Genomic DNA, 57,671 nt, shown 5'->3' with positions numbered 1-57,671 from the left:
ACCAAGGACGCTATTCGCGTGGTACCACCTTTGTTGTTTACTTAATCTCTTAACGCGAGTCACGACAATTTCTACTGATTCAAAATTGTATCTCCCATGTGTCCCATTCCTTTATTGATATGCTTTTCACCAACCAGCATTTCTCTACCATCAAACCAGAATTTAATCATGATCATTGAATATGATATTACTTTAACACAATCGAACTCGAGATGCAATTACAATGTGATGCGATCAACACGAATCACACTATCAACTTTTCGCAGATTCGCAATCAATGTTTTCAAGTGATCTGCATCCCGTACAACAGCGCGCATCGTTGTGGTCGCATGAATACGATCCTCGTTGATTTCTGAATTAACAGCATTCAAACGCACTTTAAGCTGTGAAGCAATGGTGATGATATCTGTAAGCAAGAAGTTACGATCCGTTGAGAGAATTTGAAGCACTGCTTCATACTCCCCTTGTTCATGATTTTCTTCCCACTGCACTTCAATGAGACGGGCTGTTTCATGGGCAATGTTTGGACAATCCTTGCGGTGTACCTTAACACCACTCCCCTTTGTAACATAACCTACAATTTCATCGCCATAGACTGGATTACAACAATTGCTTAAACCAATCATCATTGAATCAATTCCGGAAACACTAACGCCAGATTTACTGGTTGACTTGCTTTGTTGCGTTGCACTGCGAGCAACCACTTTTTCAACCTTACTGTTTTCATCATTGATGTTTTTGTTAAGGTCTAATTTTTCAAAAAGAGCAGGAAAGGATAGTGATTTAGAAGCAATCGCATACATTAAATCGTCAAAAGAATTTACTGAAAACTGACTGTATACATGTTCAAATCGTTTTGAAGCCTTGAGTTCCTTCTCATCGATACCACGACGTTTACATTCTTCTCTAAACATAGACTCGCCTTTATCCACAACTTCTTTGCGGTTATCCATTTGTTGTTTTAGAAGAAAGTTACGAATTTTATTTCGGGCATGCGTTGTTTTGACTACTTTCAGCCAATCTTCACTGGGTGTCGATTGCTTCGATGTCTTAACCTGAACAACATCCCCCGTTTTAAGGGGTGTATTTAAAGGTACTAAGGTCCCGTTGACAATAGCACCAACGGTTTGATGTCCGACTTCGGTATGCACTCGGTACGCAAAATCAATTGGCGTTGCACCATTTGGCAAGCCAATAACGCGACCTTTGGGAGTCATCACATAAACATTTGCCTCAAAAATATCTTTTTGAAGCACATTCATATAGTCTTGTGCATTTTCATCCACACCTTCGGTAAGGATATTGATATCTCTAAACCATGAAAGGCGATCTTCAATTTCTTTTTGATTTGCTTCTTGATTGGTGTTGCCTTCTTTATATCGCCAATGCGCTGCAACCCCACGCTCCGCAATTTCATCCATTTGTTTCGTTCGAATTTGAACTTCAAAAATAGCGCCCTCATCACCAACGATTGTGGTATGAAGGGATTGATACATATTCATTTTCGGCATTGCTATATAATCTTTCAAACGCCCTGGTATCGGGCGATAATTCGCGTGAATATGACCCAGAATTTCATAACAATTTAATTCGGTTTCGGTAATAATTCGGATTGCAAGTAAATCTAAAATTTCATCAAAACGTTTATGTTTGGTCGTCATTTTTTTATAAATCGAATAGAGATGTTTAGAACGCCCAAAAATATTAAAACGAATATTATTCTCGAGCAATAGCTCGGCAATATCTTCAATCATGCGTGTGACCTGTGCATCGCGTTCTGCTTTACGATCATCCACGAGTCTTGCAATCTCATAATATTTATCACGGTGAAGATAACTGAAACTTAAATCCTCGAGTTCATTTTTAATTTCACCAAGACCCAATCGATGGGCAATCGGAGCATAGACATCTAAGGTTTCTGCCGCAATCTTTTTTTGTTTTTCTGGAGTATGATATTGGAGCGTTCGCATATTATGGAGACGGTCTACAAGTTTAATAAAAATAACCCGGACATCTTTTGCCATCGCAATAAAGATTTTACGATGATTTGCCGCAAGATACTCCTTCTCATCTTTAAATTCAATATTTCCTATTTTGGTAACACTTTCCACCAGTGTTGCGATTTCTTCATTAAATTCTTCTGCAAGTTCTTCTTTACTTACATCACAATCTTCAATTACGTCATGCAACAATCCTGCAGAAATGGTGGTTGGAGACATGCCTAAATTTGAAAGGATATAACCCACGTGCAAAATATGAACAATATACGGTTCACCACTTTTACGATATTGACCTGAATGCTTCGCTTCCGCAAACTTATATGCATGCGTAATTAATTCAATGTTTTCAGGTGATGTAATATATTTTGACGTCTCTTCGAGTATCATATCAAAACTAATATCTTGAAATTGTCTCATCGGCTACCTCCAAATTTGTGAAAAGAACGAAGGGATCTTCGTTCTTAGTATTGCATAATTGTAAAGACTTCATAGCCTTCAAGTTTGTCGCGACCATTTAAATCTTCAAGTTCAATAAGAAATCCACATCCTACAACTTCAGCACCCAATTCTTCAATAAGTGCTACCGACGCTTCAACCGTTCCACCAGTAGCAAGTAAGTCATCGATGATGAGCACTTTTTGTCCTGGTTTTACACCGTCTTTATGGATATGAAGTTCATTGGAACCATATTCAAGATCATATTTGTAACTTACCGTTTCACGAGGTAATTTACCCGGTTTACGAACAGGAACAAACCCAATATTCATTGCATAAGCAACTGGACACCCAAAGATAAACCCTCGGGACTCCGGTCCTACAATAACATCTGCACCGACTTTACGGGCAAAACCTTCAAAGAGGCGCGTTGCTTCCGCAAAAGCTTCACCATCGGCCATTAAAGGGGTAATATCTCGAAACTTGATGCCTTCTTTAGGGAAATCATCAATTGTTGCAATATAGTTTTTTAAATCCATAACATCCTCCAAAGTACATTATTTATTATATCATAGTTTCTTCTTTTTCTTGTACTTATTAAAATAGAAAAAACCACTTCCTCCAATTATTGTTAGGACAATAATGAGTAACGAGATAATGATAAAATGATCATCGGTTTTCGCAAGCTTATTGAATGTAATCACATAGTCATTATTGGTTACCGAAAATTTAAGTCGATCTTCATTGGATACAGAGACTTCTTGATTGGTAAACTCAAGATCGTTTTTGTTAGTACGTTCATAGATAAAATGCATCTGGGAGAACGTTGACTCAATCAATTTCGCAGACAACTCTACGGTCGTCCCTTCACCAAATTGTGATTGATTCGCAAAAACCAACTCAAAAGCCCGCCCTGATAACTGTTCATACAAGGGTGAACGCTCTGTGATTTGGATGATTTTAAATCGTAAATCCACATCATGTGGATAGGCACCTTGAAAATTATAGATGATTAGAGGTACGTTACGCTTATCAACCAAATGAATGGATAATGTTTTATCCGTTAAGGCGCTCATGACTGCTTCAGAAACAACAAAGGACTCTAGGTTTGCCATATCTTTTTCTAATAACACATCATCCAGAACCAATATCACTTCTGAATGATCACGAGCTTCAATAAACTTCGTTAAGATTTCATCCGGTAATGTAAGCGCGTATTTTTGATTATCTGCCTTACTAAGATTATCTGTAACGAGAACCAATCGATCGCCATCTTCTTTATCAACCTTCAGTTTGATAATATCGGCACCGGATTCTGTTTGCTTTGATTTAACTGTAACCTCAAGTTCAGCATGATGTTCACCAATTGTTGCGGTAACTTTGGTTTTACCAATTTTCTTTGCAACCAAATGATCTCCGATAACTTCCACAATACCATTATCTTCCGAAACATAACTTGCATTGCGTGAAGTCGTTGTATCATAAGGTACAAAAATAAGATCAGGGATTGCGACTTCATCTTCCAAAACAATGGTGAGATTTGAAGGATTAAACTCAATATCACGTAAAGGAATGGTTACGGTAACTTTCACACTGGATGTAATGGTTCCAATCTGCGCAGTTATCGTTGTCGTCCCCGCAGATTTCGCGGTTACCTTGCCATTTACAACATCCGCAACGGCCGTATTCTCAGATGACCAAATAATGCTTTTATCTTTCATGGCGTCATTGCTTAAGGTATATTCAAGTTCATATTCAAATCCACGGTTAATATAAATGTCTTCATTTTTAAAATTGATGGTTCCATCCAAAACATTTACTTTAACACTGATTTCTTTCGTATAAATTTGTTCCCCATCCACTGCAACAATAGTGATGATGGACGATCCCTTTGAAAGCGTTGTAAGCAAGCCTTTTTCCGACACACTTACAATATCTGGATTTTCACTTTTAAAGGATACCGTCGCTTGCTTGCTCAGCCCTTCTAAGGTGTAATCAATTTGCATGCTTGAATTTTCATACAAATCATATTTGGTTTGTTTAATTTTTATTGGATCTTTAACAACTTCCGTATCATCTTGCGATACCGCAACACGATGCGTAGCAGGAGGAATCTTATCCGCAATGGGTTGCTTATTAATTTGTGGATTTGGCCCAATACCACTCAGAAGTAATACTGTGGCTAAAAATGTTTTAAACATAACATGCCTCCTCATCAATATTTCTATCATATCATAAGTTATTCAAAATCTTCTACGAACAATACATTTTTTGAACGACTGTCTAAATCTAATGTTCCAATTAAACTGCGTGCAGCTTGCAATTGATATTTTTGATATTGTTGGGTAAAAAATACTGCTTCATCAAATGGAAACCCATTAAATGCATATTTAAATCCATATCCATTAAGATTGTATAATTGAAAATCACGTGGGATATCAATGCGCATTAACGGCAATTTAAAACCTTCACCAAAGGGTTCTAGATGGCGTAACTCATCCAAAGCTGTTTGAGTGATCCAAGCCGGATCAATGGAAAGCACGGTCTCATGACGTCCTTCAAACGCTCCAAAATCGGTTACAACCTGATTAACATCTGCTCTAAAAGCATCAAAGGTTGCTTTGTTTAAAGTCATTCCGTATGCGAAATCATGGCCACCCATGGCCACAAAGTAATCTGAATGAACTTCAGTAAAAATATCTTGAAGTGAGAACGTCATGCTTCGAGCACTTCCTTTTAATACATTATCATATTCCGTAAGAACAACAGTTGGTTTCATGGTTTCTTGTGCAACTTGGTTCGCAACAATACCGAGCAACCCTTCATGGAATCGCTTATCAACAATAATTTGAATGGGATCATCATTAACCTGAGCCATGGCTACTTCTTTCAATGCTTTTCCTTGTTCTTTACGGTAATCATTAAGTTTGAATAATTGTTTGGCATATGACGTAATTACCGATTCATCCGGTGTTGTAAAGTATTGGACTAAGGTATTCACATTCGCAAGATCACCCAAGCGTCCAACCGTATTGATTTTTGGAATTGCTTGAAATGACAACAGTTTTGCGGAGTAATGCGTAAAGCGATTTCGTTTAACTAACGCATCAAATTGCAAGAATTGATTTTGATTCAATGCCTGAATTCCGTTACGAACAAGCTCACGATTTTTACCCCAAAGCGGCATTACATCCGCAACCGTAGCAGTGCATGCCAAGGCAAGCATGTATGAATCACTTAAACCCATGCATTCCGCAACACAATATATGAGTCCACTGGCACACATTGATGCTTCATACGGACTGCATACGTCGGGATGTAAAAACGCATCAGCGGTGACGGGTTCATCAATGATATGATGATCAACCACCGCAACACGCATTCCTAACGCTTGCGCATACGCAATCTCTTCATGAGCCTTAACCCCGTTATCGATAATTAAGACATCCTTGTAGCCCCGTTTGTGAGCCATGGTTATGGTCTCCTTTGAGACCCCGTATCCTTCTTTAAGTCGATTTGGAATATAATAACCGACTTCAAGATTACATTTTTTTGCTAAGAGCACCGCAATACTTGTTGAAGAAACACCATCACAGTCATAATCGCCACAAACAATGAGTTTAGTAGCACGTTGATAGAAATCAATGATGGAATCGATGGCCTTATTGGAAACAATACGGTCTGTTGGATTGAATAATTCCTGTAATTGAGAGTCCGTTAAGTTCATCGTTTTAAGCGTTTCTTGTACAAGGGGTGATAAAGCGTTAGTCATATCGTTCACGTTTGTGTACCCACCTTTTAATTAACCAAGCAATACAATAGAGGATGATTAAAGCTAAATAAATCGCAAAAACCATCATCATTAAAATCGCAATCATTTCAACCGTTATTGGAACCGGAATAATTATTAGAATCGGTGTTGAAATAATCGCAAATAAAATGAGATTAAGCATCAATGAGTCCATAAACTCCGATTCAAACAAATCTAAATTAAAAAATCGATTTAAGGAATATTGAGAACTGTAATAACATCCAATGATTAATGGAATCGTCCAGACAATGTAAACCGTCTCTCGACTCCATTTAATATGATAAACCATCGTTAAGAAGACAAAGAGCATTGAGGACAACACACTTAAAATTGGAATCAAGATACTCCGTTTAAATCCAAAAATACAACTTACCATAATCCATGATGCAAGAATAAACACACCTAAGGTTAGATAGAAATCGACATCTTCCAGAGGAAATAGATTCTCATGGGTATCGTAATAAGTTCCCTTAACATTAAATTTCGTCTTAACCCCACGCGCAGCAGCACCCAATTGTTTGGAGGTGACATTTTCATCAAAATGAATCCATGTGTCGCCCTGTTCGGTTACCTCATAGCTTAATTGATTATCAAAAATTCCCACTTCATAAAGCGTCGCTTGAAGTTCAAGGTATGCCGTTGATCGCGCATCATTCATAATTAATACATTTTGATTTGCAAAATCCCAACCCTTGTGTAAATCAATCCCCTTGGGGATCGCAAACAGGGTACTTAATAGCAAGACTGCAAGCATAACTGACACAGTGTTTTTAAATAATGCATGGGTAGGTTGGGTTATTTTTAAAACATTAATATTTTGAAAATGGATAAAACTCGATGATTTTGGAATTTTTAATAGGAATCGTTCAAATACAAAATTAAATAATAGGAATTGTATTAAAACAATATAGCCTAAGAAAATCATGTACCAGCCGGTACGAACAAGCCCATATCGATTCAAAACGACCGCAACAAAACCAAAAATCAAATAAAATGCGGAATGAAGCAACGATACACGAATGTGTCGCTTACGGATATCTTGACGCGACTCCACAACCTCATGCAAGGTTAAGCCTTCAGAGTCCACTAAATACATCTGTTTTTGGTAAACAAGCATCATAAAAGAAATCAAGACTGAATACCAGAGCGATTTTGTAAACGGATAACCAAATAACGAAACTAAAAGCAGGGATAACATCACACCAATTACGATTTCCATCCCTGCAATCCATCCAAAAAACCGAAACCTAAAACAAAAATAACCGACCGTTAAGGCCATAAATAAAACCAGATACAAACTAATAAAGCTCTGAGTACTCATCAATTTTGTAACCGATCCAAATGTTCCTGTATTCCAAACCACTAAATCTGATACATGAGCATCAATACTATTAACAAGGTCGGTTATATTTTCGACACCTGAAAAGGATAACGCATAGTGATTTGAATCAATCACACGTTTACGCCATTCACGATTATTGCGTGTTTGGTTTGAAAGAAAGTTGTTTAAGCCCGTACGATCTTTTGTTTCAACGATTAGACGAACATCGTGACCAAAGCCCAAACCCGTATTTAATCTCCCAACCGTCGTAAGCGTCAAAAAACCTACCAAAACAGTAACAATGATTACAATAAACGAAACTCTTAACTCAGCTTTTGTTTTCATTGAATCTCCTCATCCTCAAATAAATTCTGATAGTCTTCAAGAGATGATTTTAACCCATTGATTTTAGATTCCGTCGCAAGCCACCTTACAACATCTTCATCCGTCGTTTTAAAAATATCATCGGCTAATTCACTTAACCGAGATGGCTCTTTATGACGCCATACATAGGTTGTAAACATGCGGTACAAATCATCATATGAAACGCCTTCTAATCCATTATTATGTATTTGACGAAGTCTTAATGTTAGTAACAATTTAAATTGTTGTGTATTATCATCTTTCATACATTCACCTCGCCTCATCATGTATATGATACACGAAAAACACAAAAGAAAAAACTCTAACTAGAGAGTTTTAACGTATTCTTTAAATATGTTACCACGAATTTCAAAATTTTCAAATTGGTCATAACTTGCACATGCAGGAGACAATACAATGATATCGCCAGGTATTGCATGCGATTTCGCCTCTATAAACGCTGTTTTCATCGAATCGACTTTGATGGCAAACGGAAATACTTCACAAATTTGATCAGCACTCTCACCAAATACATACAAGGTCTTAATGCGTGATTCATAAGGTTTAAGGAGATCAAATGAAATATGCTTATCAAAACCACCCGCTAATAAGATAATGGGTTTTTCAAAGGCTTGAAGACATACCTCTGTAGACTCTGGATTGGTTGCTTTTGAATCATTATAATAACGAACCCCATCCACTTCATCCACAAATTCAATACGGTGTTCCACACCACTAAATGTTTGAATCACATTTTGAATGGCTTGAAGATCAACACCCGCTAGAAAAGCAAGGCTCGCCGCAAAAGCAGCATTCATTAAATTATGCGCCCCCACTAATTTTAAAGACGCAACCTCGAACAATGCTTGGTCCAGGAAATATACCCAACCTTGACGGACACATATATCGGCATCATGAGTAATTGATAAATTATAAACCGTTCCTTGATAATCGCGTGTTAAGCGCATAATGTTTTCATCATCACAGTTACGAATAAATGTTTTAACGTTGGGTAGGATATTTAGCTTTGCCTTGTAATAGTCATCAACCTGGTCGTAACGATCCATATGATCGGGACTTAAATTCATAAGCGCATAAACTTCCGGTGAAAAGGTCGGTGTTCCTTCCATTTGGAAAGCCGATATCTCTAAGGCGACATCACGAACAACATCTCCATCGCGATAAACCGCTTCACTCAATGCATATCCCACATTCCCTGCAAGCAATGCGTTCGAATCTTTCTTTAATAACATTTCATGAAGACATGTAGTTGTGGTTGTTTTACCATTGGTCCCCGATATCGCATAAAACATTGCGTTTTTCGCATACCGTGATGCAATTTCGATTTCATTATAGGTACGTGAAAATTGGGATACAAGTGGATGATCATTTGGAATCCCAGGATTTTTAATTACATAATCGTAAGGTGCAACAAGACGCAGATCTTTATCATCTAAAGAAACTTTGATCCCCAAAGCTTCAAGTTCATGACGCTCCGGAAAGTCTTGATTTGTCGTCAAAATCACTTCAAAACCTTCTTTATTGAGAAGACGAGCACATCCAATCCCTGAACGTGCTCCTCCAATAATTAACGCATTCATACTATGCAATCGCGTTTAAGGCTAAACCAATGATGGCAAACGCTACACCAAGTGCATAGAAGAAATTGACGACATTTTCCTCTTTCCATCCATTGAGTGTAAAACTGTAATGAATCGGCGTATATTTAAATACTTTTTTATGTCTTAATTTCCAAGACGTCCGTTGAATAATAACACAGAGTGTTTCAAAGACAAAAACGCCTCCAACAATCGCTAAAAGAATTTCTTTATTGAGCAATACCGATACCCCAGCAAATAAAGCCCCTAAAGCAAGCGATCCGACATCACCCATGATAATCTTGGCAGGCTTGCGATTATAAACCAAAAATCCAAGAAGACCACCGATAACCGCTAAAAGAACCATAAATACATCCATGCGGTTCAAGGTGTATGCAACAAAAGCAAATGCTGCAAACGCAATAACACTTGTACCGCCAGCTAATCCGTCCATCCCATCAGTTAGGTTTACGGCATTTGAAGCACCCGCAAAAATAAACATTAACAGTGGTAAATAGAACCAACCCAGATCAATGGGTTCTTTCATAAATGGAAGTGCGAGTTTGTTATCACCACCCATTTTTATATAGATAACATAAAATAAAACAGCCAATAACAACTGTGAAAACATTTTAACTTTTGGTGAAAGACCGTCGTTTTTGCCTTCTTTCACAATTTTATAATCATCAATGAGACCAATCAGTGCATACATTGCGTACACACCGATAAGTAAAAGAACCGAGCCATTGAAATTAAATCCGTTAAAAACAAGAGCAACTAAAACCGAAACAACAACAAAAATAAAGCCTCCAAAAGTTGGTGTTTTTTGTTTGTTTTTAAATTCTTCTAATGCATATTCACTGACTTTTTGTTCCATATTGCTTGTTTGAAGATATTTAATAAATCTTGGATAAGCAACAACACTGAGCGCAAATGCTGTTAACATCGCGATAATTCCTACAATCATAATCTTTCTCCCTTACATCTTACTTATTATAACAAATTCTTAATTCAGTTTAAGTGAAACCGTATCTTCTTTTGTGAAAATTGTTCCTGGCGGAATAGACTGTTCAGTAACATATCCCGAACCCGACAGTTCCGCATTTAATCCCGAAATACTCATAAAACTGAGTACTTCTTTACGTGTCCACCCTTTAAAATCTGGTAAGGTCATATTATGATCGCCAGCATAGAGATAAACCCGCTCATTATTGATAACCTGACGATTTACTTCGGGTTTCTGGTTAATAACCGTTTCACCATCACCAATTACAACAGGTTTGTAACCTAAAGACTCAAGTGACTCTTTCGCTTTAGGAACCGGTGAATTAATATAATTTTGAAGTTCCTGAACTGTTATTTCAGAAATAGATTCCTTACCACCTTCGTTGGTCATACCGTAAGTCGCAGCGATTTTATGAAGGACATCACGAATGTAAACCGCTGAATAATCAACATCATGACCATAATTCGCTTTATAGGCTGTATAAACAAGCACTTCCGGATCTTCATACGGTAATGCTACCGCACTTGAAAAGTTATAGATTGTTGGGGAATAACCCGGTACCCCTTCAACAACCGTTTGCGCAGTACCTGTCTTCGCAATCACATTAGTCTCGGGAATATTAAAACGATACCCTGAACCCGTAATATCTACAACATATCGCATTAAATCTTGAACTTTTTTTGCGGTTTCTTCAGAAAAGACTTTACCAAGATTTTGGGTTTGTCCTTTATAAATAACTTCACCAGTCTGTGAATTTTTAATTTCATCGATGTAATAAGGTTTAACCATAACACCTTTATTTAAAACAGACGTGTAAGCTTGAGCAAGCTGTAAGATCGAAGCACTTGACCCTTGACCAAAACCGTTACTGATTTTCTCTAGCGGTTCTTGCCATAAATCATAGCCTTGTTCTTCTGGTATTTTATCCGTATTTACGTTTTTATAAAAACCAAGTTTATATAAATAATCGTGGAACACTTCTGGATCTAGTTTATTCGTAAGTAATTCCGCGATCATAACGTTCGAACTTAATGCATACCCATAGTCATATCGCATTTGACCATAAGTATGACCCCCTGCATTGGTAATGGTATGAACACTGCCATCCTCAGAGGGTAATCGGTATGCTTTATTATTTTCAACCCCAACATGGAATGGATTGGAATCAAATGTTTCCTCATTATTCCAGACACCTTCTTCAATGGCTGCAGCGACGGTGAATGTTTTCATCGTTGAACCCGGTTCAAAAGTACTTTGAGATACACGGTTCGTAAAACCATTACTGAAATCAGGCGCATTCGGGTCAAAACTTGGTGCATCTCCCCACGCTAAAATCTTTCCAGTTTTAACTTCCATAACAAGTCCCCAAGCTTCTGATGCCTTAACACCCGGATCTTGGGTGATGCCAAGCAGTGCACGTTCTAATGAATCTTGAATCCCACGATCAAGGGTTAACTTTACATCATTACCATTAATTGGATCTTTCCGCTGTCCATCATCGAAACGAAGTCTAAAATTATCACGATCATGGGTGTATTGTTCAAATCCATTGGTTCCTTCCAATACATCATTATAGGCACTTTCGAGTCCCATCTGACCAACTTGCCCCTCTTCCAATTCATCATATTGTGAGTAACCAATCAACTTCGATGCAAAAACTTTTAAAGGATAATTCCGGGTAATAATTTTTTCAAACATCAATCCCGGAATTCCCGAGTTTTCAAGCTCTGTTTTTTGATCTAAGCTTAAATACTTACCGGCATATCCAAACTCTACTTGAAGCGCATCTTGACTAATAATTTCCATAACTTTATCATATGGCGTTCCAATAACCTCGCTAATAACCTGTGCTGCCTTTTCTTTGTCATCAATATGTGCAGGCGTTTTATCCGAATGCATCCGTGATTCATCAAGACTTGCTTGTAACGTATAGGCAACAAGATCTTGTGCGATTACCGTATCATTTCGATCAACAATTTTACCACGATTCGCAGGAATTTTACGTTCTACTGTATGGATTCCATTGATGTCATCACGAAAATCCGTACCCGAGTTTAAATGATAACCCAGTACGGATACAACAAAAACATTGGCACCCACTACAACAAAGAGGAGCGCCATTGTGATTGATACAATTAAAACTTTATAGTTTGCACTTTTTCGTAACTTCTTCTTTTCCAAATCTAATCACCATGCTTTACGGTTACAACATTATGTGTGTTATCTAATCCAGCTTCTGTTGCGATTGACACCACGCGGTTTGAATCACTTAAATCTTGAATCTCAGCTGTTAGCTTTTCATTATTGACATTAATATCTGCTTGTTGTTGTTTAACAACTTGAATTTCTCGTGCAAGACGTGCATTTTCAGAACGAACAAAAATTTGCGTAACAAATGAAAATAATAATGCTATCGTGAATACAAAACCAACAAGTCCACTCCAACGAATTGTTTTCTTTTTTCTTTTAATTACGTGTTTTGCCATAATTATTTCACCCTTTCGATCCCTCTTAAGATTGCACTATGTGCGCGATTATTAAACTCTAATTCTTCTGCAGAGGCCTTGAGTGCCTTTGAAACCAATTTATAATTAAGTACTTGTTCTTCAATGATTGGTAGTTTTGGATCAACCTTTTTGGGTTTACCGTAGTTACTGAAGATTCGTTTAACAATTCTATCTTCGATAGAATGGAATGTGATAACAACAACACGGCCACCTGGCTTAATAACATGAACCGCTTGTTCAACTGCATCCTTAACTTCTTCAAACTCATTATTAACTTCGATACGCAAAGCTTGAAATGTTTTCTTAGCCGGATGTCCCTTTTTAAGTTCTTTTCCTGGATATGCACGTTTGATCAACTCAACGAGTTCAAATGTTGTTTCCACAGGTCTATTTTCAATTATCTGTTTAACAATACGACGTGCATATCGCTCATCCGAATTGTCTTTCAGTATCTGTACCAATTTTTCTTCATCATATTCATTCACAACTTCATAAGCACTGAGCGCTTGGGTTTGATCCATACGCATATCCAACCTGCTATCAAAACGATAACTGAATCCACGATCTGCATCATCAAACTGAGGTGATGAGACGCCTAAGTCAAATAGAACCCCATCCACTTCGTGAATACCCAACTCATTGAGTTTATCCGTAAGTTGCGTATAACTCCCGTGAACCATCGTGACTTTATCACCGAAACCTTCGAGGCGTTTGGAAGTACGTTCAATCGCATCCAAATCTTTATCAAACCCAATAAGTCTTCCTGTTGTCAATTGCTTACAAATTTCATAGCTATGACCTCCGGCACCTAATGTTGCGTCAACATATATTCCTTCTGGATTTATATTTAATAATTCAATTGTTTCATCAAGCATGACTGATATATGTTTCATTAGAAAAACTCCGTTAGCGATTCTGCTATTTCTTCAAAATTCTCGCTCGCTGCATCACAGTATTCAGTCCATCGTGTTTGATCCCAAATCTCAACATGATCGCTTACCCCAACTACAACACAATTTTTTGTTAACTTTGCTTCTTGTGTTAAATGTGCAGGGATACGAATCCGACCTTGCGAATCCAGATCACATTCGGCGGCCTTGGACATAATCATATGTGTATACATACGAACTTCTCGTTTCGTTGATGGCAACTTTTTTAAGTTCTCATAGACTTGTTGCCATTGTTCAAGTGTGTAAAGTGCGAGGCATCCATCGAGCCAACGCGTAACAATCATTGCTTCGCCGAGCTCCTCACGGAATTTAGCGGGAACAATGATTCTTCCTTTGGTATCGATATTGTGCTGATATTCTCCAATAAACATTGAATTGTCCCCACTTTCCTCCACTTCTTACCACTTTGTACCACTATTGTATCATATCACCTGATATATGGGAAGAAATCAACCCACAGAAAAAGGAGTGGCATAAGCCACTCCCAAAGCGTTTTTTTATCATTTCACGATTATTTCAGAAAACTTAAGATTAAATTTCGTACAAATTGAACTTTTAAGGCTAAGATTGCGATTATATACGCCAATACTGCTACAAGGATGATGACAATCGTCGACAATTTACCCGGAATCAAGTATTGAACAGGATTTTTGAGGAGTACAACCACAACACCCATAATGAATGCTGCCAATGTAATCTTGATGAAATCCAATGCAATAAAACGCAAGCGCGAACGCGGTATATGTTTCTTCATACTCTTATATAACGGAACACATGAAATCAATGCCGCCAAGGAGTACGCAAAGGACAATCCAGCCAAAGGCATTCCAAATTTACCGAAAATAAAACTAAACAACACCATTCCGACAACAAACAGTACCGATACAAGAACGGTATTGCGAACCGGCCCCTTCATATCGTGATACGCATAATGGATTCGGAACATTAACTCCCGCATCGCATATGCAAAAAGAACAATCGTATCACAAATAAAGATTGGAACAATCACAGAGATATCCGCAGGTGTTACTGCACCACGCAAGAATACAAACTCCACAATACCACGTGCTAAGGTTATAAATCCAACCATCGCTGGCAATACAAACAATGCAATCATCAGCACCGCATCGTTGATCGAATCATTCACCTTACGCATATCCTTCTCAACCACACTCTTTGCAATAGTTGGGTAGGTTACTTGGAGAATTGCGATAATAAAGATCCCTTGCACAAAACCAATAAGCTTCGTGGCATAAGTCATATAACTATAACCACCCTCACCTTGTAAAACGGTCGCATAATTTTTCATTACAATATCATTAAATTGACCTAGAAATGAAGATAGTACCAATGGCAACGCTAAAGCAACCATTGAACGTAAATCGTCATCTTTTAAATCAATAACAGCATGATATACAAAACCACTACGCCACATAAAGAATAAAATGATTACTGCTTGCACAATCAGCGCAATAAGTTGCGCATAACCAAGAATGTAAGGATTCCCTGCTTTACTACTAATGGCAATCCCTGCAATGACAATAAGATTCATTGGAATTGTTACCATTGCGGGAACGATAAAATTTCCTTTTACATTAAGATATCCTGTTCCCAGTTGCATCACCGCTACTGAGAAAACACCGAGGGATAACGTTCGGACGAAAACAACCGCATACGCCAATGTTTCACCTTTAAATCCACCCGCTACTATTTTTAGAACAACTTCCGGAACTAAAAACATAAAAAGCGATAACACTAAAGAAAACACAATCATAATGTTAAGAACATTACTTGCAAATCGATCACCACGTTTTTTGTCTTCATGAGAAATCTTTGTCAGCATTGGAATTACCCCGGTAATCAAAGCCGAACCAATCACTGACAACACAACCGTAGGGATTGCTACCGAAGCATTAAATGCATCGGTGATGGCCCCCATACCAAACATTGAAGATAAGGTAATATCACGGATAAAGCCTAAGACTTTAGACAGGACACCGATAAACATTACAATAATCGTCGTTTTTTTCATGTTAGATTACACGCCATTCTAGTTCTAACTCAACATCGTATTCATCTTTAACACGTTTCTTACATTCTTGAATCACAGCTTGAACATCTTCAACGGATGCTTGACCCACATTCACAATAAATCCAGGATGTTTCTCAGATACCATTGCATCACCCACACGGAATCCACGAAGATCAACACCATCAAAAAGTTTCCAAACAAAGAGTGATTCACCGTTTTTATCTTTTGGTCGCTTAAACACACTTCCTGCATTCGCATAATTACGTGGTTGTTTCACATAACGCTCATGGCGATAGTAAAGCATTTTTTCCAACGCTTGATTATAATCGCCTTCAATTGTTTTTAATCCACTTCGTAAAACATAAACCGGCAGGTCATTCAAACGTGAATAACGGTAACCGAAAAATGCTTCATCGGGAACAAGACGTTCAACTTCTTGTGTTTCATAATTAAACACTTCAATCCAATTTACAAATTGCCCAATCGCATATTGCCATTGACCCGCATTCATAATTAATGCACCACCAACAGTTCCAGGAATATCTTCACAGAATTCCATATCACCTAAAGATTGCTCACACGCAAACCATGCAAGACGATTTAAACGAACCCCTGATTCTGCAACAATCTCATTATCAACAATTTCCAAATCATTTAATAAAATTGTGATAATAAATACGGTATTATCATCATAATGCTCTTGAGAAAAAATCATGTTTGATCCATTTCCAACAAGAACAATGCGTTTCCCTGTATGATCGCGTAATGCTTCCACTAATCCATCAACAGTATGAGGAATTATCACCGTATCCGCTGTTACATCTAACCTCATTGTATTATAGCGTTTTAACGACGCATTTTTCATCACAAAATAATCTGCCATAAGAACTCCTTTTATATAGTGTTACCAATGATAAATATACACGTTACTGTTCAATTATTCAAGTTCACGTATAAGATTTGGTAAATCCGCAACGGTAAAAATTCCGAGCGGTTTTTCATTTTGTTTTCCTGTTTCTGTCACAATAATTGCAATGACACTTTTTCCACGATTGTGATTTGTCTCATAGACCTCCAACAATTCAGGAATCGACATGGTCAAGGGTACAAAAACAACCCGATCATCTGGTTGATAATATTTGAGTAAGTCCTCAACACGCATCATCGCTAAATCATAAGACGTACGTGACGCATCCTCCATCAGTCTTTGGTATAATCGCGGATGCACCACCCCAACATAAACATGTTTATTATACACCGGAATTGCCGAGTAATGTTGATGGTTTTGTTGCTTCACCATATCGAGCAATAACGTATCCGAAGGGACACTGAATGGTTTGTCATGCACTAAGTCCATCACTGTTTTACGATTATAAATTTTCGAGACAATTGTTTGAATATGCGTAACAACTGAGTCATGCGGTTCTGCAATCGCTTCTTCATTACCACCACGATTATGAACAATCGCATTACGCAATTGAGCATACTCCACTAAGTCTGTTTGAAAATGACGAATAACTTCATCTTTTCGCGCACCCATATGAACCATTTGCACAAAACCAACACTGGGATTATTTAATAAATTTCGCAAATACATTTCAATTTGTACAAAAGCATTTAAAAATAAAACTGAATTCGCTGTGGTATCGCCCACTACGACCCCTCCTTATTTGCGACGATTAAATCGCTAATTTGTTTTTGTATCGATGCAACACTTTCTTCTGAAGGCCAATATACATAATATTTATAACGACCATCTTGGCTGTAGGTTGGTTGCATATCACCGGTACCGCGAAGATAATCTTCTTCAAAATGCCAACGATCACTGGTTTCAATTTGTTTAGAAATCAATTTAGAGATACTACCATCATCCAGATTAGTATCAACAACTTGGCTTACAAGCCCTGTTAATTGTGGTGCCTTGATCAGGTTTTCAGTTTGTGTAGCTTTTTCAAAGATTGCCTTGACCAATTCTTGATGGTGTAAACCACGGGCAACATCACCATATTCTACATGGTCTCGCTCACGCGCAAAAGCCAGAGCCTTTTCACCATCAACATGATTCATGCCTTTCATAAACACATCCCCATTCTCAGTGATAAAATCATAATGAGAGAGAACATCCACACCTTCTAAGGTATCAACTATCTGAACCAAGCCTGTGAAGTTAACACGAATATAATAGTTAATATCAATATTAAATAGCTTTTCAAGCGTCTTAACGGAACAAGTAACGCCATAAAGACCTGCATGTGTCAACTTATCCATTTCACCATTTTCACACCCCAACGGAGCATATGTATCACGCGGGACAGAGACCGTTAAGACTTCGTTGGTATTAGGATTCACAGATAACAGAAGGTTCATATCACTTCGTGATCGTGTAACAACATCTCCATATACATCAATACCACTTAGATAAATGGTAAACGGTTCTTTTAAAACATCCACATGTTTCACAATAGAATCACGGCTTAGACGGTATTCATAGCTATTGACTAAAATCGTATCTTTTAAAAAGTCGGGATACAGAAAGGATAAGTTCGCAAGCATTGCTTTGTTTACAAAAAGCCCATCAATCTCTTGATCATAAAACGAAGAAACTACTTCATCTATATCCGAGAATTTCTTAAATCGATCGGTTCCAATCTCATTTTTAAGGTCATCAGAAATGGCCTCAAGATGATTTTCTTTTACACCATAGAGTCCAATAATCGGATTATTCGCGAATTCATGATCTTTCATTCGCAATAAATCATACTTAATGAGTTCGTATTCTTTAGTATCCGCCATTTGATCGACAAATCGTTGAGAACTAAATACAAATACACTGGTTATCAGGATACAAATCGCAATTAAATAACGCCAAAATGGTCGTTTGGTCACAATCATGACCACCATTGCAACGATAACCGCCACAACTAATATTATAAGACGGTTCCGTATCGGCATATACTTCGTAAATACTAAAACGCATGCTAAGCATGCGAATGAAAAAATTACTGCCAATGGACCGAAAACGACTGATTTACGATTCATACTAAACACTCACTTTCCCAAATTTTCCCATATTTTCACATAAAAAAATCTTGGATATCCAAGACTTAATTATATTATTTAACCTCGTCGCGATTTGCACGGTGTGGTAATTTCCACTCCCCAGTTTGAGGATCTTTAGCTAATGTCACATTAGGTAATTTGTAATGTGTACGACGTTTGTTTTTTCTTGCTTTAGATGTGCGTCTTTTTGGAACTGCCATCGTCTCACCTCCATTTAATCAAACTTAAAGTCTTTTAGTTTTGCAAGTCTAGGATCAATCTCTTGACTCTTCTCTTTTGTATAATCTTCTTCAGTCATAACCTGCCAGCCATCTCCCTCTGGATATTCCTTAAGATCCGGATGGATTGCCTTTAGGGGAACTGCAGCTAAGATAGAATCCACGATATATGGATCAAGATCAAGCTCTTCACCTTCAATTTCAATACCTACTTCGTCATCTTCGAGTTTCTCGAAACTAAACACATCACCAACTGGAATCGAAAATTCGATATCAAATGGTTCAAGTGTAATGGCGCAGGGTACTGTCATAATACCTTCTATTGTCAGATCGGTAATTAATTTAGAAGTGTGTTCGTCATAATAACCATGACCTACTGCGAAGATCTCACGTAAAGCAGTACATAGAGAAAAACCTTTCAAGAGATCTTGATCGATGATAATTTCCTCGTCTATTTCTAAACGTGGTGATTTTAACCGATCTAAATCAGCTCTATAAAATTTCATACTCTCACCCTACTCTTTAACGCTACTTAATTATATAGATTACAAACTGGAATGTCAAACGAAACCGTTCATGTTTTCGATGATTCGTTTTTTTATAAAATCAACCTTAATTTTGTATAACCTGTATAATTGTAAAACTAAAATAACATACTCTTTATATCCTTAATAGCATAACAAGTCAAGATTTATTTATTTTAGACCAATAAGATTCTTAAACACAAAAAAAGAAAAGCTCTATTATCAGCTTCTCTTTTTTTCTATTTATTTATAAGGGGAAAGATTATGTATGATTTTTGGTTATTCATAAGGGGATATGAATAAAGGAGAAGAGGAATCATACGTGTAAGAGTTTCTTCTTACACTTGAATCATACACAAATAATATGTAAGAAATATACCAGAAGTATGTAAGATTATGTGACTGGTATTTTTTCAATCGCATCGTCATAGACTTCTTTAACTTTTTGCATACTAACGTGCGTATAGATTTGCGTTGTACTCAGAGATTCATGACCCAAAAGCGTTTGAACAACACGTAAACTCGCACCATTGTCCAATAAATGCGTCGCAAAGCTATGTCGCAACATATGTGGATGCAACTTCATCCGAAGTCCTGCGGTCTTACCTTGGTGCTCTAGAATGTGTTGTATTCCGCGTGGCGTAAGTGGATTTCCTCTTTGATTTAAAAAAACAGCATGTGATCTTGAACTATTAGCAATTTGAGGCCGATATACATTGAGATACGACCAAAGCTTAGGAACCAATGATTCATAGAAAAAAAGTTGACGTTCTTTATTTCCTTTACCAATTACCCGTAACGATCGTTCTGTGAGATCTAAATCATGAATCTGTAAATCAACAACTTCACTTACCCGCAAACCACATGCGTACATCAATTCAATCATCACCTGATTTCGCACACCTAAGACAGAATCATCACAACTTAGGAGTAGTGTTTCAATTTCATCGTACATGAGAAAATGGGGAAGATGTCTTCCTTGTCGTTTAATCTTAATTTGTTGAAACGGATTGTCTGCAAGTCCGTAATTGACCTGCAGAAATTTATAGAAAGATCGTAATGTCGATATTTTACGTGCAACACTTGCACTTGACAGTTTTGAATCATAAAGCATATTTAAGTAATCGTATGCTGTCGAGCGTCCTACATCTTTTAACGGTATGTCTTCAATAAAATCAAGAAATTGCCGAATATCACGTTCATATGCAAGATTTGTATGCTCGGATGACGTATTGGTTATCGCAATATGACGCATAAAATCGATTACAATATCTTCAGTCTTCATTCAATCACCTCTTTTTTTATTATACGCTAATCTCAAGAAAAAAAGACACCGAAGTGTCTTAACCAAACTGTGAAACGAGCTTATCGATATGTGCAAGACTGCGAACCGACATTGCTTCACGATCTTTTAAACGATTGCCTACAATTCCAAAGTTTGCATTCATCGGTTGGAATTGTGAGGGATTCGCATGTGAAACATAATAAGCCATCGAACCCATGACTGTTTCTTGAGGTAAGTCAATCAACGGTTCTTGTTTAAGGAATTGAGCCATATTAAGTGCCGCTACAAGTCCACTGGCCGCCGATTCAACATACCCTTCCACGCCACTCACTTGTCCCGCAAAGAAAAGCGTTGGTTGCGTTTTTGATTGATAGTGATGGTTGAGAAGTAATGGTGATTTAATGAAGGTATTACGGTGCATCACACCATAGCGAACAATTTCAGCATTTTCCAATCCTGGTATCATTTGAATAATCCGTTTTTGATCTCCCCATTTTAATCGCGTTTGGAATCCTACGAGATTATACAGTGATCCAGCAGCATTATCTTGACGTAATTGTACGACAGCATAAGGGCGCGTACCATCTGGTTTTTCCAAACCAACAGGTTTTAACGGACCAAATAGCATGGTTTTGATACCACGGCGAGCCATAACTTCAACGGGCATACACCCTTCAAAAACTTTGACATCTTCAAAATCGCGCATTGGAGCTTCTTCCGCTTCTAAAATAGCACGATGGAATGCTTCAAATTGATCACGATCCATTGGACAGTTTATATAATCCTGACCATCACCCTTGTCATAACGTGATTTACGATAGGCAATATCAAAATTAATGCCATCCACAGAAACAATCGGTGCAATCGCATCATAAAAATACATCTCTGATTGTCCAAGATAATTCATTAAGTACTTTGAAAAATTATCAGATGTAAGGGGACCTGTCGCAACAATCGTTGGCAAATCATCCAGTTCCGTCATTTCACGATTTGAAATGATAATATTGTCCATTTTCGAAATTTTTTCTGATACCTTTTCACTAAAACCAACACGGTCAACGGCTAGCGCACTACCGGCTGGTAAACGATGTTCATCCGCTGATTTCATAATAATACTATCAAAACGACGCATTTCTTCTTTTAGTAGTCCAACAGCGTTATTTAAATCATCCGAACGAAATGAATTTGAACATACGAGTTCCGCAAAATGTTCTGTAACATGAGCTGGCGTCATTTTAACCGGACGCATCTCAACAAGTTCTACAATAAATCCACGTTTCGCAAGTTGATAAGCAGCTTCACTTCCTGCTAATCCTGCCCCTATAACTCTAACTTGAGGTTGTTTCATAATTACCATCCTTATCTTAATTTATGCCAAAGAAAACTGACATACACTTCAAATTATACGCGATGCATCACCTTCAAACGTGTTTAATGCACCATAATTTTAAAAGCGATGTCAGCGTTTATTTAATCTTTAATTTCTTCACCTAATGGTTCATGCTCCGTTGACGCTTCTTTCGGCTTTTTCGTCTTTGGTTTCTTAGCATTTTCATTGGGTTGAATGTATCGACATTTAGGGAATCCTGAACATCCTACAAAGAACGTTCCGTAACGGCTCTTACGTTTTACTAAAGGTTCACCACAATCCGGACACATTTCGCCCGTTTTCTCAGGCTCTGGACGTTTATCTTGATCCAGCGCACGATTGTATCGACACTCAGGGAAGTTACCACATGCAATAAATTTCCCAAAACGTCCAAATCGGTAAACAAGTTCACCGCCACAGTCGGGACAAACCTCTCCAACTTTCTCAACTTCGATTTTTTCCATTTTTTCATCAGCTTCTTCAAGCAATGGATAAAATTTATCGACAAATCGTTGCAGTGCTTCAACATTGTTTTCTTCACCTTCCGCAATACGATCAAGCTCATCTTCCATATTTGCGGTGTAATGAACGTTGATAATATCCGAAAAATGTTCTTGAAGTTTTTCGTTTGTAAGAATTCCTTGGTCAGTAGGTTTAAAGACTTTAGTTTTAGATGTTTCCGAAACTGCACCAAATGTTGCATATGCTCGGTAAACGATCGTTTCCAAAATCATTGAATAGGTACTTGGACGACCAATTCCCAATTCTTCCAATTCTTTGATCAAGCGCGCTTCTGTATAGCGTGCAGGTGGTTGTGTAAAGTGTTGGTTCTTTTCAATTTTTTGTGCATTATAAGCTTTTGCTTCATCCAACTCACCCATGACCTTATCGGTTGTCTTTTCGTATTCATATACTCTTAAGTAACCGTCAAATGTCATAATCGATCCACTACCATTAAAATCATAATCATTTTGACTGAAAACAACACTTACTGAATCGGAAATGGATGGTGCCATAAGCGATGCAAGTGTTCGGTAATAAATAAAACGATATAATTTATATTCATCAGGGGTCAGGTAAGATTTCACAGCTTCGGGGCGACGCGAAATACTTGTTGGTCGGATTGCCTCGTGAGCATCCTGAGTATTTTCAGTTTTCTTACCTTGACGGTATTTACCTAAATATTCTTTACCATATTCTTCTACAATAAATGCCTTTGCGTCATCCACAAACACATTGCTAAGACGTGTAGAATCCGTACGCATATAGGTAATCAAACCTTCTGTATCTGCACCCATCTGAATTCCTTCATAAAGCTTTTGAGCGACACGCATGGTTTTCTTTGCAGGAAAACCGAGACGTGTCGATGCTTCTTGTTGAAGTGTCGATGTAATGAAAGGAAGTTTTGATTCTTTCTTACGTTTCTTCTTCTCAAGCTTTGTAATTTTAAAAGGTCCTTGTGAGGCATCCAATACTGCTTGTGCTTCTGCTTCATTCGTAAGTTTTAGTTTCTTCCCTTTATAACGTTCTGCACTTGTCTCAATGATATTTCCCTCATTTTCAAAAAATGCGAGAACAGACCAGTATTCTTCTGGTGTAAATGCATCAATCTCTTTTTCGCGATCTACAATTAGTTTTAACGCAACTGATTGCACTCGACCTGCGCTTTTACTTTTAATTTTAGCTTGCAATAATTTTGAAAGTTTAAAACCAATAATTCGGTCAAGTATGCGTCGTGTTTCCTGTGATTTTACCAAATTCATATCAATATGACGTGGTGATTCAAATGCACTTAAAACAGCATCTTTTGTAATCTCGTTAAAAACAACACGATTATCTTGATCGAGATCAACGCCTAGTTCATTCGCAAGATGCCAAGAAATTGCCTCTCCCTCACGGTCGGGGTCAGTTGCAAGATAAACAGCATCCGCTTTCTTCGCTTTTGCTTTTAATTCTTTTACAACATCTTTCTTATCTTTACTTATTTTATAAGTTGCTTCAAAGTCATTATCAAAATCAACACCCAGACCGCCTTTACCGGTCGTCGCTAAATCTCGTATATGACCTTTTGAAGAAACAACCTCAAAATCCTCACCAAGATACTTCTCAATTGTTTTAGATTTTGAAGGTGACTCAACAATTACTAAATTTTTCATAGCCAACACTCCTTAGTTTATATATTGGATAAATCTTCGAGGTTTGTCAACACCTCGGCTCCCTCCTGGATCAAAAGATTGCATCCGACTCCTGAAATATCATCCAGATTATGAGGAAGACATACAACCCTTCGATTTAATTTCAATGCTTCATTAACCGTATGCATCGTCCCACTTCGCGCTAAAGCACTCATCACATAGATGCTTTGTGATAAAGCTGCAATCAAACGATTTCGAAATGGAAAATAATGCTTTTGTGGATGCACACCTATCGGATACTCCGAAATCACAAGATGCTTTTGTTTCATAACATCAAAAACTTCGCGATGCTTAAATGGATAACATATATCTAAACCACACCCTACCACAGCTATCGATTGAAAATCAAGTGCACACCGATGCGCCATGATATCAATGCCGTAAGCCAGACCCGAAACAATGGTATAGTGTTCCCTTACATTACGAACAAATAATTCAGTCATTCTTAGAGCGTATTTACTTGGAGTTCTCGAACCCACTACTGCAATACAACGGCTATGGAGTAACGAGAGATTCCCTTCATAAAAAATAACGAAGGGTGGATCGTCCAACTCATAAAAACACTTTGGATAATCTCGATCTCCATAACAAATATAGTTTCCTTGATATTCATATGAGGGAACCCTTTTTCCCTCATGAATGAAACGACATATACTAGAATAATCCCCTCTTAAATGGATTGCAAGATTTTTTAAGTAATTTCTCACATTATCACCATTATTAGTTAAGCAATAAAAAAAACAAGACCTAAATATCAAACGATATTTGTGTCTCGTCTTTAAATCGAAAAGATTTTCGATGAATGGGACAACGACCAAACTTGAGAATTGCTTCTTTATGTTGTTTCGTCCCATATCCTTTGTGTTTCGCAAAACCATACTCTGGAAACTCAAGGTCATAAACTTTCATGAGCCCATCTCGAACCGTTTTAGCCAAAATACTTGCGGCAGCTATCGAAAGCGAACGTGCATCCCCTTTAACGATTGCTTCACACGGAACCGTGAGGTCATCTAAAGGCATGGCGTCGGTTAACACAATATCTGCTTTGCTCTCAAGAGCAATTTTTTTCATAGCATTTTGAGTTGCTCGATAAATATTATCACGGTCGATGACATCCACTGGAATAATCTCTGTAAATGTCCATAATGCATTGGATTCAATAATGGAAACCAACGCATCGCGTTGTTTTTCACTTAATTGTTTAGAATCATTAATACGAGCGTCATAAAATCCTTTTGGGAAAATAACACCCGAAACAACACAGGGACCAGCCATTGGACCTCTACCTGCTTCATCAATCCCAACAACAAGTTTTCCTTGCTCCCAGTAATTGATTTCAAATTCTTCTATAAGCGATCCCATGTAATGCGTCCAATCCGACCGTTTTGAATATCACTCAAAAACGCGACTCGTGTTTTATCGTCGTTCACCGTTCCACCTTCACCAAGAAGACCGCGATAACGTCCCACTTGGTCATAAAAATTATCAAAGGATTCAAGTTCATAACGACGCTTTAACTCTTCAGGTTTATACTGAATATAGTAATCACGAGCATAATCTGTAACCAATGCCATTGGATATCCTGTATCTTTTACAGAGCCAATCACAGCACAAATAATCCCCATTTCCTCCGATTCAAATTTAGGCCACAACACACCGGGTGTATCAACCAATTCAAGATCTTGGGTTACTTTAATAAGCTTTAACGATTGGGTAACACCCGGTCTATTTTCAACACCTGCAGCCTTTCGGGCTGAGATTTTATTAATAACACTGGATTTCCCAACATTTGGAACACCTACAATTAATGCACGTGCGGTTCGAGGACGAATTCCACGACATTTATCGCGTTCACGTTTCTCTTTTAAGACGATATCCGTCTTTTCAATAATCATTTTACGTACGGGATCGTTAATCACATCCACCAAAAGTACGACATTACCTTCCGATTCAAGCTTTTCAACCCACATTTCACTCTGTTTTGGGTCCGCTAAATCTTTTTTTGTCAAAACAATAAGACGTTTCTTTTGTCCAATTGACCGTGACAAAACAGGATTTCGAGTCGACATCGGTGCACGAGCGTCACGACATTCGATGACAAAATCAACGACTTTGATTTGTTCTTCAATCAAGCGAATCGCTTTTGCCATATGACCCGGAAACCAATGTACCTGTGACATCAAATCACGCTCCTATTTTCCTACTGTTCTTATTTTGTTAAATGGTATAAAGACAAAGACATCTTTACTTTTAATTGCTTCACGTTTAAAGGTTCCATAATCTCGAGAATCACTTGAACGAATACGGTTATCCCCTAGCATAAAATACTCACCTTCGGGCACCGTTATCGGACCAAAATCGCGAGAAAACTCTTTCCCTGTCGACGTCATTTCACGTACGTAATCTGTATCCAAGAAAGGTTGTTCAACTTCTTTCCCATCGATATATAATTTTTCATCACGTATTTCCACAACTTCACCTGGCAAACCAATTACACGCTTCACAATATGTTTTTTCTGTGAATCAAGATAGAGCACAAGAACATCAAAACGCTCTGGATCTTTCATTTTCATGCTTAAAATATTTGAAAAGCCTAATTCTTTATCGTTAAGACTCGGGTACATGGATAACCCTTCTACCCGAACAGGACGCGCAATAAATTGCGTTACTAAAATAACCAAAACAAGACTGATTACCATACTTTTAATAAAGTCTTTAACCGCAATTAAAAACTTATCATCGCCTTTATTCATTTCATACCCTCCCTACAATAAAGAAAAAGCCGTATAAATACGGCTAATACTAACGAATTTCTTTAATACGTGCTGATTTACCTGAACGGTCACGTAAGTAGTATAGTTTTGAACGACGTACTTTACCTTTACGTAATACAGTTACGCTGTCAATAATAGGTGAGTTGATTGGGAATGTACGTTCCACACCAATTCCTGATGACATTTTACGAACTGTAAATGATTCTGAAATACCTGTTCCTTGAGTTTTAATAACAACACCTTCAAATGCTTGAATACGTGTTTTTCCACCTTCTTGGATTTTAACGTCTACGCGTACTGTACATCCAGGACGGAATTCAGGAATGTCGTTACGTAATTGTGACTTTGTAATTTCTTGTACTAATGCTAATGACATAGTAATTCTCCTTTTTCTGTCTATATATGTTAAAACTGGTTCATAATGATTCCAACAGCGGAACCAGAGTGCTTTAAGCCTATATAATTTATCATAAACAGCTTAAATAATCAAGTAAAATTTTTCTAGGCTTTAAACATTGCTCTTATCAATATTTTGAAATCTCTGACATTGTCAATTTGAAATGAGATTATCTTTGAGATTCTTTTAAATATAGTTTATAAGACGTTTCTATTTACCCATAAAACGAGAGAGCATCTTCATTTGCTTCTGCATTTTTTCGTATTGGCTTAAAAGACGGTTCACGTCTGTTGTAGAGGTACCCGATCCTTCAGCAATACGACGCTTGCGTGTAGAACGAATAATTTTAGGATTGTTACGTTCTTCCGGAGTCATACTTAGAATCATTGCCTCAGTTTTTTTCATTGTACTTGATGCATCTGCGTCATCAATTTGACCTGCTAATTGATTCGCTCCTGGCATCATTTTCATTAGACCTGATAATGGACCCATTTTTGAAACTTGTTGTAATTGAATAAGCATATCATCAAGTGTAAATTGACCCTTCATCATGCGTTCCGCTGAACGTTCAGAAGCTTCGATATCCATTTTTTCTTGCGCTTTTTCTACAAGACTTACGATATCACCCATCCCTAAAATACGAGAAGCGGTACGATCTGGATAAAACTCATCCAACTCATCAATACCTTCCCCAACCCCAACAAACTTTACGGGAACTTGAGTCATGTATCGTACTGAGAGAATTGAACCACCACGCGAATCACCATCAAATTTAGTAGCAACAAGACCTGTAATGTTGAGTTTTTCTTTAAATCCATTCGCAACATGAATAACATCTTGACCACTCATTGCATCAACACTTAATAGAATTTCATCTGGTTTTGTTAGCGATTGAATATCGACAAGTTGTTGCATTAATGCTTCATCAATTTGTAATCGACCTGCAGTATCAATGAGAATAAGATCGAAATCCTTACCGTGTGCAAGCGCATTTTTTACCACCTCAACTGGGGTGCTGTTTTCTTGCGCATATACTTCCACACCGATTTGTGTTCCCAGGATTTTCAGCTGTTCAATTGCAGCAGGACGCGCTAAGTCTGCGGCAACCAACAAGACTTTTTTTCCTTCTTTGTTGAGCTTGTTTGCAATTTTCGCAATTGTCGTTGTTTTCCCTGAACCTTGCAAACCAACCATCATTAAAATTCCGGGTTTTTGATTAAAGCTAAGTTCGGATTTTTCTTCACCTAAAATCTCAATTAATTTGTCATTCACAATCTTGACAAACATTTGTGAAGGTTCAACATCGCGCGTCACTTTCATTCCAAGCGCTTCGCTGCGCGTATGTTCTAACAGTTCATTAATTACTTCTAAACTTACATCTGCTTCTAAAAGTGAAATTCGAATCTCACTTAATGCATCGGTAATATTTTTTTCGGAAAGTTTCCCCTTTCCGGTCATATTTCTAAATGTATCTTGTAATCGGTTTGTTAAATTATCGAATGCCATAACTTCCTCCTATAAGAACGATGGTGTATCTTCTTGTTTTTTCTTTGTAACTTCTACTACTTCGATGTTTTTAATTGCTTCATCAACCAGCGCATCAATATCAAGTCCCTCTTCAAAACGTAAAATCTTGTCCCCATGCGGTTTTGTTGTAGGGTTTTTCGGTGTAAAGATTGTACAGCAATCTTCAAATGGCAATATTGATGTTTCATAGGTATCAATCTTACGTGCGAGGTCAATTATCTCTACCTTATCATAAGTAATGAGAGGGCGTAAGATCGGTAATGTCCCAATATTTGTGATTTCTTTCATACTATGTAGTGTTTGTGATGCAACTTGACCAAGACTTTCACCATTGGCAATTGCAAGACAATTACGACGGAATGCAAGACGTTCCGCAATACGAAGCATGAAACGACGCATCATCGTAATGGCATAACTCTCTGGAACTTTTTTATAAATTTCCAGTTGAACATCAGTAAAAGGTACTACATTAATACGAATGTGATCTTGGTAATTTGTAAGTTGTTGGGCAAGGTCCATAACTTTCTTTTGCGCCTCGTCAGAAGTGTATGGCGGTGATGCAAAGTGGATTGCTTCAATACGAACCCCACGCTTCATCATCAAGTAAGCAGCGACCGGCGAATCAATTCCCCCCGAAAGCATCACCATAACTTTACCTTGAATCCCTACTGGATATCCACCAGCACCTTCAACGCGCCCCATCATGATATATGCTGAGTCACTTCGAACTTCAATGATAATCCCCACATCCGGCTTACGAACATCCACTTTGAATTCTGTTGTTTGTAAGATTTTGGTTGCAACATGGCGATTAATAACGTCAGAAATATGTTCATAGGATTTGTCATGACGACGAGCAATCACTTTAAACGTCGATTTGCCTTCTTCTTTTTGAATCATTTCTGCAGCGACATTCGCAATAACATCCAAATCTCGCTCAACTTTAACTGCAAGTGAAAAGGAACTTAAACCAAACACATGGCGCAGTTCATCACTAACAGCCAATCCATCTTCTCCATTTAAAGTAATATACAGACGATCGTATGTCTCACGATACGTTAGATTCGGAAATGCTACCAATTGCGAACGAACATTACGCACCAATTGTGCCGTAAAATTACGTCGGTTTTTCCCTTTTGTTGAAAGTTCACCATAACGGCAAACAATAAATTCATAGTTAGTGTTGTACATAATTTTTTATCTCCAATATTGTTTCACAAACTTTTTCGAGTTCTTCCATTGTCGTTAGGTGTGATAAACTGATGCGAACACTTGTAAGTGCGCATGTTTCATCACAGCCCATGGCTTTTAATACATGAGAAGGTTCCAACGACTTCGAATTACACGTACTCTGTGCTGATACGTATATGCCTTTTGCATTTAAGCCATTCATCATTATTTCCGATCCAACATTTAAAACTGACATGTTAAAGATATACGGTGAACCGTGAATATCTGAGTTAATGTGGATGTTTTCCATTCCATCGAAAGTATCGTATAAAAATTTATTCATGCGTATTATATCATTAAATGAGCGTTTGTGGTCCTCAACTGCCAATCGGAGTGTTTTCGCCCACAAAATTGCGGAAACATTATCTAAAGTTCCTCCACGCAATCCACCTTCTTGCTGTCCCCCATTAATCAGTGACAAACACTTAACATTTGCTTTTTTAACGAGCAATCCACTCCCCTTCAAACCATAAATTTTATGTGCAGAATAAGAAACACTATCAATTTGTTTCATGGGGAAATCATGGCGAGCGAGCGCTTGAACACCGTCAATATGAACATACGCACTCGAATATTTTTTCGTTATACGCGCCACTTCTTGAACATCAGTAATACTTCCAACTTCATTGTTAACAGCCATAACTGTGACAAGAACTGTATCTTTTCGAAGTTTTTGCTTCAATTCATCAAGTGAGATACATCCTTTTGTATCAACACTGAGATAATCAACTTCAAATCCAAATTCATCTTTTAATTGTTGCACAGCACCCATGACGGAGCTGTGTTCAACACATGTTGTGATGATATGTTTACCACGATGACGGTTTGCAAGGGCAATTCCCTTAATTGCAGTACTGTTTGATTCACTGGCTCCAGACGTGAAAAAAATCTCATGAGGGAGTACACCAAGCATTTTTGCTAATGCATCACGAGATTGCACTACAAGATCAGACACACGCTGGCCACCATAATGAAGTGAATCAGCATTTTCGTAATATTTTTCCATAATCACCAACGCATCCTTCAAAATTTCTGGACGCGTCGGTGTTGTACTTGAATAATCTAAATAAATTGGTTTATCGTGCGCTTTTTGCATTGTCACGAATCATCTCCTCATAAGCCGTATTCGGTCTATATCGATCAATAGAATTAATGATTGTAGTCAAACTCTGTGTATAATCACCACTATTGAAGGATAACTCTGCACGGGTTAATTCGGCATCGATATCGGGAACAAAAGCTCTAAATTTGTTTGCATAAACAATTGCATTTTCACACATGTCGACTACACCCACCAAGTTATTGACGTTGTTGTGTAGTTTGTAGATATAATCGATTGCCTCATCAACTGTAGCGTTTAAGAGTTTAACATCGATTACATCTTGACCTAGCATTTCTTTCACTTGATCAGTATATTTATAAGCACGTTCTAAATCCGAAGCATATTTATCGGAAATCGAAGGCAATGAACGTTTTTGAATTCTTACTTGAACATCATTAATGATAAGATGGAGCTTAAGTAATTGCTTCGTTGCGCGCACTTCATCTGCATTCGCACGTTCTACTTTTTCATTCATGGCAAGATACTCATCTTTAAGCATTGAAACATCTTGACCAAGTTCTTGCAGCGAAATAAGAATCGTTGAGGCCGGGATTTTTTCTTCCTCGATCATTCTTGAAACCTTCACACCGGATTCACTAAATTCTTGAATGCGTTGTGAGAATACGCCAACATTTTCAGTATACCCGTCGAAATTAAAACGCGTCTCAACTTTATGTGCATCCTTGCACATCTTACTGATGCTATCCACAAGAAACTCTAAGTTCTCAAACACTTCTTCACTTAACGCATCAACCTCACGTTGTGCTTTGTCTTCTTTTTGAATTGAGAGGGCAAGTTGTTCAAGTCGCTTTTGACTTTCCTTAAGACTCGTCCGTGACTTTTCAATTTCGCCTTGACCAATATTAATCAAGTCATCTTTAAGGATCTCACTTAAAACACCAATGTTTTTAGGAACTTCAAGATGCTCTACAAAAACTCCGTTCTGACGAACACCTTGATAAAGTTTTGAGACTTCATCCAGCAATTGTGGAATTAATCCTTTAGCGTGCTCATAAAGTTTGGGAATCTCTGTAATTTTAATTTCTAGATTATCAATTGAAGCACGTGTCTCTTCACTGATTTCCTGAGCTTTCATGAAATCAGATGCATACATCCATTCTTCAAAAACCGAAAAGTTTTGTTCAATTTCTTTAATTTGATCTTCAATTGTCGGGAATGCATCCCCCAATCCCGATGTATTTTCAATCGCATTTTTTTTCAATTCTCTAAATCGATCTTTTAATGTTGTAATCTCCATGCGTTGACGTGTTTCTTGCTCGAGTAACGTTTCGAGATTATCATTTAGGGAAACCGTCTGTTCCATGGATTCAGTAATCAATACATCCAAACGTGTTAAGTGTTTTGAAGCTTCTTTTAGTTTCCCAAATGCAAGTGCATCTTCAGAATCTGCAAGTGCATCTGAAATTTCTTCTTGACGTGCATTGATCTCACTAAACTCCGCCTTGCACTCTGAAACTTTTTTCTCAACATCCGGGTTTAATTTAGCCAACCCATTTGCTTTGTTTATTTTGAACAACACAGGAATACTCATGAGCTCGTTGTATCGCACCTCTAAGGTTTCAAAGGCTTTATTCAATCGACGTTTTTTAGCCATACGTATGTAGACAAAAACCCCAATGATTAACAGCACTAGGACAACAGCAATTATATATTTGTAGTCATTCATAAACTTTAATATCATCTGAAAATTCATACGTTCACCTCGTTGAATTTATTGTACCATAGATAGCTTAGTTCTTAAATGTGTTTCGTTGACTTTTCACCTCAATTTAGGTATATTATATAAGCGTCATATTTTTAGTGCAGCACGCAAAGTTATTAGCCACGTGTTTATCCCGCGGCAGGAATCAAAGTACCTACGCTGTACAGGGAAACGATTATAGATAAACTCAACTAGTAATAATTTGTGGAACTCGCTAATGACATATTAGGAGGTCAGTATTATGGCAAGAATTAAAGGTCCAGTTTGGAAAAAAGCACGTCGTTTAAGTTTCTCAATCCTCGAAACAGGTGAAGAGCTACAACGTCGCGATTATGCACCAGGACAACATGGTAAAGCACGTCGTCCAAAATTATCAAACTACGGTTTACAATTACGTGAGAAACAACGTATTCGTTATACATATGGAGTTACTGAAAAACAATTCTATAACACATTCAAAAAAGCTTCAAAACTTGAAGGTGTTGCAGGTCACAACTTCTTATTCATGTTAGAATCACGTTTAGATAACGTTGTATACCGCATGAACTTATCACGCACACGTCGTGGAGCGCGTCAATTAGTTAACCATGGTCATATCTTAGTAGATGGAAAAAAAGTTGATATTCCTTCATACATTGTAAAACCTGGTCAAACAATTGAAGTTAAAGAATCTTCACGTTCAATGGCAGCAATCAAAGATGCTTTAGAAGCTAATGTATCAATGGTTGATTATGTTACATTTGACAAAGATAAATTCAAAGGTGAATACAAACGTTTACCAGAACGTAGCGAATTAAACCAAGAAATTAATGAAGCATTAGTTGTTGAATTCTACAACCGTTAATCTTCATAATCCTAAAACTTCCTCAATGAGGAAGTTTTTTTTATGAGTATTTGAACACAAAGAAAAAACCATTCAATTATTTAGAATGGTTTTCTTTAAATCGTATGCTACTCATCGTCTTCTTCGGTTTTATCTACTACTTCTTCTTTTTTAGGTTCCTCTTTTTTTGAATCATCTTTATTGGATTTGGATTCCTCTTTTTTAGGTTCCTCATATTTTAATTTAAACTGAATAAACTCTCGTTGTGTTTCAAGTTTTGTATTATTACGCCATGAAACCAGAATATTCAATGTTACTTCTGGAACATCCACTTCCCCAGCAAGACTGATCCCACCCATATAGTTACGATCTTTTCGAACTTGCCCTGGAACTAAATTATATTCCGAATCAAAAATACCCGCAGTTGGCATCATTTTATCCGCATGGTAATCTTCGTTGTTTTCTAGAACAACAATTTCTACACCATACATGGCAATCTTTGGCTTATCAATCACAACGCCATAGACATATAAATCTTCATGTTTTTCAATGGTCGCCGAAATATCAAAGAAACGTGATGACTCAACAAAACGGTCATTATCGTTAATTGCATTCCAATAAGACTCATACCGTTTCAATTTTTCAGTATAGAGTTTTTTTTCATTCACTGAACACCCTGTTAACAACATCATGCTCAAGAGTACCAAAAATAGTTTTTTCATATTATACCTCTTACGATTTAGTTTGTGTGGTTAAAGATATGATACGTCTTCTTACCGCGGCGTACAACGGTCACTTCTTTACCAATTGCATTTTCCTTAGAAACGACAAAATTTGTATCACTCACAACTTCGCCATTTACGCGAATTGCTCCACCTTCAATGAGCTGACGTGCTTCACGCTTGCTTGGACATACTTTAGTATTAACCAGTAACTCAACAATATTTTCATCAGCCGTTACTTCAATGGATGCACTGTCTGCAAACACTTGACGAATTTGGTCAACGGTTAGCTCTTGTACATTACCTGAAAAGAGTGCGTTGGTGACACGTTCTGCCATTGCAAGACCTTCCTTACCGAAGACAACTTCTGTTAATTCCTTTGCAAGTTCCTTTTGCGCAAGTCTTAAATGTGGTTCTTTAATAAATGACGCTTCGATTGCTTGAATTTCTTCAACACTCTTAAACGAAAGACGTTTTAAGAAATCAATCACATCGTCATCACTTGTATTAATGAAGAATTGATAGAAACTATAAGCATCCGTACGGTTTTCATCCAACCAGATATTTTGACCTTCACTCTTACCGAATTTTGTGCCATCTGATTTCATGATTAAGTGTGAGGTAATACCAAATACTTCAGCTTCTGGCCCTTCAACCTTACGAATTAGATCTGCACCACTAACAAGGTTTCCCCATTGATCAGACCCACCAATTTGTAGTTCAATACCATAGTTTTTGTATAAATGAAGGAAATCAATCGATTGTAAGATTGTATATGAGAATTCTGTAAAAGAAATTCCAGTGCTTAAACGCTTTGCAATCGTATCTTTTGCCAACATATTACTTACGCTGAAAAATTTACCATAATCACGTAAGAAATCAAGAACGGTTAAATCTCCCAGCCAATCACGATTGTTTACAATCGTAACTGGATTATTATCACTTGAGAGAATACGTTCAATCTGAGCCCCAATACCATCTACATTTTTTTGTAAGTCTGCATCATCGAGCATTGAGCGTTCTGTTGTAGGACGTGGGTCACCAATCATCCCGGTTGCGCCTCCAACCAATGCAATTGGCTTATGACCTTGCATTTGGTAACGCTTTAATAAAATTAGTTGTTGAAGATGACCGACATGGAGGGAATCCGCAGTTGGATCAAACCCACAATATAGCGTAATTGGCTGCTCTAATCGTTTTTCCAACGCTTCATAATTGGTAACATCCTTAACAAGACCACGCCAGTTTAATTCTTCTAAAAAATTCATTTTCTTTTCCACCTTTATTTTTCTTGTGTATCAAATAACATTTTAATTTTTAAATAATATCGCTGCATAATATCAAGCATGCATGTGACCGCTAAAAGCGTTGTCGCATCATGAGGATATATATACCCAGATGCACAAAACTTATCAAGCTCTGGCCACTTATCTTCTTTAAAAATCAAGTTCTTAGCTAAAAATTGTGTTTTTAATAATGCTTGTTCTCCATTATGCATTAAAACCGCTTGATCATCATGACGACTCATAATATAGAGTAACGTTGATGTAATCGATTTATTTTTTTGTAAGAACGGAACGTATTGATTAAATACTTCGCGCATTCCGTTATTTAAGATTTCATAGCGCTTCGGTTCCTCAGTGAACATATTATTCTGAGTAAACCCTTCACTTATTTTTTTAATTTGTTTCGTTATATCTGCATAGCCTCGTGAATTAATAAATGCAAACATTACTGTGCTGGTAATGAATACGGTATAGTGGTAGGATTGCTGATTTAAAACGGCACGTTGAATCTTCGTTTCAACTTCGTTTTGGAAACGAGCAATATCAACCGTACTTGTGCTATTCACTGAGAATATCCGTTGCATTTCATCTTTGTATGTACGAACAAGATGAATAAACTTTTCGAAATTCATTTGTTCATTACTGCCACGATAATTGGGACCATACATACCAAACCCCATTGTTTTGGTAAATGAACTCACATACCCATAAACTAAGATGTTCGACAGAATTGTCTGTTTATCACCTTTTACAATATAACCTTCAACTCGTTTAGTATAATTATCAATGTATTTTGGATCTTCTACAATATCATTCATCAATTCTTCAAGCGAGGACTTATAGTAGTCATCAAGTCTATTTTTATATCCCAGCGCTTCACGGGTCCACTTTTGATCACAATCGAACACATCACTATCAATTGCAAAGCCTAATGGATGGTGATCTTCATAGTGAACCAAAATATCTTTGACCGTTTTTGCGCTTTCGTCCAGTTTAATGTAGAACATTAGTCCTTCTTCATCAAACGTATACGACCAAGATTCCATATTGAATCGTTCCCAAAGCTCAAAAAAGATGGTGAATACTGCATAGGACACAATGTTACGTTGGCGATCTTCCCCCGCAAAAGACCCACCTAAAACAAGGAGGGATCCATTCTGCCCTTCAATCATACTTTTCATGATACCATTACGTTTTTCACGTAACTCACGAATTGATTCAGATGTTAATTGAACAATATTCATAATAATACCTCTTTCAACATATAATATTCTACCATGAAATCATCGTTTAAGGTAATGTAAAACTCAAAGAGCCATAAAAAAAAGGCAATACGCCTTTTTTTCGGAAAAATATTATTTAACAAGGGAAATCTGTAACCATATTTATTTTTAAGGAGAAGAAATATAGTCATTGTAAACAAAATGTTTACGTGTATAGAATACAAAAACATTATGGTATGAATTCGCCGAAACTGTGTTAATTTGTGTGAGCCGGTTTAAAGATAGAAATCATGACTGTAGGAACCACCATAATAGCTCCGAAAATAAAGATAACCGTTTGAATTGGCATCTGTTCAACGAGAATCCCTGAGACAAGTGGTGTAATGATTGCCGAGAATCCAATACTCATTGAAATCGAGAACATCTGTGCTGTTGAACGTAAATGACTTGGTGATTCTCTAAAAATTAAATCTTTTTGTGCCACCAGAATAAGTGGGAATGTGATTGCTTGAAGTGTTGATAGGACAATAATTTGGAACACAGATGTCGCCATGCCATAGGTTATCATTCGAATGATCATAATCATACTGGAAAAAACCATTAAGTTTTTGCCACCGTATTTTTTCAGTAGGGCGCCCCCCACTAACATCAGTGGAATCTCACTGAGTGCCTCCACAAACCATTTTACCCCAACATCTTGAGCATTACCCCCAAGATGAAACATATAATCCGTAATGGTAATTGAATCCACATTGATTACAAAATAGGTCAGTGTAAAAACAAGAACCAAATACATGTAACGTTTATTCGTGAAAAGTACTTTTAAATCTTTAAAACTGAGTGTCGTCGCCACACCATCCCGACTTTGTTTGGACGCATCTTCAAGTTTAAAAGAATAAAAAATAACCACAAAACTTAAAATGCCAGACAAATAGCCTAATGATGCATAACCATAGCGATGGATAAAAAATCCAGACACGAGAGATGCTAAGGCCCACCCAAGCGAACCAAAACTCCGAATAAAGCTAAATTGATGATAAATGCCATCAACTTCCAACACCCATGTCTCAAAAAGATTCGAAAGAATTCGAACAACACCTGCCATCGTTCCTACTAAGAAGAAGTGATAATAAAAATTATGTATATTTATACAGTAGGAAAGCATCCCTGTTGCCGCTAAAATAAATGTTCCGTAGATAAAAAATCGCTTAATCGTTCCAAATCGATCACATAAATAACCGGATAGAATTTGGCCTACCATCGCAATGATGGCTAGAAAAGAAAGAATAAGTCCCCGTTGTGATGCCGAATAACCAAGATGCGTTAAAAAGGGCACTACTTGCGGAAACAACAATCCATGTGAAGCATACATCAAAAACATAACAGCACTAAAATTGATAATCTTTGATTTATTAGACATTTTTATACCTCATACACTCTAAGCCTCATTATACCATTTATTTCTCTAATGTTTTCACCAATTGGGCCAAAAAAACCCTAATCGCGATTAGGGTTCATAATTGCATTTTCAGTAATAATAACATCACAACGAATATCATGATCTTGTTGGAATGGAATATCTGTTTCTTGAAACGAATACGCAACACCAATTTTTATTGCATTAATACCTTTAAGAAAACGATCATAATAACCGCCACCATAACCAATACGATAACCTTGTCTATTAAAAGCAACCATGGGTACGATTACCACATCAATTTCATCTGCTGAAATTTTATGATTGGTTGTGGGTTCAAGAATCCCCATCACCCCAGGTTGTAACTGTTCAAAACCTGTTATCGTGTAGAAGTCCATCGATTCTCCTTTAATTTTAGGCAAACAAATTGTATAGCGATCATCCCAAAATAACGTTTCCATCATTCCATAAGTATCCACTTCATGATTAAATGCAGCATAAAGTGCAATTGTTTGATGCCCTTCTAAACGATCCATTACAGCATTATGAATTACGCTATCCCAGGGAGCACGCATCAGCACATCGTATTGCTTGCGCTTCTCTAAGACTCCCTGAGCAATCGTTTTTTTATCCAACAGAGCCTTCCATCTCCATTTTCATAAGTTGATTTAATTCAACCGCATATTCCATCGGTAATTCCCGAGTAAAGGGTTCCAAAAATCCCATAATAATCGTTTCAGACGCTTGTTCTTCACTTAATCCCCGACTCATAAGATAGAAAAGTTCTTCTTCAGAAATCTTCGACACACGCGCTTCGTGTTCAATGATGGACGCATTGGTATCGACAACATTGACTGGCATGGTATCACTCATAGAAAGCGGATCTAGTATCAACGTATCACACTCAATTTTAGTTTTCGCATTTATTGAATTTTTATCATGGTGCACAATACCTCGATAATTCACAGTACCACCATTGCGTGATACTGATTTTGAGATAATGGTACTTTGAGTATTGGGTGCTTTATGAATCATTTTCGCTCCAGCGTCTTGCCATTGATTAGCCCCCGCAACAGCAATAGAGATGGTCATACCTTTAGCATATTCTCCAATTAAAACACACGAAGGATATTTCATAGTTATATAAGCACCAATATTACCATCAATCCACTCCATCATTCCGTGTGCCTCAACTTGGGCACGCTTTGTGACAAGATTGTAAACATTTGATGACCAATTTTGGATGGTCGTATAACGACATTTAGCATTTTTATGAACAAATATCTCCACGACTGCAGCATGCATTGCATCTTTTTTGTAAATCGGTGCTGTACACCCTTCAACATAATGCACATCGGCGCCTTCATCCACTATAATCATGGTTCGTTCAAACTGCCCCATTTGCTCAGCATTAATTCTAAAATAGGACTGCAATGGTTTATCCAATGTTACTCCTTTTGGAATATAGATAAACGATCCTCCAGACCATACCGCTGTATTCAATGCCGCAAACTTATTATCATTGTAAGGTACAAGCTTTCCAAAATATTCCTTTACAATTTCAGGATGTTCGCGCAATCCCGTATCCATATCAAAAAATAAAACCCCTTTAGATTCCACTTCCTGAAGCATGCTTGCATAAACGACTTCGGAATCATATTGAGTCGCCACACCTGATAAATATTTAGCTTCTGCTTCTGGAATTCCAAGACGATCAAAAGTATTGCGAATTTCTTCAGGAACATCCTCCCACGTGCGCTCCACTTGGTCACTCGCACGCAAGAAATAGATGTATTCATCAAAATCTACCTTAGAAAGATCTGCACCCCATGAAGGCATTTTTTGCTCCTTAAAGGATTCATAAGCCTTTAAGCGTATTTCAAGCATCCACTCAGGTTCATTTTTAAGCCGTGAAATTTCACGCACCACTTCTTCATTTAAACCTTTATCAAATGCTACAACACTTTCGATTTCATCATGAAAACCGTATTGATATTCTTCGTTTGGTAAGCGATCGCGATCATCAATTTTCTCTTCACTCATCTTTATCCCTACTTTCTTCAATAATATCCGTCAAACCACGCCACCCTAACGTTGCGCACGTAATCCGATTCGCTTGTCGCCCAACATTTTTAAACGCAACCGCTTCTTGAAGAAGCTCCTCATCAAAAGATTCCAGATGAATCATTCGATTATATTCAGCAATAATCTTTTCGGCTTCTTCTAAAGTCTTCCCTTTCACAAGCTCGGTCATAATTGAGGCAGCGGAAGTCGCAATTGTACACGCTTGACCATCAAAACAAACATCTTCAATAACGCCATTTTTAATGGATGCTTGAATGGTTAAATCATCAATACAGGAATCCGTACTGACACGTTTTTTTGTATATGCTTCGTCGGTCCGCTTATTTCGTGGATTTTCATAATGATCCATAATTAGTTGTCGAAGAAAACGGGGATCTTCAAAATAATTCATTTTATCACTCCAAATCTATAGATAGAGGTCGATACATTTTTCCAACGTAATCGTCTCTAACGCTTTTATCAATTTCGTAACATCCGCATCATTATTATAAAAATAGAATGAAATACGAACACTTTTTTCCATATTTAATGCCCCATTAATAAGTTTTGCACAATGCTCACCCGATCGAACGCTAATACCCTCACGATTGAGATATGCTGCAACATCCTGAGCAAAAATTCCCTTCACACTAAATGTAATAAGCCCCATATCCGCATGTTGATTATAAACCGTTATATGATCCATCGCATTCAATGCATCCAATGCACGTTGATGAAGTGGCAAGATAATTGCGTGAATGCGCTTCATACCAAATTGAGTTAAATAATCAAGTGCTGCGCCAAAACCAAGCACGCCCTCAATATTCGGTGTACCTGCTTCAAATTTCGCAGGTCCAGATTTTAATTCCACGATGCCACAGGCATCAAAACGAATATTACTGCCGCCTCCATGGGAGATGGGATACATTTTCGTTTGTATTTCGGGTTTGACATAAAGAACTCCTACACCTGTAGGCCCCAGCATTTTATGCGCAGAAAACGCCATAAAATCAACATCTAAGTCTTTGACATCAATTGGCATATGTCCGATTGATTGAGCTGCATCAAGACAAAATAACGCGCCATGGTCATGTGCATACTTTGCGAATGATTTAATATCATTAACATATCCCAAAACATTGGATACATGAGCCATCGATACCAGTTTTACCTTATCGTGAAATGCACTCGAAAGCATTTCAAGTGTAATATGACCCGCATCATCCAGGGGAACAAATTCAACTTTAAAACCAATTTCTTCCGCCATTGCATACCAAGGAAGAATATTGGATGCGTGTTCTGCTTGATTTAACAGCACCACGTCATCTTTTTTGAGATAATATTTAGCATACCCACTTGCAACAAGGTTTAAAGATTCACTCGCTCCCGAAGTAAAAATAATAGACTCCGGTGTTGTTTGAATAAAATCCGCTGTTTTCTTTCGAACGGCTTCATATAAATCACTGGTTTCAAGGGATGTATCATAATCTCCGCGATGAATATTGGAACTTAGACGTTCATAATAATCAACAACAGCATCAATAACACATTGAGGTTTTAAAGCTGTAGCGGCATTATCAAGATAACTAACATCTGGATGGTGCTTAAAAAAAGGAAAATCTTTTTTTATTGAATCCATTGTGTATTCACCTTCTCTGTAATTTCTTCTTTTAATTGTGTTTGAATCGTTTCATCATCAATTGCATCTACAATTGGCATGAGATAACCCATTATAATAAGACGCAAGGCATCCTCACGTGTTAAACCACGGGATTGAAGATAGTAGATGTGCTCTTCATTCGGTTGGCCCACAGAAGCCGCATGTGATGCTGCTACATCATTTTCATCGATAAGAAGCATCGGATACACTACACCATGAACATCTTCTCCTAAATTCATAATGCGACTCATTTGATGGGTTTCAGATCCTGAATTTCCTTTAGCAATACTTCCTATTACTTCTAGATTTAGACTTCCTTTATTAAGGACAATCGCATTACACTCAACCATTGCATAACTTTTACGGGCTTGATGATCTGCCTTTACCGTCCATTTTAGTTTATTAAAAGCAATCACTGCGCCTTTAAATTCACAATGACTTCCCAAACCAAGGTACTCAATATGGGTATATTTTTGATGGTTTCCTTGACTCATCTCACCATAGTTTGCGATTAAGTGCGCGTGTTCATACAACTTAATGTGCTCATTCACTTCCAAAGCTTCATCACTTTGATTGATCCACAAATATTTAAAATTCGCCTGTTCTGATACATGAAGTGTTAGATCAAGTGACCCTTGACCTTTCGCAATAATATAGAGGGTACCCGTTGCACGTTTAGGAATCGTAATGGATACTTTTTCTTCACCTTGAATATCAAGTACGATTGAATTCATCGGTTCCGTCAAGCTAAATTCCGTCATTATTTATCACCCATTGCTTCACGCACCGCACATGTTCCAAGGACACTTGGACGTTTTGTCGCTTTCTCTTTTTCAAGCGTTCTTTCAATCCAATCGTAACCTTCGCGATCAATTTTACTTACAAGTGTTTCATCCGAACTTAATACAATACGACCATCAATCATGATGTGTGTATGAGTTGGTTGAATAAGCTCAAAGAACCGTTCATAATGACTTACAATAATTAATCCCATTTTTTGTTTATCTTGTTCCTCTTTTAATACCTTAGCAACCAGTGCGAGTGCATCAATATCAAGTCCCGAATCAATTTCATCCAACATCGCAAACCGTGGTTCTAACATAATCATCTGCAAGATTTCATTTCGCTTTTTCTCACCACCACTAAATCCTTCATTTAGGAAGCGATGTGCAAGATCTTCTTTCATTTTAAGACGTTCAATGCTGCCTTCCATGGACTTCACAAATTCAAATAAACCGATTGGTGTTTCACGACGCGCATTTAAAGCGGACTTTAAAAAATCAGAATTTGTTACTCCAGAGACTTCTTGTGGATATTGCATTCCTAAAAACAATCCGAGTTTACTGCGCTCATCCACTTCAAGTTCAAGAACATTGATATCATCTACATAAACAGATCCTTCCGTAATCTCGTAACGCGGATGACCCATTATAGCAGAAAGAAGTGTTGATTTCCCATTCCCATTGGGACCCATGATTGCATGGATTTCATTCTCATTAATCACAAGATTGACACCCTTGAGTATTTCTTTTCCTTCAATTGCTACATGTAAATTTTCAATTCTTAATTGTGCCATATTATCACTTTCCTCTACTTATATCTTAATTCTTATATTATAGCACAAGATTAATCCGAATAAGGCGACCATCGCTCACGAAACGTATTCGTAACGTGTTGCATTGACCCCTCAAATAACCTATAATTAATGAGACAAAAGGAGGATTGTAATGATTGACAATTTAAAAAAATATTGGTTTGTCGTCGTTATAGGTTTGGTACTGATTGTCGGTATCGGGTATTTTACTAAGGAACAGATGAACGCTGTTTTGAGCGGTAAAAAAGTAGACGGTAAAGATGTAATATATGAGGTTGCTGGGAGTGATTATACTGCAGATGCATATTATAATGAACTCTTAGAATCGAAAGGAACCGCAGAGATTTATAAATTATTCGAACGCGCTGTTCTTGATTCAATGGAAACAACTGAAGATATCGTTAAGAAATCTAAAGAAGAAGCTGAAACAGTTAAAACTAATGTTTCTGCACAAAATGGTGCAGCAGGGTTAGAACAATTGGATAAAGCCCTTGTTTCATTAGGTTATAAAGGTGTTGATGAAATGAACAAGTTTTATGAAAACTCAAATAAACTTGATGTTATTTTAGGTGATTACCTTGAAGCAAATTACGATCAATATGTGAAAGCATTTATCGAAGAAAATCAACCTCGTGTTGTAAGTCACATCCTTGTCAAGATGGACGATTCAAAAAATCCTACTGCTGAAGAAACAGCAAAAATGGAGAAAATTGATGCAGCTTTAAAAGAGGGTAAATCTTTTAGTGATGTTGCTATGGAATTTTCCGATGATGGAACAGCCCAAAATGGCGGTTTACTCGGATATATGGATAAAACATCAAGTTTAGTTCCTGAATTTATTGAAGGAGCTACAAGTATCAAGAAGGGTGAAACAACTGGGTGGGTTACTTCACAATACGGTCGTCATCGCATTACAGTTCAACAAGACTCTTTCGAAGAAATCAAATACGATAAAGATTTCTTAAAAGCAATATCAACAAATAATCCTAAAATCCAATATCAAGCAATCTGGGAAAAAGCAGAAGGCTTAGATATTAAGTTTGCGGATGATTCTGTCAAAGCAGATTTAATGGCATTTATGGGTCTAGGAGGTAATCAATAATGAAAAAACTTCTAGTTTCACTCCTCGCACTGCTGATGCTTGCGGGATGCAGTGATGCACGTGCAATGATTTCCACAGATGAAGAGATATTCTCTGTCGGAAGTGAAAAAATCACATCAAAACGTCTTTTTGATGTTATGAAACTCAGTGATGGTGGAATGACTGTTGTTAAGTCGGCACAAAATAAAATTACTGAAAATGTTGCGGATGCAGATGTAAAAGCAGAAGCAGATAAACGTCTTGAAGAGATCAAAGAAGTTTTTGGTGATCAACTTGAAGAACGTTTAAAACAAAGCGGTTATGAAAGTGTTGATGCTTTCATGGCACAAACTGTTTATCCTGAGCTTAAAATGACACATCTTCTTAAAGAAAAAATGGTTGCAGATTTTGAAGCATTAACGACAGAAAACGCACCCCGCAAAGCGCGCATTCTTCAATTAGAGAATCAAGAAAAAGCGGACGAAGCTCTTGAGAAAATTAAGGGCGGAGAAAACTTCGATGATGTCGCAAAAGATTACAAAGTTACGGGTTCTTCATATGATGGAAGTGCTAAAGTACACCTCTTGAAATCAGTGCAATATCCTCAAGAAGTTGCGGATGCACTTAAAAATGCAACTGAGCCTACATTATCTGGTGTTCTCAGTGATTCAAGTGATGACAGTAAATATATTGTTCAAATTATTGAAATCGATGCCAATCGATATCAAGATGAAACCATTGAAGCATTTGTAGGATCCAAAGATATCGTTAATCAATATCTTGCGCAACTCTTTGTGGATAATGGATTTAAAATCTATGACAAAGATGTTTATGATGCGGTAGCTGAAAAGTTCCCACAATACTTAAACATTCAAAAAGACAAAGACGCTAAATAAGCGTCTTTTCTTTATGCTATAATAGCGCTAGAGGAGGTCTACTATGACACTTTTTGAAAAAATTATTAACCGAGAAATCCCCGCAAAAATAATATGGGAGGACGATGATGTCATCGCATTTCTAGACATATCACAGGCGACTAAAGGCCATACCTTAGTTGTACCAAAGGTTGCGACAGAATCTGTACTCACCGCGACACCAGAGGTCGTCTCAAAGGTTAATTGCACGGCACAAATGCTTGCGTTAAACCTTATGAAAACCTTTGGCGCATCCGGTGTTAATATTTTGACGAACGCCAATGAAGTAAGTGGACAAACCGTCCCTCATTACCATGTTCATGTTATTCCACGCTATGACGTAGAGGAATTAAAATTTGTACCTGTACCCAATCATCATGACCTTGATGAAGTTTTCAAAATCTATCAAGATTACCAAAATAGTCAATAGAAACATAAAAGTATTGAGTTGTACATTCAATACTTTTTTTTATATCTTGGCACCGCAAGCATCGTCATTGAAAAAAATAATTTACTTATTATATAATCAAATTAGATCATACATATTCATGATTCGTATTGAATTCGCATAGATTCTCTATGTCGCTGAACTTCTTGATTTATTCAAAGAAGTATATCCTTATTTAGAAAAGGAGTAACTACATGAAAATAGAATTAGGTATCAGTACTTTTGGAGAAACAACACCCCTCGAACATACGGGCGTTGCCCCTACTCACGATGAACGCATTCGTCAGCTTGTTAAGGAAATTGAATTAGCCGACCGTGTCGGACTCGATATTTATGGCATTGGCGAACATCATCGCTCTGATTTCGCAGTTTCAGCCCCTGAGATTGTTCTGGCTGCAGGAGCCGTCAATACGAATCACATTCGTTTAAGTTCAGCCGTTACCGTCCTCTCTTCAATTGATCCTGTACGTGCGTATCAACAGTACGCAACCATCGATGCGCTATCTAACGGACGTGCCGAAATGATGGTAGGACGAGGTTCATTTACAGAATCATTCCCACTGTTTGGCTATGATTTAAAGAACTATGAGGCCCTCTTTACTGAAAAATTGCAGATGCTTCGTACCATCGTCGAAAACGAAACTGTTACCTGGGAAGGTCACCATACCCAATCCCTTGATCATACAGGTATTTATCCCCGTTCTGTCCAAAAAAACCTTCCTATTTGGGTCGCAACAGGGGGAAATGTAGAGTCAACTGTGAATATAGCGCGACAAGGCTTACCCATCACCTACGCGATAATCGGTGGAAACCCTTTACGCTTTAAATCACTGATCGAAGCTTACCACGCAATTGGGAAACAAATGGGATACCCGAAAGACCAGCTTCAAGTTGCAGCACATTCTTGGGGATTTATAGCGGATACATCGGAAGAAGCAAAAGATAACTATTTCTACCCCACGAAATTATTGATTGAAGCAATTGCGAAAGATCGCTCGAATTGGGTTCAAACCTATCGTCGTGAAGATTTTGACGTTGCGACAGGACCGGGTGGTGCGATGTTTGTAGGAAGTCCGGAAGACGTAACACCCAAACTCATCAAGATGATTGAAGACCTTGGGCTCAATCGATTCATGCTCCATCTCCCTATTGGGTCAATGGAACATGAAGATGTTCTTCATGCTATTGAATTGTTTGGAACACGTGTCGCCCCTGCTGTACGCGATTATTTTAAAGATAAATAACAATAAAAAAAACATCAACGATTTCGGTTGATGTTTTTTTCGCCTATTATTCCGCAGGCTTAACGTCTTCTTTTTTGACTTCCGGTTTTGGTAATAATGCTTTACGGGATACGTTTACACGGCCCTTTTCATCAATTTCCATAACCTTAACTTTAACGATATCCCCTAATTTAACGATATCTTCTGGTTTTTCAACACGACTATGATCCATTTTTGAAACGTGTAAGAGTGCATCCGTTCCCGGGAATAGATTTACAAATGCTCCAAATTTTTCAATACGCACAACCTTAGCATCATAGATTTCTCCAACTTCTGCTACACGTACGATATTTTCAATCATCGCTTTTGCTTTGTCAATTGAAGCTTGATCTGTATGGTAAATCACAACACGACCATCATCTTCAATATCAATTTTAACATCATTACATTCTTCAATGATTTGATTAATGATTTTACCACCTGCTCCAATAACATCACGAATTTTATCCGGTTTAATGTTCATTTGAGCAATTTTAGGTGCATATTCACCCACAAAGGTACGAGGTTCTGAAATCACGTCATCCATTGCAGCCATCATTTCTGCACGACCTTTTTTCGCTTGAGCTAATGCTTCACGAAGAATATCTTCTGATAAACCTTTAATTTTGATATCCATTTGAAGTGCTGTAATCCCTTGTTTTGTTCCAGCAACTTTAAAGTCCATATCTCCAAAGTGATCTTCCATTCCTTGAATATCTGTTAGGATGGTGTAATCTTCACCATATTGAACAAGACCCATCGCAATTCCACTCACTGCCGCTTTAACAGGAACACCTGCTGCCATCAACGCTAATGAACCCGCACAGATACTTGCTTGAGAAGAAGAACCGTTTGACTCAAGAACTTCCGCTACTAAACGAATTGTATATGGGAATTCCTCTTCAGAAGGAATAACATAGGATAGAGCACGCTCACCTAAAGCACCATGGCCAATTTCACGACGCCCTGGCGCACCCATACGGCCTGTTTCACCAACACTGTAAGGAGGGAAATTATAGTGATGTAAGAATCGTTTAGAATCCACATCCGATAAGTCATCAATTATTTGAGTATCTGCCATTGCACCTAGGGTACAAACAGAGAGTACTTGAGTTTCACCTCGTGTAAAGAGTCCACTACCGTGAACACGACTTAATAAATCAATTTGAACATTTAATGGACGTACTTCATCAACACCACGGCCATCAGGACGAATTTTTTCAATCGAAATAAGGCGACGAACTTCATCCGCAACCATTCCGTGCGTAACTTCTTTAACGTATTTTACCGTTTTATTCTTTTCAGATTCCGTTTCATAGGATTTCGCTTCAAAATGTAAAACCGCTTTTTCTTCAAGTTCATCAATCGTTCCATAACGTTTTAATTTTTCATGAATCGCAACGGCTGCACGTAAATCTTTACCTACAAGCGCTTCAACCTCATCAACAATTTCTGTTGGAACTTCATAGAGTGTAACTTCCATCTTTTCTTTCGCAACTTCTTGTGCGATTTCAATTTGGAAAGCACAAAGACGTTTGATCCATTCATGACCAAATAACATCGCTTCAAGCATTAGTTCTTCAGAAACTTCCTCAGCGCCAGCTTCAACCATATTGATTGCATCTTTTGTACCCGCAACAATCAAATGCATTTTTGATTTTGCTTGCTCTTCAAGGGTTGGATTTATAACAAACGTTTCGTCAATATAACCAACAGTAACCCCTGCAATCGGTCCTTCAAAAGGAATATCCGAAACCATCAAGGATAAAGATGCCCCAAACATTGCTGCCATATCAGGTGCACTGTCTTGATCAACAGATAAAACTGTATTAACAACTTGTACTTCATTACGGAACCCTTCCGCAAACAATGGACGAATTGTACGATCAATTAAACGTGATGTTAGTGTTGCATGTTCACTTGGACGTCCTTCACGACGTAAAAACCCACCTGGAATCTTCCCAACTGAATATAATTTTTCTTCATATGTAACTGTAAGTGGGAAGAAATCGATGTCTTTCGCTTTCTTGCTTGCAGTTGCAGCGGATAATACTGCAGTATCTTCATAACGCACTAAAACAGACCCACCAGCCTGTTTTGCTAATTCTCCCGTTTCAACTTTTAGACTTTTTCCACAAAAATCTAGTTCAAATACTCTCTTGTTCATAGATTCACCTCAATATCTTATTCAATTTTAACACATTCTATACGTATTTGATATAACAAAAAAGGAGCAACTGCTCCTTTTCATGTTTTTTATTATTTTCTTAATCCTAGGCTTGTGATTAATTCACGGTAACGGTTAATGTCTTCGTTACGTAGGTAAGTTAATAAATTACGACGACGTCCAACTTTTTTTAGAAGTCCACGGTTTGAGTGGAAATCTTTTTTATGTTCTTTCATATGTTCTGTAAGCAAGTTAATTTCTGCTGTAAGAACAGCTACTTGAACTTCTGCTGAACCTGTATCGCCTTCATGACGTGCATATTGAGTCATGATTGCTTGTTTTTCTGATTTTGATAACATGTATGTATCCTCCTGTTTTTCAGACCTTCATCACCGAGAGTATCGTCGAGGAAACGGATATCCCAGTCATAAAGCCTACAAATAATAACATACCCATGCTTAATAGGCAAGTGAATTTCTTTATGATCCCGTGAAATTAAAGGGAAAGCGAACTTTAGAATTCACCTCTCAAACAGCCTCGATTGAATTCATCTTGATTTTATTGTATCTACAACATCCTTGTTTTCAACTGTTGAAGCGAGAGGACTTAAACTGGTTTGAGGGCACTATAGAAATTGAATCGTAAAGACTATAAATTCATCTGTATTTTTATCGTTTGTGATTTGAGCATAAAGATCACTTAATGTCACAGTGTTGGTGTAAATTGAAGAAGAAGCATACGCCAGTAGATATGTTTCACCAAATTCAACGGTTTCAAGACCGTCAGTGAATTGAAACGAATGCTCTGGCAAAACCATCTCAATCTGTTTTTCAACGGATACAAGCTGTTTATTTGCCATCTCTAACGATAAAACCATCGTATTCTTCAATAACTCAAACTGAATCGTTTTAAGTCGTATTTCATCTTCATTTTCAACCTGTAGATGGTTTTGATTCATCAAAACTTTGTTTTCGATAACTCTACCGTTTCGAATCAAAACACAATTCAAATGAAAGTTTTGCGTCTCAAGTCGTTTTGAAAGCGAAAAGGTGTTCGGTTTTGTAATCAGAAGATCTGTTCCAGGAATCATAACCTGAATCATAATCCCTAAAGCAACCACAGCCACAAGACCTAAAAACATTGTTTTATATTTCATAATTGCCCCTTTTTAAATTATTATAGCACAGTCATGGTATAATTGATTTTACTTAAGGAGGGTATATTTATATGAAAAAAGTTGCATGGATTGGTACAGGTGTTATGGGGAAACCCATGGCGTTACATTTAGCACAAGCAGGTTATGCTGTCTCAGCATATAATCGCACATTCTCAAAAGCAAAAGCAATGGAACCATCAGCCACGGCATGTCAAACCATTGAAGCAGTCGTACAAGATGCGGATGTTGTCTTTGCGATTGTAGGGTATCCAAATGATGTAAAGGATGTTTTCGAAGAGGTCATGAAGCATGCGAAACCAGGTTGTCTTTTGGTAGATATGACAACATCTTCTCCATCACTTGCGAAATCCTTGGCGGATGATGCAGAAAAACATGGATATAGAATGCTTGATGCCCCTGTAACCGGTGGAGACTTAGGCGCAATCAATGCGACCCTCTCAATTATGGTGGGCGGCGATCACGCCGATTTTGAGTCCGTACTGCCTCTTTTGAAGGTTATGGGTAAAACAATTAATTATATGGGTACGCATGGTAATGGACAACATGCTAAATTAGCGAATCAAACAGCCATTGCTGGAGCCCTAGCAGGCACTGCCGAAGCGTTGCATTATGCACACCATCATCAAATCGATATGACAACCATGCTTAATGTCATTACGGGTGGTTCAGCAGCTTCATGGCAAGCTGCAAATAACGGTCCAAAAATGATATCAAAGGATTTTGAACCTGGATTTTACCTTAAACACTTCCTCAAGGACTTAAAGTTAGTGATGGATGAAAAAGATGATTTGTATCTTCCTATTGTAGAAAGTGTATGTAAAATCTACCAAACACTTAGCGAACATGGATATGATGAAATGGGAACACAAGCCATTATCGATTACTATATAAATCAATTATCATGAAATCACGCATAAACCGAGATTTACTCATACCGCTAATCGCCTCTGTTTTATCATTGGTTGCATTTATTTATATCTATCTAAAGCAAACACAGTTTGGTCCATTCAATCTAAGCTTGCTGATAATTCTTCTCGTTTGCGCTTTAAATGCATTATTGTTTGGTATCTATAAGCAGTTTTCAAAACGTGTTGATACACTTGAGTTGAAATTTCTAACTGTTATTTGGATTGGACTCAGTCTCTGTCTTGTACTGATTTCAGTTGCTACTGTATTGATCTTAGTTTCATTATAGAAAAAACCTGTATGATTCCATCAATTTGGAACCATACAGGTTTTTTATTCATCATTTAAGATAGACATGAAAGGAAGCAACGTATCATCCAACATTACAAATCCTTCAAATGTCGTTTTTAACACATCTTCTGTTTGGTATAGAAGTTTACGAGAAATACCTTCTTCAATCGCATCGTTGAAAACCTGTGTCATAGGAATACCAAAGCGTTCTTCAAATCGCGAAAAGGCGACACCATCTTTAAGACGCAAGCCCATCATCATAAACTCAAACATCTCGTCTTCGACCGTGAGGTCGATGACTTCATGGTACGAATCTTCTTTGAGATACATCCCAAGTTTAGTTGTCCAAGTCTTACGTTGATGATTATGTTTTAAACTCGAACCCGGACCAAGGGCATAAAAATCTTCATAACGCCAATAAACTTGGTTATGTTGACTTCTCGAACCCGGAAGTGCAAAATTTGAAATTTCATACTGTTCATATCCTGCATCCTCCATTAATTGAATGCACGAAAGAAACATTTCAGTTTCAAGTTCAATCGGAACAGGTTGAATGCCACGTCTTCCAAATAATGAATTGGGTTCAACAGTTAAGGCATAAATGGATACATGATCAGGTTTCAGTGCAATAATATCGCGCATTGATGCTTCAAAACTTTCAAGCGTTTGTCCTGGAAGTCCATACATCAAATCTAATGAGATGTTTTCAATTCCAATTTTACGCAATAACTTAACCCCTACCTCAACATCATAAAATTTATGGTGTCGGCCTATTTTTTCGAGGAGATCATCATGTGTTGTTTGAACACCCAAACTCATTCGGTTCACACCGTAATCGTGAAGCATCTGAACATTTTCTTCCGTAAGATTTTCTGGATTGCCTTCAAACGTCCATTCATAATCATCTGCAAGTTTCGGTTTCAATGCTTTAAGTAACGCTTCTAATTGATCATCTTCAAGAGAAGTTGGGGTACCACCCCCAACATAAATTGTTTTTAGGTTACCGGGTAAACCATTAATTTGTTGGATCAAACGAATCATAAACTGATCTGAAATTTGCCGTGCGTAATGAAAGCGCGTAAAATCGCAATATCCACAGATATGATCACAAAATGGAATATGGACATAAAGTGCTTTAGTACTCACGTTTCATCACCTCATCAATTTTATCGTTAATCAACAATTCGATATCGTAGTCACGATCGAGACATATGGAAATTGTATACATGAGTACATCCGCAATCTCTTTCTTAAAGTTCGCTTCATCATTCAAACTTTCTTGCAATTCAAGCGCTTCTTCCACAACACATGCGGTCATAAATTCGATGGTATCTGTTTTATCCCAACCAAAGTGTTCTCGCATCGCTTGAATGCGTTTATTAACGTGACTATTCATCATCCATTGACAGAACAGACATAAATGCTTCTTGAGGTATTTCCACTGAACCAACTTGCTTCATACGTTTCTTACCTTCTTTTTGCTTCTCTAAGAGTTTCTTCTTACGTGAAATATCACCACCATAACATTTCGCAATAACGTTTTTACGGAGTGCTTTGATGGTAGAGCGGGCAATAACTTTCTGATTAATAGCCGCTTGAATTGGAACTTCAAACTGTTGTCTTGGAATAAGTGTTCTTAGTTTTTCAGTAATTGCTTTTCCACGATTAAACGCAAAGTCGCGATGGACAATGGTTGATAGTGCATCGACAATTTCTCCATTGAGAAGAATATCCATCTTCACAAGATTGGATTGTTGATAGCCAATAAACTCGTAATCAAAAGATGCATAGCCTCGAGTCGTTGATTTAAGACGATCGAAGAAATCAAAAACAATTTCCACAAGTGGCAAATGATAAACAATGTTCATACGGGTACCATCAATTGTTTGCATATCCATATAAATTCCACGTTTATTTTGACAAAGTTCCATTACAGCACCAACATAGTCAGATGGCACCATAATTTGAGCCTCGACAAAGGGTTCTTCAACATGATCAATCACATTTGAAATTGGCATTCTTGATGGATTGTCTAATTTTAACATTTCTCCATTTGTTAGGTAAACATGGAATTCAACTGAAGGTGCTGTCGCGATTAAATCAAATTGAAATTCGCGTTCCAAACGTTCTTGGATTACATCCATATGAAGCAGGCCTAGGAAGCCACAACGGAATCCAAACCCAAGTGCTTGTGATGTTTCTGGCTCAAAAACAAGGGAGGAATCATTCAATTGCATTTTCTCTAAAGCTTCTCTTAAATCTGTATAACGTTTACTATCAATTGGATAAAGCCCACAATATACCATTGGGTTTAATTTACGATATCCTGGTAGTGCTTCTTTGGCAGGATTATCCGCGAGGGTTATTGTATCCCCCACGCCAATTTCTTTAATGGATTTGATGCTAGCACTAATCCATCCTACTTCCCCCGTTACGAGTTTATCTTTTTTGATTTCAGTGGGTGTCCGCACACCCAATTCAGTCACCTCAAACACTGCACCAGAAGCCATAAATTGAATCTCGTCGCCAACTTTAACTTGGCCTTGTTTAATATTTACAAATGCAATAACACCACGATAGGTGTCATAAATTGAGTCAAAAACCAAGGCTTGTAAAGGTGCATCAAGATCCCCTTGAGGGGCTGGAATTTGCGAAACAATCCCTTCCAAAACTTGGTCAATATTTAAACCTGTTTTCGCACTGATTAACGGTGCATTACTTGCATCAATACCTAATACGTCCTCAATCTCACGTTTTACACGTTCTGGATCTGCAGAAGGTAAATCGACTTTATTGATAACAACCATAATTTCCAAGTCGTTTTCAATTGCAAGATATGCATTTGCGAGTGTTTGTGCTTGAATCCCTTGTGTCGCATCCACAATAAGAATTGCGCCTTCACATGCAGCAAGAGAGCGAGACACCTCATAAGTAAAGTCAACGTGACCAGGAGTATCGATTAAATGGAAGATATACTCTTGTCCATCATTTGCTTTATATGCAAGTTGAACAGCATTCAGTTTAATTGTAATCCCACGTTCGCGCTCAAGATCCAACTGATCCAATAATTGCGCTTGCATATCACGGTGTGCAACCGTATGTGTTTGTTCTAAAATACGATCCGCTAATGTTGATTTTCCGTGGTCAATATGAGCGATAATAGAAAAATTTCGAATATTTTTTTGATTCATTTAGTTACCTCTTAAATATTTCATTAGTTTTTGTAATCTTGGATAAAACAATGTCGCCAATATGACTGCGAAAATACCTTGAACCAAATCACCTTTTAAGGCCACAAAAAAGGATGGCCAGCTTTTGGTTAAGAAAACCGCAACAAACCCATACATCGTCATCATCCAAAGTGCTGCCAGTGAAAAGGGAATCCATCGTTGACGTGTATCAAGGTAGCGTTCTAAAAGCTTAATAATAATAACTTCCCCCGCTTTGATAAAGAGAGAAAAAATAGCGTAGACAGCATAACCACCTGCAATGTCGGCTAAAGCACACCCAACACCTGCCGCAAAGATCGCACCTCCAAGCGGAAGCATAATTGGGGATACCATAATAACAAAGTCACTGAGATTAAGATATCCTCCGGTTGCGGATGGTATTTTAATGATGAGTGTTACCGTCGTAATCAACGCTGTAACAATACCAATCATGACTAAAGTCTGTGTACGTTTTACTTCATAATTTTCTCTCATTCAAATCGTTTCCCCTTCCAATTTCGACCCAGTCCATTTGCGAAATCATGAGCAGACGTTATCGGTTTTCCTGCTGGCTGTATCAAAGTAATTGTAACGGATCCATTAACACAAGCAACGGTAAGCCCACTCTCATCTACTGATATGACTTCCCCAGGTGCATACGAATGACTTGATTCGGACATTGTAACCCCATGAAACTTAACATTCATCCCTTCAACAACACCATATCCAACCGGCCATGGAATTAGACCTCGAATATGATTATAAACATCAAAAACAGATCTATTAAATGAAACAAACTCATCTTCGCGTTGAATTGTGTAAGCGAGTGTGACGTGTTCTTTATTTTGTGGTACAAATGATAAATCGCCTTCAAGATAAGCTCTTAAATCCTCTTGAATTAGAATTTTGGAAGCCTCCATTAATTTTGACTCGACATCGCCCATCATGTCATGATCATCAATTGATACGCGTCGAGATGCGAGCATATCCCCACTATCCATACCGACATCCATTCGCATTAACGTAACGCCTGTTTCCTTTTCGCCACGAATGATTGACCAATGAATGGGTGCCCCTCCACGATATTTTGGGAGCAATGAAGCATGAACATTCAAACAAAGAAATTTTGGATAGTCTAAAATGGCTTTAGGGACAATCTGTCCGTAGGCACATGTAACCACTAAATCGGGTTCAAATTTTAAAACATCTTCAATTGATTCTTTAATTTTGATGGGTTGAATCACCGGAATTTCGTGCTTTAAAGCTAATTCCTTAACAGGGGGGGCCTTTAAAACCTTTTTACGTCCAAAAGGACGATCTGGTTGGGTCACCACTGCAACCACATCATAACCATCATCTAATAATTGTTGTAACACAACACAAGAAAAATGTGTTGTTCCCATAAACATAACGCGCATATTATCACATCCTAGCACATATTATAACACGTGCTCGAAACAAGTGCATCGTTCATTCTTAATTTCCAAAAAACATTATTTGAACCAATGTGAAATTTATATCACTGAACTTACACATTGAGCAAACTTCAAACGTGTTACAATGTTTCTATACTGGGAGGTGGCAATTTATGGCAATTATCGCAAGTAATGCAAAACGAACAAAAACAAATCGTAAATCGGAAGCTGCAAACAAGAGCCAACGTTCAAGTTTGAAAACAGCACTTCGTAGTTTTAATTCCGCAATCGAAGCTGGTGACAAAGAAATGGCAGAACGCCTATTCAATCAAACCAATTCATTGTTGGATAAATCGATTACAAGCAACATTCATCACAAAAACTACGTAGCCCGTAAAAAATCCGATTTATCATTAAAACTTAACACATTAAAATAACCTTCATACGAAGGTTATTTTTCTTTTATCAAATCTCAACCGCACCACTTTTACTTTTATTAAAGTCTATCTCATAGGCCGTTTTGAAGTCAAATATTTTTCGCGGCATTGAGTTAATTTTGAAGCAAATATCATCAAGATATTGTTG

The 57,671-nt window shown here is 37.6% G+C and carries 56 protein-coding genes and 1 pseudogene; 8 read left to right on the top strand and 49 right to left on the bottom strand.

Translation table 11 applies throughout. The features are described from left to right. Nucleotides 1–218: 218 nt before the first annotated feature. The 30 genes from EPJ90_RS04225 to EPJ90_RS04080 form a co-directional block, all read right to left on the bottom strand. Nucleotides 219–2,417: a RelA/SpoT family protein gene (locus tag EPJ90_RS04225; RefSeq protein ID WP_161636636.1), complete on the bottom strand. Its 2,199-nt coding sequence runs from the start codon at nt 2,415–2,417 to the stop codon at nt 219–221. Nucleotides 2,418–2,461: 44 nt separating this feature from the next. Continuing rightward, nucleotides 2,462–2,974, bottom strand: coding sequence for an adenine phosphoribosyltransferase (locus tag EPJ90_RS04220; protein WP_003773173.1), 513 nt, complete (start codon nt 2,972–2,974; stop codon nt 2,462–2,464). A 30-nt stretch (nt 2,975–3,004) separates the two neighbouring features. Beyond that, a complete protein-coding gene (locus EPJ90_RS04215; RefSeq protein WP_200542706.1) occupies nt 3,005–4,636 on the bottom strand; it encodes an Ig-like domain-containing protein in 1,632 nt (543 codons plus the stop codon). Between the two features lie 38 nt (nt 4,637–4,674). Next, nucleotides 4,675–6,207 carry a single-stranded-DNA-specific exonuclease RecJ gene (locus EPJ90_RS04210; protein ID WP_200542705.1) on the bottom strand — a complete coding sequence of 511 codons (1,533 nt, stop codon included), beginning with the start codon at nt 6,205–6,207 and terminating at the stop codon, nt 4,675–4,677. After that, nucleotides 6,200–7,912: a hypothetical protein gene (locus EPJ90_RS04205; protein WP_161636638.1), complete on the bottom strand. Its 1,713-nt coding sequence runs from the start codon at nt 7,910–7,912 to the stop codon at nt 6,200–6,202. The genes EPJ90_RS04210 and EPJ90_RS04205 overlap by 8 nt, the downstream gene beginning before the upstream one ends. Further along, a complete protein-coding gene (locus EPJ90_RS04200) occupies nt 7,909–8,196 on the bottom strand; it encodes a post-transcriptional regulator (RefSeq protein ID WP_161636639.1) in 288 nt (95 codons plus the stop codon). The genes EPJ90_RS04205 and EPJ90_RS04200 overlap by 4 nt, the downstream gene beginning before the upstream one ends. Before the next feature lie 60 nt (nt 8,197–8,256). Next, nucleotides 8,257–9,531 carry a UDP-N-acetylmuramoyl-L-alanine--D-glutamate ligase gene (gene murD / locus EPJ90_RS04195; RefSeq protein WP_161636640.1) on the bottom strand — a complete coding sequence of 425 codons (1,275 nt, stop codon included), beginning with the start codon at nt 9,529–9,531 and terminating at the stop codon, nt 8,257–8,259. 1 nt (nt 9,532) lies between these two features. Beyond that, nucleotides 9,533–10,495 (bottom strand): phospho-N-acetylmuramoyl-pentapeptide-transferase, encoded by a 963-nt coding sequence (gene mraY / locus EPJ90_RS04190; protein ID WP_125164699.1) that lies wholly within the window; start codon nt 10,493–10,495, stop codon nt 9,533–9,535. 39 nt (nt 10,496–10,534) lie between these two features. Further along, on the bottom strand, nt 10,535–12,715 hold the full coding sequence (locus EPJ90_RS04185) for a penicillin-binding protein (protein ID WP_161636641.1): 2,181 nt from the start codon (nt 12,713–12,715) through the stop codon (nt 10,535–10,537). Between the two features lie 2 nt (nt 12,716–12,717). Beyond that, a complete protein-coding gene (locus EPJ90_RS04180; RefSeq protein WP_125164701.1) occupies nt 12,718–13,020 on the bottom strand; it encodes a cell division protein FtsL in 303 nt (100 codons plus the stop codon). Between the two features lie 2 nt (nt 13,021–13,022). Then, a complete protein-coding gene (gene rsmH, locus EPJ90_RS04175) occupies nt 13,023–13,934 on the bottom strand; it encodes a 16S rRNA (cytosine(1402)-N(4))-methyltransferase RsmH (RefSeq protein WP_161636642.1) in 912 nt (303 codons plus the stop codon). Next, nucleotides 13,934–14,362, bottom strand: coding sequence for a division/cell wall cluster transcriptional repressor MraZ (gene mraZ / locus EPJ90_RS04170; protein WP_181950055.1), 429 nt, complete (start codon nt 14,360–14,362; stop codon nt 13,934–13,936). The genes rsmH and mraZ overlap by 1 nt, the downstream gene beginning before the upstream one ends. A gap of 140 nt (nt 14,363–14,502) precedes the next feature. Further along, entirely contained in the window at nt 14,503–16,023 is a 1,521-nt protein-coding gene (murJ, locus tag EPJ90_RS04165; RefSeq protein WP_161636643.1) for a murein biosynthesis integral membrane protein MurJ, read from the bottom strand. A 1-nt stretch (nt 16,024) separates the two neighbouring features. Then, nucleotides 16,025–16,906 (bottom strand): UDP-N-acetylmuramate dehydrogenase, encoded by an 882-nt coding sequence (gene murB, locus EPJ90_RS04160; RefSeq protein WP_161636644.1) that lies wholly within the window; start codon nt 16,904–16,906, stop codon nt 16,025–16,027. A 54-nt stretch (nt 16,907–16,960) separates the two neighbouring features. After that, nucleotides 16,961–17,677, bottom strand: a complete 717-nt coding sequence (locus EPJ90_RS04155) for a CBS domain-containing protein (RefSeq protein ID WP_161636645.1) — start codon at nt 17,675–17,677, stop codon at nt 16,961–16,963. Beyond that, nucleotides 17,677–19,062, bottom strand: a complete 1,386-nt coding sequence (locus EPJ90_RS04150) for an LCP family protein (RefSeq protein WP_161636646.1) — start codon at nt 19,060–19,062, stop codon at nt 17,677–17,679. The genes EPJ90_RS04155 and EPJ90_RS04150 overlap by 1 nt, the downstream gene beginning before the upstream one ends. A gap of 74 nt (nt 19,063–19,136) precedes the next feature. Continuing rightward, complete coding sequence (rpmF, locus tag EPJ90_RS04145) at nt 19,137–19,283, bottom strand: 50S ribosomal protein L32 (protein ID WP_003773155.1); 147 nt, start codon at nt 19,281–19,283, stop codon at nt 19,137–19,139. A 14-nt stretch (nt 19,284–19,297) separates the two neighbouring features. Beyond that, nucleotides 19,298–19,807 (bottom strand): YceD family protein, encoded by a 510-nt coding sequence (locus EPJ90_RS04140; protein ID WP_018578853.1) that lies wholly within the window; start codon nt 19,805–19,807, stop codon nt 19,298–19,300. Between the two features lie 412 nt (nt 19,808–20,219). Next, nucleotides 20,220–21,110: a site-specific tyrosine recombinase/integron integrase gene (gene xerA / locus EPJ90_RS04135; RefSeq protein ID WP_161636647.1), complete on the bottom strand. Its 891-nt coding sequence runs from the start codon at nt 21,108–21,110 to the stop codon at nt 20,220–20,222. A gap of 58 nt (nt 21,111–21,168) precedes the next feature. Further along, nucleotides 21,169–22,458, bottom strand: a complete 1,290-nt coding sequence (gene trmFO / locus EPJ90_RS04130) for a methylenetetrahydrofolate--tRNA-(uracil(54)-C(5))-methyltransferase (FADH(2)-oxidizing) TrmFO (protein WP_161636648.1) — start codon at nt 22,456–22,458, stop codon at nt 21,169–21,171. A gap of 122 nt (nt 22,459–22,580) precedes the next feature. Further along, entirely contained in the window at nt 22,581–24,635 is a 2,055-nt protein-coding gene (topA, locus tag EPJ90_RS04125; RefSeq protein WP_161636649.1) for a type I DNA topoisomerase, read from the bottom strand. Between the two features lie 17 nt (nt 24,636–24,652). Continuing rightward, on the bottom strand, nt 24,653–25,381 hold the full coding sequence (gene dprA, locus EPJ90_RS04120; protein ID WP_200542704.1) for a DNA-processing protein DprA: 729 nt from the start codon (nt 25,379–25,381) through the stop codon (nt 24,653–24,655). A gap of 40 nt (nt 25,382–25,421) precedes the next feature. After that, nucleotides 25,422–26,036, bottom strand: coding sequence for a ribonuclease HII (locus tag EPJ90_RS04115; protein ID WP_125164712.1), 615 nt, complete (start codon nt 26,034–26,036; stop codon nt 25,422–25,424). Further along, a complete protein-coding gene (ylqF, locus tag EPJ90_RS04110) occupies nt 26,021–26,854 on the bottom strand; it encodes a ribosome biogenesis GTPase YlqF (protein ID WP_200542703.1) in 834 nt (277 codons plus the stop codon). Before ylqF ends, EPJ90_RS04115 begins: the two co-directional genes overlap by 16 nt. A 12-nt stretch (nt 26,855–26,866) precedes the next feature. Next, a complete protein-coding gene (gene lepB, locus EPJ90_RS04105) occupies nt 26,867–27,427 on the bottom strand; it encodes a signal peptidase I (protein ID WP_125164714.1) in 561 nt (186 codons plus the stop codon). Between the two features lie 49 nt (nt 27,428–27,476). Further along, nucleotides 27,477–27,824: a 50S ribosomal protein L19 gene (gene rplS, locus EPJ90_RS04100; RefSeq protein WP_003773145.1), complete on the bottom strand. Its 348-nt coding sequence runs from the start codon at nt 27,822–27,824 to the stop codon at nt 27,477–27,479. 231 nt (nt 27,825–28,055) lie between these two features. Next, entirely contained in the window at nt 28,056–29,351 is a 1,296-nt protein-coding gene (gene ffh, locus EPJ90_RS04095; protein ID WP_200542702.1) for a signal recognition particle protein, read from the bottom strand. Nucleotides 29,352–29,360: 9 nt separating this feature from the next. Next, the gene (thiI, locus tag EPJ90_RS04090; RefSeq protein WP_161636652.1) at nt 29,361–30,563 is read right to left on the bottom strand and encodes a tRNA uracil 4-sulfurtransferase ThiI; all 1,203 of its coding nucleotides are present in this window, start codon (nt 30,561–30,563) and stop codon (nt 29,361–29,363) included. Then, nucleotides 30,550–31,698, bottom strand: coding sequence for a cysteine desulfurase family protein (locus EPJ90_RS04085; RefSeq protein WP_161636725.1), 1,149 nt, complete (start codon nt 31,696–31,698; stop codon nt 30,550–30,552). The genes thiI and EPJ90_RS04085 overlap by 14 nt, the downstream gene beginning before the upstream one ends. Further along, nucleotides 31,679–33,418 carry a septation ring formation regulator EzrA gene (locus EPJ90_RS04080; RefSeq protein ID WP_200542701.1) on the bottom strand — a complete coding sequence of 580 codons (1,740 nt, stop codon included), beginning with the start codon at nt 33,416–33,418 and terminating at the stop codon, nt 31,679–31,681. The genes EPJ90_RS04085 and EPJ90_RS04080 overlap by 20 nt, the downstream gene beginning before the upstream one ends. A 250-nt stretch (nt 33,419–33,668) precedes the next feature. Here EPJ90_RS04080 and rpsD point away from each other — a divergent pair, with 250 nt between their 5' ends. Continuing rightward, nucleotides 33,669–34,271 (top strand): 30S ribosomal protein S4, encoded by a 603-nt coding sequence (gene rpsD, locus EPJ90_RS04075; protein WP_123171693.1) that lies wholly within the window; start codon nt 33,669–33,671, stop codon nt 34,269–34,271. A 107-nt stretch (nt 34,272–34,378) separates the two neighbouring features. Here the strand turns inward: rpsD and EPJ90_RS04070 are convergent, their stop codons facing one another. From EPJ90_RS04070 to sufC, 10 genes are all read right to left on the bottom strand, one after another. After that, nucleotides 34,379–34,972: a membrane lipoprotein lipid attachment site-containing protein gene (locus EPJ90_RS04070; protein WP_125164718.1), complete on the bottom strand. Its 594-nt coding sequence runs from the start codon at nt 34,970–34,972 to the stop codon at nt 34,379–34,381. Nucleotides 34,973–34,989: 17 nt separating this feature from the next. Next, complete coding sequence (gene tyrS, locus EPJ90_RS04065) at nt 34,990–36,240, bottom strand: tyrosine--tRNA ligase (RefSeq protein WP_161636654.1); 1,251 nt, start codon at nt 36,238–36,240, stop codon at nt 34,990–34,992. A 14-nt stretch (nt 36,241–36,254) separates the two neighbouring features. Then, nucleotides 36,255–37,502 (bottom strand): citrate lyase holo-[acyl-carrier protein] synthase, encoded by a 1,248-nt coding sequence (locus EPJ90_RS04060; RefSeq protein ID WP_200542700.1) that lies wholly within the window; start codon nt 37,500–37,502, stop codon nt 36,255–36,257. 235 nt (nt 37,503–37,737) lie between these two features. After that, nucleotides 37,738–38,901, bottom strand: a complete 1,164-nt coding sequence (locus tag EPJ90_RS04055) for an MFS transporter (RefSeq protein WP_200542699.1) — start codon at nt 38,899–38,901, stop codon at nt 37,738–37,740. Between the two features lie 77 nt (nt 38,902–38,978). Beyond that, nucleotides 38,979–39,533: a 5-formyltetrahydrofolate cyclo-ligase gene (locus tag EPJ90_RS04050; protein ID WP_200542698.1), complete on the bottom strand. Its 555-nt coding sequence runs from the start codon at nt 39,531–39,533 to the stop codon at nt 38,979–38,981. Next, the gene (sufB, locus tag EPJ90_RS04045) at nt 39,526–40,941 is read right to left on the bottom strand and encodes a Fe-S cluster assembly protein SufB (RefSeq protein WP_200542697.1); all 1,416 of its coding nucleotides are present in this window, start codon (nt 40,939–40,941) and stop codon (nt 39,526–39,528) included. Before sufB ends, EPJ90_RS04050 begins: the two co-directional genes overlap by 8 nt. Continuing rightward, a complete protein-coding gene (gene sufU, locus EPJ90_RS04040) occupies nt 40,934–41,374 on the bottom strand; it encodes a Fe-S cluster assembly sulfur transfer protein SufU (RefSeq protein ID WP_125164722.1) in 441 nt (146 codons plus the stop codon). Before sufU ends, sufB begins: the two co-directional genes overlap by 8 nt. Before the next feature lie 15 nt (nt 41,375–41,389). Then, nucleotides 41,390–42,601, bottom strand: a complete 1,212-nt coding sequence (locus tag EPJ90_RS04035; protein WP_161636658.1) for an aminotransferase class V-fold PLP-dependent enzyme — start codon at nt 42,599–42,601, stop codon at nt 41,390–41,392. Further along, on the bottom strand, nt 42,589–43,383 hold the full coding sequence (locus tag EPJ90_RS04030) for a SufB/SufD family protein (protein WP_161636659.1): 795 nt from the start codon (nt 43,381–43,383) through the stop codon (nt 42,589–42,591). Before EPJ90_RS04030 ends, EPJ90_RS04035 begins: the two co-directional genes overlap by 13 nt. Then, nucleotides 43,383–44,198, bottom strand: coding sequence for a Fe-S cluster assembly ATPase SufC (gene sufC / locus EPJ90_RS04025; RefSeq protein ID WP_200542696.1), 816 nt, complete (start codon nt 44,196–44,198; stop codon nt 43,383–43,385). Before sufC ends, EPJ90_RS04030 begins: the two co-directional genes overlap by 1 nt. A 151-nt stretch (nt 44,199–44,349) precedes the next feature. On the opposite strand from sufC, the gene EPJ90_RS04020 reads away from it, so the two are divergent. The 4 genes from EPJ90_RS04020 to EPJ90_RS04005 all read left to right on the top strand — a co-directional run bounded on the left by EPJ90_RS04020 (nt 44,350) and on the right by EPJ90_RS04005 (nt 47,903). Beyond that, the gene (locus tag EPJ90_RS04020; protein ID WP_125164726.1) at nt 44,350–45,318 is read left to right on the top strand and encodes a peptidylprolyl isomerase; all 969 of its coding nucleotides are present in this window, start codon (nt 44,350–44,352) and stop codon (nt 45,316–45,318) included. Next, nucleotides 45,318–46,193, top strand: a complete 876-nt coding sequence (locus EPJ90_RS04015; RefSeq protein WP_161636661.1) for a foldase protein PrsA — start codon at nt 45,318–45,320, stop codon at nt 46,191–46,193. The genes EPJ90_RS04020 and EPJ90_RS04015 overlap by 1 nt, the downstream gene beginning before the upstream one ends. A gap of 43 nt (nt 46,194–46,236) precedes the next feature. Then, nucleotides 46,237–46,641, top strand: a complete 405-nt coding sequence (locus EPJ90_RS04010; protein ID WP_161636662.1) for an HIT family protein — start codon at nt 46,237–46,239, stop codon at nt 46,639–46,641. A gap of 212 nt (nt 46,642–46,853) precedes the next feature. After that, nucleotides 46,854–47,903 (top strand): LLM class flavin-dependent oxidoreductase, encoded by a 1,050-nt coding sequence (locus EPJ90_RS04005; RefSeq protein WP_200542695.1) that lies wholly within the window; start codon nt 46,854–46,856, stop codon nt 47,901–47,903. Nucleotides 47,904–47,949: 46 nt separating this feature from the next. On the opposite strand, the gene pnp is transcribed toward EPJ90_RS04005, so the two are convergent. The 3 genes from pnp to EPJ90_RS03990 form a co-directional block, all read right to left on the bottom strand. Next, the gene (pnp, locus tag EPJ90_RS04000) at nt 47,950–50,088 is read right to left on the bottom strand and encodes a polyribonucleotide nucleotidyltransferase (RefSeq protein ID WP_200542694.1); all 2,139 of its coding nucleotides are present in this window, start codon (nt 50,086–50,088) and stop codon (nt 47,950–47,952) included. A gap of 92 nt (nt 50,089–50,180) precedes the next feature. Continuing rightward, nucleotides 50,181–50,447, bottom strand: coding sequence for a 30S ribosomal protein S15 (rpsO, locus tag EPJ90_RS03995; protein ID WP_003773100.1), 267 nt, complete (start codon nt 50,445–50,447; stop codon nt 50,181–50,183). 266 nt (nt 50,448–50,713) lie between these two features. Next, the gene (locus tag EPJ90_RS03990; RefSeq protein ID WP_200542693.1) at nt 50,714–51,244 is read right to left on the bottom strand and encodes a hypothetical protein; all 531 of its coding nucleotides are present in this window, start codon (nt 51,242–51,244) and stop codon (nt 50,714–50,716) included. Nucleotides 51,245–51,315: 71 nt separating this feature from the next. On the opposite strand from EPJ90_RS03990, the gene EPJ90_RS03985 reads away from it, so the two are divergent. Continuing rightward, on the top strand, nt 51,316–52,170 hold the full coding sequence (locus tag EPJ90_RS03985) for an NAD(P)-dependent oxidoreductase (protein ID WP_161636667.1): 855 nt from the start codon (nt 51,316–51,318) through the stop codon (nt 52,168–52,170). After that, entirely contained in the window at nt 52,167–52,460 is a 294-nt protein-coding gene (locus EPJ90_RS03980) for a hypothetical protein (protein WP_200542692.1), read from the top strand. Before EPJ90_RS03985 ends, EPJ90_RS03980 begins: the two co-directional genes overlap by 4 nt. A gap of 44 nt (nt 52,461–52,504) precedes the next feature. Here the strand turns inward: EPJ90_RS03980 and hemW are convergent, their stop codons facing one another. Genes hemW through fmt form a run of 5 tightly spaced genes read right to left on the bottom strand, consistent with a single transcriptional unit; the run spans nt 52,505 to nt 57,089 of the window. Next, nucleotides 52,505–53,608: a radical SAM family heme chaperone HemW gene (gene hemW, locus EPJ90_RS03975; protein WP_200542691.1), complete on the bottom strand. Its 1,104-nt coding sequence runs from the start codon at nt 53,606–53,608 to the stop codon at nt 52,505–52,507. Then, nucleotides 53,598–53,861, bottom strand: a complete 264-nt coding sequence (locus EPJ90_RS03970; RefSeq protein WP_161636670.1) for a MazG nucleotide pyrophosphohydrolase domain-containing protein — start codon at nt 53,859–53,861, stop codon at nt 53,598–53,600. The genes hemW and EPJ90_RS03970 overlap by 11 nt, the downstream gene beginning before the upstream one ends. Further along, nucleotides 53,851–55,653 (bottom strand): translation elongation factor 4, encoded by a 1,803-nt coding sequence (lepA, locus tag EPJ90_RS03965; protein ID WP_200542690.1) that lies wholly within the window; start codon nt 55,651–55,653, stop codon nt 53,851–53,853. Before lepA ends, EPJ90_RS03970 begins: the two co-directional genes overlap by 11 nt. Further along, entirely contained in the window at nt 55,654–56,166 is a 513-nt protein-coding gene (locus EPJ90_RS03960; protein WP_125164736.1) for an ECF transporter S component, read from the bottom strand. It lies immediately after the preceding gene. After that, the gene (gene fmt / locus EPJ90_RS03955) at nt 56,163–57,089 is read right to left on the bottom strand and encodes a methionyl-tRNA formyltransferase (RefSeq protein ID WP_200542689.1); all 927 of its coding nucleotides are present in this window, start codon (nt 57,087–57,089) and stop codon (nt 56,163–56,165) included. The genes EPJ90_RS03960 and fmt overlap by 4 nt, the downstream gene beginning before the upstream one ends. A gap of 170 nt (nt 57,090–57,259) precedes the next feature. On the opposite strand from fmt, the gene rpsT reads away from it, so the two are divergent. Further along, nucleotides 57,260–57,523, top strand: coding sequence for a 30S ribosomal protein S20 (gene rpsT, locus EPJ90_RS03950; RefSeq protein ID WP_125164737.1), 264 nt, complete (start codon nt 57,260–57,262; stop codon nt 57,521–57,523). Between the two features lie 28 nt (nt 57,524–57,551). Here the strand turns inward: rpsT and EPJ90_RS03945 are convergent. Continuing rightward, nucleotides 57,552–57,671: pseudogene (locus EPJ90_RS03945) on the bottom strand (IS30 family transposase); the annotation flags it as partial.

The sequence above is a fragment of the Erysipelothrix sp. strain 2 (EsS2-7-Brazil) genome (assembly GCF_016617655.1).
GTDB classification, from domain to species: domain Bacteria; phylum Bacillota_I; class Bacilli_A; order Erysipelotrichales; family Erysipelotrichaceae; genus Erysipelothrix; species Erysipelothrix piscisicarius.
This window is presented reverse-complemented; position numbering and strand designations above follow the sequence as displayed.

Excerpts from the sequence above, each read along its gene's own strand:
- ylqF (WP_200542703.1), bottom strand. The coding sequence starts at position 26,854 with ATGTCACAGGTACATTGGTTTCCGGGTCATATGGCAAAAGCGATTCGC.
- EPJ90_RS04020 (WP_125164726.1), top strand. The coding sequence starts at position 44,350 with ATGATTGACAATTTAAAAAAATATTGGTTTGTCGTCGTTATAGGTTTG.
- xerA (WP_161636647.1), bottom strand. The coding sequence starts at position 21,110 with ATGAAGACTGAAGATATTGTAATCGATTTTATGCGTCATATTGCGATA.
- EPJ90_RS04215 (WP_200542706.1), bottom strand. The coding sequence starts at position 4,636 with ATGTTTAAAACATTTTTAGCCACAGTATTACTTCTGAGTGGTATTGGG.
- EPJ90_RS03985 (WP_161636667.1), top strand. The coding sequence starts at position 51,316 with ATGAAAAAAGTTGCATGGATTGGTACAGGTGTTATGGGGAAACCCATG.
- murD (WP_161636640.1), bottom strand. The coding sequence starts at position 9,531 with ATGAATGCGTTAATTATTGGAGGAGCACGTTCAGGGATTGGATGTGCT.
- sufB (WP_200542697.1), bottom strand. The coding sequence starts at position 40,941 with ATGAGTGAAGAGAAAATTGATGATCGCGATCGCTTACCAAACGAAGAA.
- topA (WP_161636649.1), bottom strand. The coding sequence starts at position 24,635 with ATGAAAAATTTAGTAATTGTTGAGTCACCTTCAAAATCTAAAACAATT.
- EPJ90_RS04225 (WP_161636636.1), bottom strand. The coding sequence starts at position 2,417 with ATGAGACAATTTCAAGATATTAGTTTTGATATGATACTCGAAGAGACG.
- EPJ90_RS04035 (WP_161636658.1), bottom strand. The coding sequence starts at position 42,601 with ATGGATTCAATAAAAAAAGATTTTCCTTTTTTTAAGCACCATCCAGAT.
- sufU (WP_125164722.1), bottom strand. The coding sequence starts at position 41,374 with ATGAATTATTTTGAAGATCCCCGTTTTCTTCGACAACTAATTATGGAT.
- EPJ90_RS04030 (WP_161636659.1), bottom strand. The coding sequence starts at position 43,383 with ATGACGGAATTTAGCTTGACGGAACCGATGAATTCAATCGTACTTGAT.
- rpmF (WP_003773155.1), bottom strand. The coding sequence starts at position 19,283 with ATGGCAGTTCCAAAAAGACGCACATCTAAAGCAAGAAAAAACAAACGT.
- rsmH (WP_161636642.1), bottom strand. The coding sequence starts at position 13,934 with ATGAAACATATATCAGTCATGCTTGATGAAACAATTGAATTATTAAAT.
- mraZ (WP_181950055.1), bottom strand. The coding sequence starts at position 14,362 with ATGTTTATTGGAGAATATCAGCACAATATCGATACCAAAGGAAGAATC.
- murJ (WP_161636643.1), bottom strand. The coding sequence starts at position 16,023 with ATGAAAAAAACGACGATTATTGTAATGTTTATCGGTGTCCTGTCTAAA.
- EPJ90_RS04205 (WP_161636638.1), bottom strand. The coding sequence starts at position 7,912 with ATGAAAACAAAAGCTGAGTTAAGAGTTTCGTTTATTGTAATCATTGTT.
- EPJ90_RS04200 (WP_161636639.1), bottom strand. The coding sequence starts at position 8,196 with ATGAAAGATGATAATACACAACAATTTAAATTGTTACTAACATTAAGA.
- rpsD (WP_123171693.1), top strand. The coding sequence starts at position 33,669 with ATGGCAAGAATTAAAGGTCCAGTTTGGAAAAAAGCACGTCGTTTAAGT.
- EPJ90_RS03980 (WP_200542692.1), top strand. The coding sequence starts at position 52,167 with ATGAAATCACGCATAAACCGAGATTTACTCATACCGCTAATCGCCTCT.
- lepA (WP_200542690.1), bottom strand. The coding sequence starts at position 55,653 with ATGAATCAAAAAAATATTCGAAATTTTTCTATTATCGCTCATATTGAC.
- EPJ90_RS04150 (WP_161636646.1), bottom strand. The coding sequence starts at position 19,062 with ATGAATCGTAAATCAGTCGTTTTCGGTCCATTGGCAGTAATTTTTTCA.
- lepB (WP_125164714.1), bottom strand. The coding sequence starts at position 27,427 with ATGAATAAAGGCGATGATAAGTTTTTAATTGCGGTTAAAGACTTTATT.
- EPJ90_RS04210 (WP_200542705.1), bottom strand. The coding sequence starts at position 6,207 with ATGACTAACGCTTTATCACCCCTTGTACAAGAAACGCTTAAAACGATG.
- pnp (WP_200542694.1), bottom strand. The coding sequence starts at position 50,088 with ATGAACAAGAGAGTATTTGAACTAGATTTTTGTGGAAAAAGTCTAAAA.
- EPJ90_RS04140 (WP_018578853.1), bottom strand. The coding sequence starts at position 19,807 with ATGAAATTTTATAGAGCTGATTTAGATCGGTTAAAATCACCACGTTTA.
- EPJ90_RS04060 (WP_200542700.1), bottom strand. The coding sequence starts at position 37,502 with ATGAATATTGTTCAATTAACATCTGAATCAATTCGTGAGTTACGTGAA.
- rpsO (WP_003773100.1), bottom strand. The coding sequence starts at position 50,447 with ATGTTATCAAAATCAGAAAAACAAGCAATCATGACTCAATATGCACGT.
- thiI (WP_161636652.1), bottom strand. The coding sequence starts at position 30,563 with ATGTACAACACTAACTATGAATTTATTGTTTGCCGTTATGGTGAACTT.
- EPJ90_RS04180 (WP_125164701.1), bottom strand. The coding sequence starts at position 13,020 with ATGGCAAAACACGTAATTAAAAGAAAAAAGAAAACAATTCGTTGGAGT.
- EPJ90_RS03990 (WP_200542693.1), bottom strand. The coding sequence starts at position 51,244 with ATGAAATATAAAACAATGTTTTTAGGTCTTGTGGCTGTGGTTGCTTTA.
- EPJ90_RS04080 (WP_200542701.1), bottom strand. The coding sequence starts at position 33,418 with ATGAATTTTCAGATGATATTAAAGTTTATGAATGACTACAAATATATA.
- trmFO (WP_161636648.1), bottom strand. The coding sequence starts at position 22,458 with ATGAAACAACCTCAAGTTAGAGTTATAGGGGCAGGATTAGCAGGAAGT.
- murB (WP_161636644.1), bottom strand. The coding sequence starts at position 16,906 with ATGGCAGATTATTTTGTGATGAAAAATGCGTCGTTAAAACGCTATAAT.
- EPJ90_RS03970 (WP_161636670.1), bottom strand. The coding sequence starts at position 53,861 with ATGATGAATAGTCACGTTAATAAACGCATTCAAGCGATGCGAGAACAC.
- EPJ90_RS04085 (WP_161636725.1), bottom strand. The coding sequence starts at position 31,698 with ATGCAAAAAGCGCACGATAAACCAATTTATTTAGATTATTCAAGTACA.
- EPJ90_RS03960 (WP_125164736.1), bottom strand. The coding sequence starts at position 56,166 with ATGAGAGAAAATTATGAAGTAAAACGTACACAGACTTTAGTCATGATT.
- EPJ90_RS04220 (WP_003773173.1), bottom strand. The coding sequence starts at position 2,974 with ATGGATTTAAAAAACTATATTGCAACAATTGATGATTTCCCTAAAGAA.
- ffh (WP_200542702.1), bottom strand. The coding sequence starts at position 29,351 with ATGGCATTCGATAATTTAACAAACCGATTACAAGATACATTTAGAAAT.
- EPJ90_RS04010 (WP_161636662.1), top strand. The coding sequence starts at position 46,237 with ATGACACTTTTTGAAAAAATTATTAACCGAGAAATCCCCGCAAAAATA.
- EPJ90_RS04005 (WP_200542695.1), top strand. The coding sequence starts at position 46,854 with ATGAAAATAGAATTAGGTATCAGTACTTTTGGAGAAACAACACCCCTC.
- mraY (WP_125164699.1), bottom strand. The coding sequence starts at position 10,495 with ATGATTGTAGGAATTATCGCGATGTTAACAGCATTTGCGCTCAGTGTT.
- EPJ90_RS04115 (WP_125164712.1), bottom strand. The coding sequence starts at position 26,036 with ATGGGATCGCTTATAGAAGAATTTGAAATCAATTACTGGGAGCAAGGA.
- EPJ90_RS04015 (WP_161636661.1), top strand. The coding sequence starts at position 45,318 with ATGAAAAAACTTCTAGTTTCACTCCTCGCACTGCTGATGCTTGCGGGA.
- EPJ90_RS04055 (WP_200542699.1), bottom strand. The coding sequence starts at position 38,901 with ATGTCTAATAAATCAAAGATTATCAATTTTAGTGCTGTTATGTTTTTG.
- tyrS (WP_161636654.1), bottom strand. The coding sequence starts at position 36,240 with ATGAATTTTTTAGAAGAATTAAACTGGCGTGGTCTTGTTAAGGATGTT.
- fmt (WP_200542689.1), bottom strand. The coding sequence starts at position 57,089 with ATGCGCGTTATGTTTATGGGAACAACACATTTTTCTTGTGTTGTGTTA.
- rpsT (WP_125164737.1), top strand. The coding sequence starts at position 57,260 with ATGGCAATTATCGCAAGTAATGCAAAACGAACAAAAACAAATCGTAAA.
- rplS (WP_003773145.1), bottom strand. The coding sequence starts at position 27,824 with ATGTCATTAGCATTAGTACAAGAAATTACAAAGTCACAATTACGTAAC.
- sufC (WP_200542696.1), bottom strand. The coding sequence starts at position 44,198 with ATGGCACAATTAAGAATTGAAAATTTACATGTAGCAATTGAAGGAAAA.
- EPJ90_RS04070 (WP_125164718.1), bottom strand. The coding sequence starts at position 34,972 with ATGAAAAAACTATTTTTGGTACTCTTGAGCATGATGTTGTTAACAGGG.